At 70.0% G+C, this 54,930-nt stretch carries 53 protein-coding genes and 2 tRNA genes (2 of these 55 cut by a window edge); 25 read left to right on the plus strand and 30 right to left on the minus strand.

Annotated features, from left to right (window positions below; genetic code table 11):
- The 8 genes from proS to AC3A57_RS07450 form a co-directional block, all read right to left on the minus strand.
- On the minus strand, positions 1–783 hold the 5' portion of the coding sequence (gene proS / locus AC3A57_RS07415; protein ID WP_487578304.1) for a proline--tRNA ligase. 549 nt of this gene lie to the left of the window's left edge; the window shows 783 of its 1,332 coding nt (coding positions 1–783); the start codon lies at positions 781–783; its stop codon lies beyond the left edge, outside the window.
- Between the two features lie 190 nt (positions 784–973).
- Entirely contained in the window at positions 974–1,945 is a 972-nt protein-coding gene (gene argC / locus AC3A57_RS07420) for an N-acetyl-gamma-glutamyl-phosphate reductase (RefSeq protein WP_487578305.1), read from the minus strand.
- Entirely contained in the window at positions 1,938–2,576 is a 639-nt protein-coding gene (locus AC3A57_RS07425) for a GNAT family N-acetyltransferase (protein ID WP_487578306.1), read from the minus strand. The genes argC and AC3A57_RS07425 overlap by 8 nt, the downstream gene beginning before the upstream one ends.
- A complete protein-coding gene (locus tag AC3A57_RS07430) occupies positions 2,576–3,904 on the minus strand; it encodes an acetylglutamate kinase (RefSeq protein ID WP_487578307.1) in 1,329 nt (442 codons plus the stop codon). Before AC3A57_RS07430 ends, AC3A57_RS07425 begins: the two co-directional genes overlap by 1 nt.
- Positions 3,901–4,995, minus strand: coding sequence for an acetylornithine deacetylase (locus AC3A57_RS07435; RefSeq protein ID WP_487578308.1), 1,095 nt, complete (start codon positions 4,993–4,995; stop codon positions 3,901–3,903). The genes AC3A57_RS07430 and AC3A57_RS07435 overlap by 4 nt, the downstream gene beginning before the upstream one ends.
- A gap of 133 nt (positions 4,996–5,128) precedes the next feature.
- Complete coding sequence (locus AC3A57_RS07440; protein WP_487578309.1) at positions 5,129–6,376, minus strand: argininosuccinate synthase; 1,248 nt, start codon at positions 6,374–6,376, stop codon at positions 5,129–5,131.
- Positions 6,377–6,423: 47 nt separating this feature from the next.
- On the minus strand, positions 6,424–7,452 hold the full coding sequence (locus AC3A57_RS07445) for an N-acetylornithine carbamoyltransferase (protein ID WP_487578310.1): 1,029 nt from the start codon (positions 7,450–7,452) through the stop codon (positions 6,424–6,426).
- A gap of 394 nt (positions 7,453–7,846) precedes the next feature.
- On the minus strand, positions 7,847–8,314 hold the full coding sequence (locus tag AC3A57_RS07450; protein WP_221672117.1) for a hypothetical protein: 468 nt from the start codon (positions 8,312–8,314) through the stop codon (positions 7,847–7,849).
- A 459-nt stretch (positions 8,315–8,773) separates the two neighbouring features.
- On the opposite strand from AC3A57_RS07450, the gene cysS reads away from it, so the two are divergent.
- The 3 genes from cysS (at position 8,774) to AC3A57_RS07465 (ending at position 11,983) form a co-directional block, all read left to right on the plus strand.
- Positions 8,774–10,177 carry a cysteine--tRNA ligase gene (gene cysS / locus AC3A57_RS07455; RefSeq protein ID WP_487578311.1) on the plus strand — a complete coding sequence of 468 codons (1,404 nt, stop codon included), beginning with the start codon at positions 8,774–8,776 and terminating at the stop codon, positions 10,175–10,177.
- 22 nt (positions 10,178–10,199) lie between these two features.
- The gene (locus AC3A57_RS07460) at positions 10,200–10,652 is read left to right on the plus strand and encodes a SufE family protein (RefSeq protein WP_221672115.1); all 453 of its coding nucleotides are present in this window, start codon (positions 10,200–10,202) and stop codon (positions 10,650–10,652) included.
- Between the two features lie 101 nt (positions 10,653–10,753).
- A complete protein-coding gene (locus tag AC3A57_RS07465) occupies positions 10,754–11,983 on the plus strand; it encodes an MFS transporter (RefSeq protein ID WP_487578410.1) in 1,230 nt (409 codons plus the stop codon).
- 180 nt (positions 11,984–12,163) lie between these two features.
- On the opposite strand, the gene dksA is transcribed toward AC3A57_RS07465, so the two are convergent.
- Positions 12,164–13,261 (minus strand): RNA polymerase-binding protein DksA, encoded by a 1,098-nt coding sequence (gene dksA, locus AC3A57_RS07470; protein ID WP_487578312.1) that lies wholly within the window; start codon positions 13,259–13,261, stop codon positions 12,164–12,166.
- Positions 13,262–13,669: 408 nt separating this feature from the next.
- Between dksA and yidD the strand changes: the two genes are divergently transcribed.
- The 3 genes from yidD to AC3A57_RS07485 are packed head-to-tail and all read left to right on the plus strand — an operon-like array spanning position 13,670 to position 16,073.
- Positions 13,670–13,861, plus strand: a complete 192-nt coding sequence (gene yidD / locus AC3A57_RS07475) for a membrane protein insertion efficiency factor YidD (protein ID WP_487578411.1) — start codon at positions 13,670–13,672, stop codon at positions 13,859–13,861.
- Entirely contained in the window at positions 13,846–15,177 is a 1,332-nt protein-coding gene (locus AC3A57_RS07480; RefSeq protein WP_487578313.1) for a dihydroorotase, read from the plus strand. Before yidD ends, AC3A57_RS07480 begins: the two co-directional genes overlap by 16 nt.
- A complete protein-coding gene (locus tag AC3A57_RS07485; protein WP_487578314.1) occupies positions 15,174–16,073 on the plus strand; it encodes a M23 family metallopeptidase in 900 nt (299 codons plus the stop codon). Before AC3A57_RS07480 ends, AC3A57_RS07485 begins: the two co-directional genes overlap by 4 nt.
- Before the next feature lie 8 nt (positions 16,074–16,081).
- Here the strand turns inward: AC3A57_RS07485 and AC3A57_RS07490 are convergent, their stop codons facing one another.
- The 8 genes from AC3A57_RS07490 to efp form a co-directional block, all read right to left on the minus strand.
- Positions 16,082–16,927, minus strand: a complete 846-nt coding sequence (locus AC3A57_RS07490; protein ID WP_487578315.1) for a hypothetical protein — start codon at positions 16,925–16,927, stop codon at positions 16,082–16,084.
- Positions 16,924–18,642 carry a sensor domain-containing diguanylate cyclase gene (locus AC3A57_RS07495; protein WP_487578316.1) on the minus strand — a complete coding sequence of 573 codons (1,719 nt, stop codon included), beginning with the start codon at positions 18,640–18,642 and terminating at the stop codon, positions 16,924–16,926. The genes AC3A57_RS07490 and AC3A57_RS07495 overlap by 4 nt, the downstream gene beginning before the upstream one ends.
- Before the next feature lie 198 nt (positions 18,643–18,840).
- Positions 18,841–19,779, minus strand: coding sequence for a GTP cyclohydrolase FolE2 (folE2, locus tag AC3A57_RS07500; protein WP_487578317.1), 939 nt, complete (start codon positions 19,777–19,779; stop codon positions 18,841–18,843).
- An 89-nt stretch (positions 19,780–19,868) separates the two neighbouring features.
- Entirely contained in the window at positions 19,869–20,609 is a 741-nt protein-coding gene (locus AC3A57_RS07505) for a phytoene/squalene synthase family protein (protein ID WP_487578318.1), read from the minus strand.
- On the minus strand, positions 20,606–21,301 hold the full coding sequence (locus AC3A57_RS07510) for a phosphoglycolate phosphatase (protein WP_487578319.1): 696 nt from the start codon (positions 21,299–21,301) through the stop codon (positions 20,606–20,608). Before AC3A57_RS07510 ends, AC3A57_RS07505 begins: the two co-directional genes overlap by 4 nt.
- Complete coding sequence (gene ubiG / locus AC3A57_RS07515; RefSeq protein WP_487578320.1) at positions 21,298–22,077, minus strand: bifunctional 2-polyprenyl-6-hydroxyphenol methylase/3-demethylubiquinol 3-O-methyltransferase UbiG; 780 nt, start codon at positions 22,075–22,077, stop codon at positions 21,298–21,300. Before ubiG ends, AC3A57_RS07510 begins: the two co-directional genes overlap by 4 nt.
- A gap of 150 nt (positions 22,078–22,227) precedes the next feature.
- On the minus strand, positions 22,228–23,562 hold the full coding sequence (locus AC3A57_RS07520; RefSeq protein WP_487578321.1) for a TRZ/ATZ family hydrolase: 1,335 nt from the start codon (positions 23,560–23,562) through the stop codon (positions 22,228–22,230).
- Positions 23,563–23,871: 309 nt separating this feature from the next.
- Positions 23,872–24,438, minus strand: a complete 567-nt coding sequence (efp, locus tag AC3A57_RS07525) for an elongation factor P (protein WP_487578322.1) — start codon at positions 24,436–24,438, stop codon at positions 23,872–23,874.
- A 234-nt stretch (positions 24,439–24,672) separates the two neighbouring features.
- Between efp and epmB the strand changes: the two genes are divergently transcribed.
- Entirely contained in the window at positions 24,673–25,698 is a 1,026-nt protein-coding gene (epmB, locus tag AC3A57_RS07530; protein ID WP_487578323.1) for an EF-P beta-lysylation protein EpmB, read from the plus strand.
- Between the two features lie 177 nt (positions 25,699–25,875).
- A complete protein-coding gene (locus tag AC3A57_RS07535) occupies positions 25,876–27,969 on the plus strand; it encodes an EAL domain-containing response regulator (RefSeq protein ID WP_487578324.1) in 2,094 nt (697 codons plus the stop codon).
- A 214-nt stretch (positions 27,970–28,183) separates the two neighbouring features.
- Here the strand turns inward: AC3A57_RS07535 and htpX are convergent, their stop codons facing one another.
- Positions 28,184–29,098, minus strand: a complete 915-nt coding sequence (htpX, locus tag AC3A57_RS07540) for a protease HtpX (protein WP_221672092.1) — start codon at positions 29,096–29,098, stop codon at positions 28,184–28,186.
- A 273-nt stretch (positions 29,099–29,371) separates the two neighbouring features.
- Here htpX and gluQRS point away from each other — a divergent pair, with 273 nt between their 5' ends.
- The 4 genes from gluQRS (at position 29,372) to phbB (AC3A57_RS07560) (ending at position 32,531) form a co-directional block, all read left to right on the plus strand.
- Positions 29,372–30,241 carry a tRNA glutamyl-Q(34) synthetase GluQRS gene (gene gluQRS, locus AC3A57_RS07545; protein WP_487578412.1) on the plus strand — a complete coding sequence of 290 codons (870 nt, stop codon included), beginning with the start codon at positions 29,372–29,374 and terminating at the stop codon, positions 30,239–30,241.
- Positions 30,242–30,283: 42 nt separating this feature from the next.
- Complete coding sequence (phbB, locus tag AC3A57_RS07550; protein WP_487578325.1) at positions 30,284–31,024, plus strand: acetoacetyl-CoA reductase; 741 nt, start codon at positions 30,284–30,286, stop codon at positions 31,022–31,024.
- A 166-nt stretch (positions 31,025–31,190) separates the two neighbouring features.
- On the plus strand, positions 31,191–31,676 hold the full coding sequence (gene phaR / locus AC3A57_RS07555) for a polyhydroxyalkanoate synthesis repressor PhaR (protein WP_487578326.1): 486 nt from the start codon (positions 31,191–31,193) through the stop codon (positions 31,674–31,676).
- Positions 31,677–31,790: 114 nt separating this feature from the next.
- Positions 31,791–32,531 carry an acetoacetyl-CoA reductase gene (phbB, locus tag AC3A57_RS07560; RefSeq protein WP_487578327.1) on the plus strand — a complete coding sequence of 247 codons (741 nt, stop codon included), beginning with the start codon at positions 31,791–31,793 and terminating at the stop codon, positions 32,529–32,531.
- Between the two features lie 246 nt (positions 32,532–32,777).
- Here the strand turns inward: phbB (AC3A57_RS07560) and AC3A57_RS07565 are convergent, their stop codons facing one another.
- Positions 32,778–33,698, minus strand: a complete 921-nt coding sequence (locus tag AC3A57_RS07565; protein ID WP_487578328.1) for a M48 family metallopeptidase — start codon at positions 33,696–33,698, stop codon at positions 32,778–32,780.
- A 128-nt stretch (positions 33,699–33,826) separates the two neighbouring features.
- Complete coding sequence (locus AC3A57_RS07570) at positions 33,827–35,665, minus strand: SUMF1/EgtB/PvdO family nonheme iron enzyme (RefSeq protein ID WP_487578329.1); 1,839 nt, start codon at positions 35,663–35,665, stop codon at positions 33,827–33,829.
- A 191-nt stretch (positions 35,666–35,856) separates the two neighbouring features.
- Between AC3A57_RS07570 and rnd the strand changes: the two genes are divergently transcribed.
- The 10 genes from rnd (at position 35,857) to AC3A57_RS07620 (ending at position 41,021) form a co-directional block, all read left to right on the plus strand.
- Positions 35,857–36,960, plus strand: a complete 1,104-nt coding sequence (gene rnd / locus AC3A57_RS07575) for a ribonuclease D (RefSeq protein ID WP_487578330.1) — start codon at positions 35,857–35,859, stop codon at positions 36,958–36,960.
- Positions 36,961–37,000: 40 nt separating this feature from the next.
- Positions 37,001–37,076: transfer RNA gene (locus AC3A57_RS07580), tRNA-Ala, on the plus strand.
- Positions 37,077–37,305: 229 nt separating this feature from the next.
- A complete protein-coding gene (locus tag AC3A57_RS07585) occupies positions 37,306–37,548 on the plus strand; it encodes a hypothetical protein (RefSeq protein WP_487578331.1) in 243 nt (80 codons plus the stop codon).
- A gap of 69 nt (positions 37,549–37,617) precedes the next feature.
- Positions 37,618–37,881 (plus strand): hypothetical protein, encoded by a 264-nt coding sequence (locus AC3A57_RS07590; RefSeq protein ID WP_487578332.1) that lies wholly within the window; start codon positions 37,618–37,620, stop codon positions 37,879–37,881.
- A gap of 54 nt (positions 37,882–37,935) precedes the next feature.
- The gene (locus tag AC3A57_RS07595) at positions 37,936–38,160 is read left to right on the plus strand and encodes a hypothetical protein (protein ID WP_487578333.1); all 225 of its coding nucleotides are present in this window, start codon (positions 37,936–37,938) and stop codon (positions 38,158–38,160) included.
- Positions 38,161–38,240: 80 nt separating this feature from the next.
- Positions 38,241–38,609 (plus strand): DUF7674 family protein, encoded by a 369-nt coding sequence (locus tag AC3A57_RS07600; RefSeq protein WP_487578334.1) that lies wholly within the window; start codon positions 38,241–38,243, stop codon positions 38,607–38,609.
- Positions 38,590–39,174 carry a hypothetical protein gene (locus AC3A57_RS07605; protein WP_487578335.1) on the plus strand — a complete coding sequence of 195 codons (585 nt, stop codon included), beginning with the start codon at positions 38,590–38,592 and terminating at the stop codon, positions 39,172–39,174. Before AC3A57_RS07600 ends, AC3A57_RS07605 begins: the two co-directional genes overlap by 20 nt.
- A gap of 104 nt (positions 39,175–39,278) precedes the next feature.
- Positions 39,279–39,770 (plus strand): hypothetical protein, encoded by a 492-nt coding sequence (locus AC3A57_RS07610; RefSeq protein ID WP_487578336.1) that lies wholly within the window; start codon positions 39,279–39,281, stop codon positions 39,768–39,770.
- A 484-nt stretch (positions 39,771–40,254) separates the two neighbouring features.
- A complete protein-coding gene (locus tag AC3A57_RS07615) occupies positions 40,255–40,782 on the plus strand; it encodes a hypothetical protein (protein WP_487578337.1) in 528 nt (175 codons plus the stop codon).
- Positions 40,764–41,021, plus strand: coding sequence for a hypothetical protein (locus tag AC3A57_RS07620; RefSeq protein WP_487578338.1), 258 nt, complete (start codon positions 40,764–40,766; stop codon positions 41,019–41,021). The genes AC3A57_RS07615 and AC3A57_RS07620 overlap by 19 nt, the downstream gene beginning before the upstream one ends.
- Positions 41,022–41,050: 29 nt before the next feature.
- On the opposite strand, the gene AC3A57_RS07625 is transcribed toward AC3A57_RS07620, so the two are convergent.
- Positions 41,051–41,329 (minus strand): hypothetical protein, encoded by a 279-nt coding sequence (locus tag AC3A57_RS07625; RefSeq protein WP_487578339.1) that lies wholly within the window; start codon positions 41,327–41,329, stop codon positions 41,051–41,053.
- Between the two features lie 125 nt (positions 41,330–41,454).
- Entirely contained in the window at positions 41,455–41,850 is a 396-nt protein-coding gene (locus tag AC3A57_RS07630) for a VOC family protein (protein WP_487578340.1), read from the minus strand.
- A 214-nt stretch (positions 41,851–42,064) separates the two neighbouring features.
- Between AC3A57_RS07630 and AC3A57_RS07635 the strand changes: the two genes are divergently transcribed.
- A complete protein-coding gene (locus tag AC3A57_RS07635) occupies positions 42,065–42,532 on the plus strand; it encodes a GNAT family N-acetyltransferase (protein ID WP_487578341.1) in 468 nt (155 codons plus the stop codon).
- A 60-nt stretch (positions 42,533–42,592) separates the two neighbouring features.
- Here the strand turns inward: AC3A57_RS07635 and idi are convergent, their stop codons facing one another.
- From idi to AC3A57_RS07650, 3 genes are all read right to left on the minus strand, one after another.
- Positions 42,593–43,147: an isopentenyl-diphosphate Delta-isomerase gene (gene idi, locus AC3A57_RS07640; RefSeq protein ID WP_487578342.1), complete on the minus strand. Its 555-nt coding sequence runs from the start codon at positions 43,145–43,147 to the stop codon at positions 42,593–42,595.
- Positions 43,148–43,514: 367 nt separating this feature from the next.
- A complete protein-coding gene (locus AC3A57_RS07645; RefSeq protein ID WP_487578343.1) occupies positions 43,515–44,048 on the minus strand; it encodes a hypothetical protein in 534 nt (177 codons plus the stop codon).
- 608 nt (positions 44,049–44,656) lie between these two features.
- Positions 44,657–44,741, minus strand: a tRNA-Leu gene (locus AC3A57_RS07650).
- A 250-nt stretch (positions 44,742–44,991) separates the two neighbouring features.
- Here AC3A57_RS07650 and rnk point away from each other — a divergent pair.
- Positions 44,992–45,426, plus strand: a complete 435-nt coding sequence (rnk, locus tag AC3A57_RS07655) for a nucleoside diphosphate kinase regulator (protein ID WP_487578344.1) — start codon at positions 44,992–44,994, stop codon at positions 45,424–45,426.
- Between the two features lie 16 nt (positions 45,427–45,442).
- On the opposite strand, the gene AC3A57_RS07660 is transcribed toward rnk, so the two are convergent.
- From AC3A57_RS07660 to AC3A57_RS07680, 5 genes are all read right to left on the minus strand, one after another.
- A complete protein-coding gene (locus tag AC3A57_RS07660) occupies positions 45,443–46,837 on the minus strand; it encodes a heavy metal sensor histidine kinase (RefSeq protein WP_487578345.1) in 1,395 nt (464 codons plus the stop codon).
- Entirely contained in the window at positions 46,834–47,544 is a 711-nt protein-coding gene (locus tag AC3A57_RS07665) for a heavy metal response regulator transcription factor (RefSeq protein WP_487578346.1), read from the minus strand. Before AC3A57_RS07665 ends, AC3A57_RS07660 begins: the two co-directional genes overlap by 4 nt.
- A gap of 41 nt (positions 47,545–47,585) precedes the next feature.
- Positions 47,586–50,756 carry a multidrug efflux RND transporter permease subunit gene (locus AC3A57_RS07670; protein ID WP_487578347.1) on the minus strand — a complete coding sequence of 1,057 codons (3,171 nt, stop codon included), beginning with the start codon at positions 50,754–50,756 and terminating at the stop codon, positions 47,586–47,588.
- Positions 50,753–51,913, minus strand: a complete 1,161-nt coding sequence (locus AC3A57_RS07675) for an efflux RND transporter periplasmic adaptor subunit (RefSeq protein WP_487578348.1) — start codon at positions 51,911–51,913, stop codon at positions 50,753–50,755. Before AC3A57_RS07675 ends, AC3A57_RS07670 begins: the two co-directional genes overlap by 4 nt.
- 249 nt (positions 51,914–52,162) lie before the next feature.
- Positions 52,163–52,987 (minus strand): glutaminyl-peptide cyclotransferase, encoded by an 825-nt coding sequence (locus tag AC3A57_RS07680; RefSeq protein ID WP_487578349.1) that lies wholly within the window; start codon positions 52,985–52,987, stop codon positions 52,163–52,165.
- A 152-nt stretch (positions 52,988–53,139) separates the two neighbouring features.
- Between AC3A57_RS07680 and parC the strand changes: the two genes are divergently transcribed.
- A protein-coding gene (gene parC / locus AC3A57_RS07685; protein ID WP_487578350.1) for a DNA topoisomerase IV subunit A crosses the window boundary here: on the plus strand, positions 53,140–54,930 show its 5' portion. 453 nt of this gene lie beyond the right edge of the window; only the first 1,791 of its 2,244 coding nucleotides appear in the window; it begins with the start codon at positions 53,140–53,142; the stop codon falls past the right edge of the window.

The raw sequence follows: 54,930 nt of genomic DNA on the forward strand, positions 1-54,930 counted from the left end.
GTGCACGTCTTCGGTCGCGGCGTAGAGCGAGCTCCACTGGCGCACGATCGGCTCCAGGTCGCCGTCGTAATCGATGTCGTCGCCCGGGATCGGCAATTCGAGCATGCCGCGGTCGCAATACACCGCCGACTCGCCCGACGGCGCCAGGACCAGGAACTCGTGCGACAGGTCGCCGCCGATCGGCCCGGTCTCGGCGCGCATCGGGATCGCGCGGATGCCGAGCCTGGCGAAGATGCGCAGGTAGGCGACGAACATGCGCCGGTAGCTGCGCCGCGCCCCGGCCTCGTCGAGGTCGAAGGAGTACGCGTCCTTCATCAGGAACTCGCGCCCGCGCAGCACGCCGAAGCGCGGCCTTTGCTCGTCGCGGAACTTCCACTGCACCTGGTACAGGTTCATCGGCAGCGCGCGGTAGGACTTCACATGGGCGCGGAAGATCGCGGTGACCATGTCCTCGTTGGTCGGCCCGTACAGCAGCTCGCGCTCGTGGCGGTCGCGGATGCGCAGCATCTCCGGGCCGTAGGCCTCGTAGCGCCCGCTCTCGCGCCACAGGTCGGCCAGCTGCAGGGTCGGCATCAGCAGCTCCAGCGCGCCGGCGCGATCGAGTTCGTCGCGGACGACGGCCTCGATCTTGCGCAGCACGCGCAGGCCCGCCGGCAGCCAGGTGTAGATGCCGGCCGCTTCCTGCCGGATCAGCCCGGCGCGCAGCATCAGCCGGTGCGAGGCGATCTGCGCCTCGGCGGGGTTTTCCTTCAACGCGGGCAAGAAATAACGCGACAGACGCATGGCGGCTTCACTCCGAACGCGGCAACCAATCCAACCAACGAATCCCTCCTATCGGATTCCCCCCTTTGGAAAAGGGGGGCCAGGGGGGATTTGCTTCGGCCGTTGCTTTTGTCCTTCGCTTCGATCCAGAAGCAACAGCAACAGCAAATCCCCCCCTGCCCCCTTTTCCAAAGGGGGAACAGCATTGGGGTTACGGTTGCGGTCGCGGGTGCGCGTCGATGCCGGTCAGTTCGTCCAGGCCGAAGGCCAGGTTGAGGTTCTGCAAGGCTTGCGTCGCCGCGCCCTTGAGCAGATTGTCCAGGGTCGACACCACCACCACCCGGCGGCCGTCCTCGGACATCGAAAAACCGCCGATCTCGACATGGTGGCGGCCGGCGATGCGGCTGACCCAGGGCGCCTCGTCCAGCACCCGCACCATCGGTTCGCCGTCGTAATGGCGGTGATAGTGCTCGACCAGTTCCTCGCGCTCGAAGCGGCGCGACAGGTGCAGGTTCGAGGTCACGGTCAGGCCGCGGAAATGCGCCGCCACGTGCGGCATGAACTCGACCGGATGGCCCAGGTGCCGGGTGACCTCGCGCTCGTGCAGATGCCCGGTCAGCGCGTACGGCATCAGGTTGTCGCGCAGCTTGTCGGGGTCGTTCTTGTCCGAGGGCGTGGTGCCGGCGCCGGAGTAGCCGGACACGCCGAAGCACTGTACCGCGCCTTCCAGCACGTTCAGCAGCGGCGCGATCGCCAGTTGCATCGCGCTGGCGTAGCAGCCCGGATTGCTGATCCGGCGCTGGCCGTGGTACTGGCTGCGGGTCAGCTCGGGCAGGCCGTAGTACCAGTGATCGTCGAAGCGGTAATCGGCCGACAGGTCGACGATCACCGGCTCGGCGCCGGCGGCGTCGAACGCGGCCACGCAGGCGGCGGCCTTGCCGTTGGGCAAGGCCAGCACCACCGCGTCGGCGCCCAGCGCCGCCAGCTCGTCGTGGCTCGGCGAGCTGTAGCGCAGCTGCGGGCCCTTGGCCGCGTATTCGGGAATGTGGTCGGCCAGGCGCTGGCCGTCGAGTTCGCGCGAGGACACGAAGGCCAGCTCGAACTCGGGATGGCCGGCGATCAGCCGGATCAGGTCGGCGCCGACGTGGCCGCGCGCGCCGACGATGCCCAGGGTCTTAGTCATGGCTTGCCGCTCCGCTTGCGTGTCGGTCCAACTTGTACTGCAGATTGCGCTTCACCGCCGGCCACTCCGTGTCGATGATCGAGAAGGCGACCGTGTCGCGGGGGCTGCCGTCGGCGTGCCGGCGGTGGTTGCGCAGCACGCCGTCCTGCTTGGCGCCCAGGCGCGCGATCGCGGTGCGCGAGGCCTGATTGAACCAGCTCGTCTCGAAACCTACCGCGATGCAACCCAGGGTTTCGAAGGCATAGCCGAGCAACAGCCGCTTGGCCTGGGTGTTCAGGCCGGTGCGCTGCACCCGCGGCGCGTAGAAGGTATAGCCGATCTGCAGCCGCGGCACCGTCGCGTCCATGTCGTAATAGCGGGTGCTGCCGACCACCTCGCCGCGCGCGTCCAGCACCGCGAACGGCCAGGCCTGGCCGCGGTCGCGCATCGCCAGGGCCGCGTCGATGTAGCCGTCCACGCCTGCCGGCGCCGGCACGTTGGTGTACCAGGCCTGGGCCAGCTCGCCGCCGGCCAGGGCCGCGCGCAGGCCGTCGCCGTGCTCGCGGCGCAGCGGTTCCAGGGCGACGTGCTCGCCGCTCAGCCGCGGCTGCCGCGTCCAGGCCCCGCCCGCGGCGGTGTCCTGCGCGTCCATCAGTCCTCCAGGGTCGGCGTGCGCCGGCCGGCGTAGTCGACGCAGGCGGCGATTTCGTCGAAGCCGTCCATGCCGTACCAAAACACCTTCCACTTCTCCTGCTTCAGGCAGCCGTCGGACTCGGAGTAATAGAACGGGTTGACCGGGTTGCCGTGGCGCGAACGCCAGAACACGCTCGGGTTCTGCTCGCGCATGATCTGCCATACCGCTCGGCCGAGGCCCTCGCCTTGGGCGTCGTCGAGCACCGCGAACTTGTCCAGGTAGGTGCGGCCGTCGGCCTCGATCAGCACGATCGCGGCGCGGTAGTTCTCGCTGACGTAGGCCCGTTTGAGCTTGGTGTCGTCGAAATAGCCGTCGACCAGCTTGCGGCCGAAAGCCGAGTCGATCAGACCGCGCAGGCGGACCAGATCGAGGTCTTGCCAACGCGAGGCCTGCAGCACGCGCTCGCCGCGCCGGACCAGGGTGCCCGAGCCCTTGTGGGTGAACAGTTCCTTGGCCAGCTCGGAGGGCTTGGTGATCGACACCGACGAGGTCAGCGGCAGCTTGTCCAGCAGGTCCTTGATCTGCTCGATCTTGACCTTCATGCCGCCGTTGATCCACGGCTGCTCGATCAGGTGCTCGTACTCGGTCGACAGGTTGATCGAATCGATCACCTTGCCGTGGTCGTCGAGCAGACCGCCGGTGCCGGTCAGGAACACGATCTTGTACGGCTGCAGCACCTGCACCAGCTCGTTGGCGGCGAAGTCGGCGTTGACGTTGAGGATCTGCCCGCCGGCGGTCTCGCCGAGGCTGGCGATGACCGGGATCGAGCCGGCCTGCAGGCTGGCCTCGATCGGCGCCAGGTTGACCTTCCTGACCTCGCCGACCAGGCCGTAGGTGTCGCGGTCCAGGTACTCGGCCTCGAACACGCCGGAGATGATCGAGGTGGCGCGGCCGTCGCCGGCCTGCAGCGCCTCGACCAGCTTCAGGTTTTGCGACTGGAACACCCGGCGCACGATCGCCAGCGCCTCGGGCGAGGTCACCCGCAGGCCATTGACGGTCTGCTTGACGATGCCGGCGGCGGACAGCTCTTCGTCGAGCTGCGGGCCGGCGCCGTGGATGACGATCGGGGTCAGGCCGACGTCCTGCAGGAAGGCCAGCGACGAGGTCAGCGCGGCCAAGTCGTCGCGCAGCACCGCGCCGCCGACCTTGACCACCGCGAAGCGCTTGGAGTCGAGCTGGGAAAAGCGCTTGAGGTACTGCGAGATCTCCTTGGCGCTGGCCATGCTCGACAGCAGCCGCACGATGGTCTGGCGGGTCTGCAGGTGGTTGTCCATGGAAACGCTCATTGCGCCTTGCTCCCGATGATGCGCGCCACGCTCTGGGCGTAGCCTTGCAGTTGTTCCAGCGCGACCCATTCGTCGGCGGTGTGGGCCTGGGCGATGTGGCCCGGGCCGTAGACGATCGCGGTCAGGCCGGCGGCCGAGAACAGCGAGGCTTCGGTCCAGAAATCGACCGCGTTGCCGATCGGCAGCTCCAGCGCGTCGGCCAGGTCGCGCGCTTCCAGCCGGCGATGCTCGGCGTCGGCGACGCCGCCGGCCGGCAACGGCGGGCCGCGGAAGGTTTCCTCGTAGCGCTCGATCGCGCCGGCGTCGACCAGGGTGCCGAAGGTTTCGTGCAGGCCGTCGATCGGCTGCGAAGGCAGCGGCCGAAAACCGAACCGCAGTTCGGCGCTGGGCGCGATCATGTTGGCCTTGATCCCGCCCTCGACCCGGCCGATGTTGAAGCGCAGCCCGGTCAGGCCGCCGAAGCGCTGGTGCGCTTGCGCCTCGACGTAGTCCAGCGCCTTGCCGCCCCAGCGGATCGCCTGGTGCAGGGCGCTGGCCTGCATCGCGTTGGCGCCGGAGGCGTGCCCGGCGACGCCGCGGAACTTCAGCAGCACCGAGCTGATGCCGCGATGCGCGAGCACCGCTTCGTTCATGGTCGGCTCGGCCACCAGCACTTCGGTGAAGCCGTGCGCGGTGCCGAGGAAACCGGCGATGCAGCGCGCGTCGTTGGCTTCCTCGTCGGTCGAGAACAGGAACGCGGCGTCGCCGTCGGTCGCCGCCGCCGCGGCCAGCAGGCCGGCCGCCGCGCCCTTGATGTCGCAGGCGCCCAGGCCGATCGCGCGGTCCTCGGTCACCCGCAGCACATGCGGATCCGCGCTCCAGGCTTCCGAAGACGGCACCGTATCGAGGTGGACGTTGAACAGCCGGCGTGGATTGCCGCGCACGGCCAGCATCGACACCGCGCCGGCGCCGTGGTCGGCGACTTCGATCCGGAACCCCGGCAGCTGGCTGCGCAGGTAGTCGAAAATCCCGTCGGTGCCGATATCCCGCGGCGGATTGCGGGTGTCGTAGGAGACCAGGGCGTGTAAGTGTTTTAAGACGTCGGGGAGCATGGCGGGGTTCGGGTCTTTCGCTTGGATGGCGGAAGAAGAGTGAGCTGAGAGAAGTGAGGAGTGAGAAAAGGCAAGAGCAGGAGCGGCTTTCGCTCACTCCTCGCTCCTCTCCGCTCACTCCTAAGCAAGCGCCTTAGCCCTTGCGGTTGACCTCCGCCCACAGCGTGCTGCTCATGCCGAAGAGCTTGATGAAGCCTTCGGCCTCGGCCACGCCCCAGTCGGCGGCCTGGGCATAGGTAGCGCCCTTGGCGTTGAGGATGTGCCTGGACTCGATCGCCACCGCGTTGACGGTGCCGCCGTTGGTTTCCAGGGTCACCTCGCCGTTGACGGTGGACTGCGAGCTGGCCAGGAAGGCTTCCAGGTCGGCCTTGAGCGGGTCGTGGAAGAAGCCTTCGTAGACCAGTTCCACCCACTTGCGCGCCACGTCGGGCTTGAAGCGGTTCTGCTGCTTGCTCAGCACCGCCTCTTCCAGCGCGCGGTGCGCGGTCAGCAGGGCGATCAGGCCCGGCGCTTCGAAGATGATCCGGCCCTTGAGGCCGATGGTGGTGTCGCCGGTGTACAGGCCGCGGCCCACGCCGTACTGGGCAAAAAGCCGGTTGAGCTTAGCGAGCAAGACATGGCCTGCGCAGTCCTCTCCATCGAGCGCGACAGCCTCACCGTTCTTGAACGTCAACTTCACCCGCAGGGTTTCGCTCGGCCACTGCGCGCGCGGCTTGCACCAGCCCACCGCGCCCTCGCCCGGCGCCTGCCAACGGTCGATCTCGCCGCCGGACATGGTCAGGCCGAGCAGGTTCTCGTTGATGGTGTAGGCCTTCTGCTTGGCGCGCACGCCGAAGCCGCGCTCTTCCAGGTACTTCTGCTCGTAGGCGCGGACCTCGGTGTGCTCCTTCTGGATTTCGCGGATCGGCGCGACGATCTGGTAATCGCCCAGCGCCTTGACCGCCAGGTCGAAACGCACCTGGTCGTTGCCCATGCCGGTGCAGCCGTGGGCGATCGCCTTGGTGCCCAGCTCGGCGGCGCGCTTGAGCGCGGCTTCGACGATCAGGTAACGGTCCGACACCAGCAGCGGGTACTGGCCCTGGTAGCCCTCGCCGGCCCACACGAAGGGCTTGACGAAGCCCGACCAGATCGCCGGCCCGCCGTCGACGGTGACGTGGCTGGCCACGCCGAGCTCGGCGGCGCGCTGCTCGATGAAGGCGCGCTCCTCGTCGTCGACGCCGCCGGTGTCGGCGAACACGGTGTGCACGGCCCAGCCGCGCTCCTGCAGGTAGGGCACGCAGAAGCTGGTGTCGAGGCCGCCGGAGAAGGCGAGGACGATGTCTTTGGCAGCGGGACTCGGAACTCGGGACTCGGGACTCGGGGAAGCGGTTTGCTGCGACATGGGAAGCTCCGGAGGATAGAAATAAAAAGAGAGGAAGGTGGACGCGCTTACGGGTCCCGAGTCCCGAGTCCCGCGTCCCGCACCAAGGCGGCCATGATCGCCTTCTGCACGTGCAGGCGGTTCTCGGCTTCCTCGATCGCGATGCAGTTGGGCGAATCCATCACCGCGTCGGTGGCCTTGACGTTGCGGCGCAGCGGCAGGCAGTGGCTGAACACGCCATCGTTGGTCAGCGCCATCTTGGCTTCGTCGACGATGAAGTGCTTGTACTGCTCGCGGATGGGCTTCTCCGGGCCCCAGTTGCCGAAGTACGGCAGCGCGCCCCAGCTCTTGGCGTAGACCACGTCGGCGCCGGCGTAGGCGCTGTCGATGTCGTGGCTGACGGTCAGCGAGCCGCCGCTTTCGGCGACGTTCTGCTCGGCCCAGCCCATGTAGCGCTGGTCGAGCACGTACTCCGGGGTCGGGCACAGCAGGGTCACGTCCATCCCCAGGCGGGTGGCGATGGTCAGCGCCGAGTTGGCGACCGCGGTGTTGAGCGGCTTGGGGTGGTAGGTCCAGGTCAGCACGTACTTCTTGCCGCGCAGGTCGGTGGTGCCGAAACGCTCCTGCAGGGCCAGCGCGTGCGCCAGTTCCTGGCAGGGGTGGGTGATGGTCTCCATGTTGATGACCGGCACCGGCGAGTACTTGGCGAAGGACTTCAGCACGATGTCTTCGCGGTCGTAGGCCCAGTCGACGAACTTCGGGAACGCGCGCACGCCGATCAGGTCGACGTAGCGGCCCAGTACCCGCGCCACTTCGGCGATGTGCTCCTCGGTGTCGCCGTCCATCACCGTGCCCAGGTCGAACTCGATCGGCCACGCGTCCTTGCCCGGCTGCAGCACCACGGCATGGGCGCCGAGCTGGAACGCGCCCAGTTCGAAGCTGGTGCGGGTGCGCATCGACGGATTGAAGAACACCAGCGCGATCGACTTGCCGCGCAACTGGTCGCCGAGCTTGTTGCGCTTGAACGCCGCCGCCTGGGCCAGCAGCGCGTCGAGGTCGCTGCGCGACCAGTCCTGGGTGTTGAGGAAGTGCTTCATCGGTTGGCTTCGAGTCCGGGAATCGGGAAAGGGGAATGGGGCATCGGTTAGAGCGGTTGCGCTGTGGCCGGCAGTCGCGAGGGGAAACGGACAACGGCGTACCGCTCTGCCGATTCCCGATTCCCCATTCCCGATTCCCGACCCGAAAAGCAAAAAAGCCCAGCGCTAGGCTGGGCTTTTCGTGTGTGGTGCTTGTTACACGAACGACGGCGAGCGCCGTCACCCAGCGGATTGGCAGGGCAACGGTCGACGCGCGCGCGAGGTCATGCCCGCCGCCATGTAGGCGGAGGTCAGAACGTCGGCGTCGGCGTAGTTCGGGTTCATGAGGTCGCGAATGCTCGCACGCGCGGGGGCCGGGCGCAAGCCGTACGCTCGGGTCCGGTCGCCGCCGGGCTCAGCGCGAGGTGCTGATCGGGGTGATGACCGGGGTCACCGCGACCCGGATCCGCAGCTTGTTGCCCGGGTCCTCGGGCAGGCGCGAGCGGAACCGGGCGCCCTTGTAGACGTAGTCGACGTCGTAGGCGATCGGCCGGCGGAACTCGCGGTCGACCGGCACCGGGCGGCAGTTGTCGCCGGTGCTCGGCTTGGGATTGCGCTCCCGGCCCAAGGCCTCGCGCACCGCCCCGACCACCCGCGACAGGCGCGAGTTCTCGTCCTTGGCGGGCTCGGGGTCGCATTGCTGCTCGACCGTGGTCGCGCGCAGGGTCTGGTAGACCGGGGTCACCCGCAGCACCTGGGCATAGTCGAAACGCACGTTTTCGGCCTGGATCACGGTGTGCTGGGCTGCGGCCGGCAGCGACGACGCCGCGGCCAGGGCGCTGGCCAGCACCAGGATCGAAGCCTGCAAGGCGGTTCGGTTCATCGGGCTCGCGGAGACGGATTCGTGAATAAATTGTAAGAGCAGTGTGCCGGCACGGCCTGAATCCCACCTTTAGGCCAGTCCCGGCGGGCCGGACGCGGCCTGTCGGACTCTCTCCAGGATCGCGGTCAAGCGGCGGTCAAGCGCCGGCAACCCCGTCCACCGTCATCCCTGCCTGCCGTCATCTGCGCGAAAGCGGGGAGCCAGGGCTTCACCGCGACCAGACTCTGAAGTTCCGCAGGGCCCGCCTGCGCAGGCACGACGGCCGCGCAGCACTTGGCGCCGGCCGCCGCTCGCACCTGGACCCCGGCCGCTGCCGCGAGGCTCGGGCCGGCACCGCCCCCCGCTCCATCCCGCCGCAGCCGGCGATCGGCCGCGCGCCGCGACCGCTCCGGCGCGATCGCGTCCGGGCGCGGCGAGCGCGCCTTCGCTAGAATGAACCCGACTCCCATCCGTGCCGCCATGAGCCTGCATCTCTACAACAGCCTGTCGCGACAGGTCGAAGCCTTCGTTCCGCTGGATCAGGCCCGCCCGACCATGTATCTGTGCGGCCCCACGGTCTACAACTACGCCCACATCGGCAACGCCCGCGGCCCGGTGGTGTTCGGCGTGTTGGCCGAGCTGCTGCGCCGCCGTTACGGCGCGCTGGCCTTCGCCCGCAACATCACCGACGTCGACGACAAGATCAACGCCGCCGCGGCCGAACAGGGCGTGCCGATCTCGGCCATCACCGAGCACTACGCCGCGATCTACCGCCAGGACATGGGCGCGCTGGGCGTGCGCCTGCCCGACCTGGAACCGGCCGCGACCGCGCACATCGGCCAGATCGTGGCGATGATCGAGCGCCTGATCGAGGCCGGCCACGCCTACGAGGCCGAAGGCCACGTGCTGTTCGCGATCCAGAGCTATCCCGACTACGGCAAGCTGTCGCGCCGCGACATCGACGACATGCGCGCCGGCGCGCGCATCGAAGTCGCTCCCTATAAGCGCGATGCCGGCGATTTCGTGCTGTGGAAGCCCTCCAGCGCCGATCTGCCCGGCTGGGACTCGCCCTGGGGCCGTGGCCGTCCGGGCTGGCACATCGAATGCTCGGCGATGGCTGCCGCCCACCTGGGCGAGACCATCGACATCCATGCCGGCGGCAACGACCTGATGTTCCCGCACCACGAGAACGAGATCGCGCAGAGCGAATGCGCGCACGGCGGCAAGGTGTTCGCCCGGTTCTGGCTGCACAACGGCATGCTGAACTTCGACGGCGAGAAGATGGCCAAGTCGCGCGGCAACATCGAGACCGTGCACGAGCTATTGGAGAAACATCCGGCCGAAGCGTTGCGCTACGCCTTGCTGACCGCCCACTACCGCCAGCCGCTGGACTGGTCGAACAAGCTGATCGAGCAGTGCGCGCGCACCCTGGACCGGCTGTACGGCACCTTGCGCGACCTGGCCGCGGTCGACGCCGGCCCGGTGCGGATCCCGGACGAGATCGAGCGCATCCTCGACGACGACCTGGGCACGCCGCAGGCCCTGGCCGAGATCGCCCGCATCGCCGCCGAGGCGCGCAAGGCCGCCGATCCGGCCGAACAGGCCCGGCTCAAGCGCGAACTGCTCGGCGCCGGCCTGGCCCTGGGCCTGCTGCAGCAGGATCCGGCGGCGTGGTTCGCCGGCGCTGCCGGCGACCAGGACGACGAGCGCATCCAGGCCCTGGTCGAGGAACGCAGCGCGGCCAAGAAGGCGCGCGATTTCGCCCGTGCCGACGCGATCCGCCAGCAGTTGGCCGATGAGAACATCCTGCTCGAAGACACGCCGCAAGGCGTGCGCTGGGTGCGCAAGCGCCCGGAACTCCATACCGAGGAAACCGGGTCCTGACACGCGCAGGCCCCCAGATTCGATGAATGCCGTCGCCCTCCCCGCTTCCCCGTTTCCGCTCGAACCCAGCGCCGTCCAGGCCCAGGCCGCGATCCGCGACGAGTTCGCCTTCTTCGGCGACTGGTCCGAGCGCTACCAGTACCTGATCGATCTCGGCCGCAAGCTGCCGGACCTGCCGCAGGCCTATAAGACCGAAGAGCATCGCCTGCTCGGCTGCCAGTCGATGGTCTGGATCGCGGTCGAGGGCGATGCGCAGCGCCTGGATTTCCACGCGATCAGCGACTCGGCGATCGTGTCCGGGCTGATCTACCTGGCCCTGCGCGTGTACTCCGGCCGCAGCGCGAGCGAGATCGTCGCCACCTCGGCCGACTACATCGCCGACATCGGCCTGGCCAAGCATCTCTCGCCGACCCGCAGCAACGGCCTGGCCGCGCTGCTGGCCTTCATCCGCGAGCAGGCGCAACGGCGCCTGTGAGCGCCGGCCCGTCCAGCGCCGGCCAAACCGACACACCCGATCCGGCTTCCGAAGGCCCGGATTTCAAGGGCTCTGACTCCAAGAGCCCGGATTCCGAGGGCCTGCGCCCGCTGCTGCGCAATCCCGGTTTCGTCGGCCTGCTGGTGTACCGGCTGCTGGGCATGCTGTCCTACCAGATCGTCGCGGTCACGGTCGGCTGGCACGTCTACGAACTGACCCGCGATCCCTTCGCCCTGGGCCTGATCGGCCTGGCCGAGGTGGTGCCCTACTTCTGCTTCGCCCTGTTCGCCGGCTACGCGGTCGATCACCTGCCGCGGCGCAAACTCGGCCTGTTCGCCTGCCTGGGCCTGGTCGCGACCACCGCGCTGTTGGCCTCGGTGGCCTGGGGCACGCTGCCGGCCGGCGGGTTCGGCTTCGCCACCGCGACCATCTATGCGGCGATCGCGCTCAACGGCGTGGTCCGCGCCTTCCTCGGCCCGGTGTACATGTCGCTGTTCGCGCGCGTGCTCAAGCGCGAGCACTACGCGCGCGGCGCCGGGGTCAGCAGCGTGGTCATGCAGACCGGGCTGGTGCTGGGGCCGGCGCTGGGCGGCGCGCTGGTGGCCTGGGGCGGCAAGACCTCGGCCTACCTGGTCGCGACCGGCTTCGCCGTCGCCGCGGCGATCGCGATCAGCACCCTGCGGGTGACCGAACCGCCGGCGCCGAGCGAGCGCGCGCCGGTGTTCAAGAGCATCGGCGAAGGCCTGCGCTTCGTGTTCAACCACCAGGTCGTGCTCGGCGCGCAGGCGCTGGACATGTTCTCGGTGCTGTTCGGCGGCGCGGTCGCTTTGCTGCCGGCCTTCATCCACGACGTGCTGCATTACGGCCCGGAAGCGCTGGGCGTGTTGCGCGCCGCGCCGGCCGCGGGCGCGGTGCTGGTCGGCCTGTGGCTGGCCCGGCATCCGCCGCAGAAGCACGCCGGGCGCCTGCTGCTGTACGCGGTGGCCGGCTTCGGCCTGTGCATCATCGGCTTCGCCCTGTCGCGCGAGTTCTGGCTGTCGGCGCTGATGCTGATGCTGTCGGGCATGTGCGACGGCGTGTCGGTGGTGCTGCGCTCGACCATCCTGCAGTTGTCGACCCCGGACGAGATGCGCGGCCGGGTGTCGTCGATCAACGGCATCTTCATCGGTTCCTCGAACGAGCTCGGCGCGTTCGAGTCCGGTCTCGCCGCGCGCCTGCTCGGCCTGGTGCCGTCGGTGATCTTCGGCGGCTGCATGACCCTGGTGGTGGTCGCCGCGACCGCGCAACTGGCGCCGAAGCTGCGCCGGCTGGACCTGCGCGAGCTGCAGTAGCAGGCCGGCCAGGAGCGGGTGGAGAGGCAGGAACGAGCGCAGAGGAGTGAGGAGCGAGCGAAAGCACGGCTGCCTTTGCTCACTCCTCACTCCTCTGCGCTCACTTCTCGTTCCGGCCCGCAACGCGAAAGCCCGGCCGAAGCCGGGCTTTCTCCAGGTGCCGCTCGGCCGCGCGGCCGCTCAGTCGCCCATCTGCTTCTGCAGATGCTCCCAGCGCTCCTGGGCGTCGATGGTGCGCTCGGCGGTCAGGCGCGCCTCCAGGCGCTCCAGGCCGATTTCTTCGCCGGTATCGACGCAGAAGCCGTAGTCGCCGGAATCGACCCGCTTGAGGGTGCTGTCGATCTTGCTGATCAGCTTGCGATAGCGGTCGCGGGTACGCAGTTCGAGCGAGTTCTCGGTCTCGCGGGTGGCGCGCTCGGCTTCGTCGCCGACGTCGCGCACTTCGTCCTTGAGGTTCTCGATGGTCTGCTTGGACTCCTCGACCAGGTCGGTACGCCACTGCAGCAGGCGCTGGCGGAAATACTCCAGCTGCAGCGGGCTCATGTACTCCTCTTCGGGGCTCGGCTTGTAACCGTTCGGCACGATCGGCCGGCCGGTGGCCGGATCGTTCTGGTAAGCCACGACTTTGACCTTGGTCTTCGGAGCCGGCGCCGCCTGCTTGGCGGTCACGGCGACGGCGACCTTGCCGGCCGGACGCGGCGCCGGAGCGGCCGGAGTCGCGGGCTTGCCCGCGGATGGTTTGCTGGATGCTGTCTGGGTCACTGTGTTCTTGATTCGGTCGGAGGTGCTGTCGACCAGCGCCGCAGGGGGGGCCTTGGGGGCGGTCTGCGGCGCGGGCGGTGGGGCAGCCGGCTTGACTGCGGGCTTCACAGCTTCGGGCTTTTTCACTTCAACTTTTTTAAGCTCGGGCTTCTTCGCTGCGCTGTCCTTGCCGGGTGCGGGTTTTTTCGCCGCCGCGGGAGGCGCCTTCTTCGCCGCGGGCGCCGGCTTGGCGGCCGGCTTCTTCGCTGCGGGCGCCTTGGCGGGCGCCGCCTTCTTCACCACTGCGGCCTTCTTGGCCGCCGGCTTGCTCGCTGCGGGTTTCTGCGCCGCGGCCTTCTTGACCGGCGCCTTCTTCGCCGCCGGCTTGGCCGCCTTGGTCGCCGCTTTGGCCGCCGGCTTGGCCGGCGTTTTTTGCGGCGCCGGTTTGGACGCAGGCTTGGCCGCCTTCTTCGCAGCCGGCTTGACGGTCTTCTTGGCGGCCTGGGCGGCCTTCTTCGCAGGTTTTTTCACTGCCACGAGCGGCTTGTCCTTCTATTCCCTGAGGGCGCCCCCGGACGCGACGTCCGAAAGGGCTTCGCGGGCCAAGCATGACCCACCCGGTCATCAAATGCACATGCGTTCGCTGACCGCAAGTGAAATCCGGCGTACGGCCGGTTTTCGCCCGGCCCGGGCAGACACGGTAGCATCGCTTCCGCGCCGCGGCGGACCTTCGTCTCGCACTTGCCTTGTTTGGGGAAAGCGCGCTGTTATACCCTGCTGCGGCACCTGCGGCAACCGCGCCAAATCACCGGCCAGACGCAGTACCCGAGGGCTTTCGCGACGCGCGTTTCCTGCGCCAGTCCCTACCGTTGCCGGCATTAAGAAAACGTGATCGACCGTCTCCTCATCGCCCTGCTTCGTGGCTACAAGCGTTGGATCAGCCCGATGCTGGGCCAGCGTTGCCGTTTCTACCCCAGCTGCTCGGCCTATTCGATGGAGGCGATCGACCGCTTCGGCGCGTTCAGGGGCGGCTGGCTGACACTGCGACGCCTGGCACGCTGCCACCCCCTGCACCCCGGCGGCCACGACCCCGTACCGCCCCTGGACTCCGGAAAACACACATGTCATCGACACTGATCGTCAACGCCCGGCTGGTCAACGAAGGCCGCGAGTACGACGGCGACCTGCGCATCGAGAACGGCCGCATCGCCCAGATCGGCGCCGGCCTGGACGCGCGCGGCAACGAAACCGTGGTCGACGCGGCCGGCCGCCGGCTGCTGCCGGGGATGATCGACGACCAGGTGCATTTCCGCGAACCCGGTCTGGAATACAAGGCCGACATGGCCACCGAATCGGCGGCCGCGGTCGCCGGCGGGCTGACCACGTTCATGGACATGCCCAACACCAACCCGCCGACCCTGGATTCGGCCGCGCTGGAGGACAAGTACCGCCGCGCCGCCGGCCGCGCCTGGGGCAACTACGGCTTCTACCTCGGCGCCAGCAACGACAACCTGGCCGCGATCCAGTCGCTGGATCCGCGCACCGCGCCGGGCGTGAAAGTGTTCATGGGCGCTTCGACCGGCAACATGCTGGTCGACGATCCGGTCACCCTCGACGCGATCTTCCGCGACGTGCCGACGCCGATCATCACCCATTGCGAAGACACGCCGATGATCGATGCCGAGCTGGCGCGCTACAAGGCGCAGTACGGCGACGACATCCCGGCGCGCTTCCATCCCGACATCCGCTCGCGCGAAGCCTGCAAGAAATCGACCGAGCTGGCGATCTCGCTGGCGCGCAAGCACGGCACCCGCCTGCACGTGCTGCACATCAGCACCGCCGACGAGCTGGCCCTGTTCCAGGCCGGCCCGATCGAAGGCAAGCGCATCACCGCCGAGACCTGCATCCACTTCCTGCGCTTCGATCGCGACGACTACGAAAAGCTCGGCCACCTGATCAAGTGCAACCCGGCGATCAAGGACCCGGCCGACCGCGAAGCGCTGATCCGCGCCGTGGCCGAGGACGTGATCGACGTGCTCGCCACCGACCACGCCCCGCATACGCTGGAAGAAAAGGCGCGGCCCTACACCGGCGCGCCGAGCGGCCTGCCGCTGGTCCAGTTCGCCCTCAACGCCGCGCTGGAACTGGTCCACGAAGGCCGCCTGAGCACCGCCCAGGTGGTCGACAAGTTCGCCCACGCCCCGGCCAAGCTGTTCGACGTCGAGCATCGCGGCTTCCTGCGCGAAGGCTATTTCGCCGACCTGGTGCTGATCGACGACGCGCCGTACACGGTGCGGCGCGAGGACGTGCTGTCCAAGTGCGGCTGGTCGCCGTTCGAAGGCCGCACCTTCCACAGCTCGATCGCCTCGACCTGGGTCAACGGCGTGCTGGCCTGGGACGGCAAGGCGCTGGTCGGCGCTCCGAACGGGCAGCGCCTGGCCTTCGCCCGATGAACCGCGGCCTCGCCGCCGCGCTGGCGGCGTGCCTGGCGGCGGCAGGCCTGAGCGCCGTCCCGGCATCGGCCCAGGCGCCGGCCGCGGCCGGCGCGCCGGCGCGCGCCGATGCGCGCATCGTCTTCCCCGAAGCGGTGCAGCAGGGCGCGATGGTGATCGGCCGGGTGCCGCCCGGCAGCACGGTGCGCTATGCCGGCCGCAGCCTGCGCAGCACCGGCTACGGCTCGGTGGTGTTCGGGGTCGGCCGCGATGCGGCCGGCCCGCTCGAGGTCGAGGTCGAAACCGCGCCGGGCCGGGTCGAGCGCGCGCGCATCGCGGTGACTGCGCGCGACTTCCCTACCGAATACATCCAGGGCGTGCCGCCGAAGACGGTCAACCCGCCGCCGGACATCGCCGCGCGGATCGAGCGCGAGCAGGCCGAGGTGGTGGCCGCGCGGCTGCGCGACGACGACCGCGCCGACTTCGCCCAGGCCTTCGTCTGGCCGGTGCGCGGGCGGATCAGCGGCCGCTTCGGCAACCAGCGGGTCTACAACGGCCAGAAAGGCTCCGGCCATTCCGGCATGGACATCGCCGCGCCCACCGGCACGCCGATCCTGGCCCCGGCCGCGGGCGTGGTCAGCTTCGCCAAACCCGGCCTGTACCTGACCGGCGGCACCGTGGTGCTCGACCACGGCCACGGCATCAGTTCGAACTTCCTGCATCTGTCGCGCATCGACGTCCAGGTCGGCGACCGCATCGCCCAGGGCCAGACCGTCGGCGCGGTCGGCGCGACCGGACGCGCGACCGGCCCGCACCTGCACTGGGGCATGAACTGGTTCGACGTGCGCATCGATCCCTTGCTGGTGCTCGAACGCGGCGATGCGGTGCGCGCCAGCAAGGCGCCGGCCGCGCCCTGAGGCGCAGCTCAGTTCGCCAGCAGCGCGCCCAGCGTCGGCAGCGAGGGCGACAGCTCCAGCTCGCGCAACCGCAGCCATTTCGGATTGGCGACCCGCGGCCCGGCCGCGAGCAGGCCGGCGCCGGTCGCGATCAGGCCCAGCCGCGCGCGGGCCTGGGCCAGCGCCACCGCGAACCCGGCCTCGCCGATCGGCGCCTCCGCGCTCGCCGTCGCCCAGTCGCGGCGCCGCGACGCCGGCAGCCAGGGCTCGACCCGGGCCCACAGCGCCGCTTCGTCCAACTCCGGACACGGCAGGCTCCGCGCCGGCACCGGCGGCAGGCGCCATCCCGGCCCGCCGCGCCCGTGGACCGGATTCTCGGCCAGGCAGCGGTAGACGAATTCGCTAGCGGTCATGGCCTGCGCGTCGGCCTCGGCGACGCGGCGCAAGGCCTCGTGCAAGACCCGGCGCAGGCCGGGCCGGGCCGGCCAGTCGCGCTCGCGCAGCGCGGCCAGCACGCCGAGCGCGCGCAAAGGGTCGCCGGCATGGACCGGCTTGCGCAGCGACAGCGCATGGGCGAGCACGGCGATGCGGTCGGTGTCCTGCGCGGCTTCGCCGCCGGCCTGCGGCCGGCGCGCTTCGGCGGCGCTCAGGTCGGGATCGGCCAGGCGTTCGGCCAGCGCCGGTTCGCTCACCCCGTCCGCGCCCAGTTCGATCAGGCAACCGGCGCGCCCGACCAGGGCGATGTGGTCGTAGTCGCTGTCGCCGAGCCAGGCGTACAGCCGCGCCAGCTCGTTGCGATGGCGCAGCAGCAGCACGTCGCCGGTGCGCAGTTGCGCCGGCGCGCACGAGGCCGGCCGGCTGCGCTCGAAGTTCACGACACCGCCTCGGTTTCGGCCGGCTCGTTGGTGTGGCCGGTGACCCGGTCGCGGCCGGCCGACTTGCTCGCGTACAGCGCGGCGTCGGCGCGCTCGAGCAATTGCTCCGGGGTCTCGCCCGGCAGCAGTTCGGCCACGCCCAGGCTCAGGCTGACCGGCAACAATCGGCCGTCGATCGACAGCGGGCTGCCGCTGACCGATTCGCGCAGGTGCTCGGCCACCCGCACCGCATCGCGCAACTGGGTGTCGGCCAGCACTACCAGCACTTCGTCGCCGCCGTAACGGCCGAACAGGTCGTAGGCGCGCAGGCGGTTGCGGGTGCGCAGCGAGACGATGCGCAGGGTTTCGTCGCCGACCCGGTGGCCGTACTCGTCGTTGATGCGCTTGAAATGATCGATGTCGAAGAACACCACCGACATCGGCCGGTGCGAGCGATGCGCGCTTTCGACCGCGCCGCGCAGGCTCTGCGAAATCGCCGCCCGGGTCATCGCCCCGGTCAGGCTGTCGTAGGTGGCCAGCCGGTTGGCGGTGTCGCGGTCGCGGCGCAGCTGTTGCAGCTTCGAGGTCAGGCCGAGCAGCAGGCCGAGCCCGCCGAACGCCAGGCCGACCGGGAAGGCGTACTCGAGCCAGGCGTACTCCGGCCACCATTGGTGGATGGCGCCGACCCGCACCACCAGCACCGCCATCAGCGGGGTCCAGACCAGCAGCAGGAAGTAGGCTTCGCGCTGGCGGCGGCGGGCGGCCACCGCGGTGCAGTACAGCACCAGCGCGATCACCAGCAGCAGGTTGAGGTTGCCGTACAGCGCGCTGTGCTTCCAGGTCCGGAACACCGACACCACCAACAGCGCGCCGAGCGAAATGCTGCAGTAATCCAGGATCCGCGCGATCCGCGGCTGACTGGTGCGCAGACCGAGGAAGAAGATCAGAAAGCGGATGCTGGCCAGCACCGCGGCGGTGTTGAGCACCACGTTGGTGCGTCCGTCCGGGGCGATCTGGCTCAACCACGGCACCGCGCGCATCTCGCCGCCGTCGGCGGTCAGGGTCAGGATCTGCAGCACCAGGGTCAGGCCCAGGTAGGCGTAACCGCGCTCGCGCAATCCGGCCCAGAAACCGAACGCCAGCACCGCGGCCACCCCCAGCGCGGTCAGCACCACGCTGCGCAGGCCGACGTGCAGCATGTCCTGGCGATGCACCTGGGCCAGCGGCGCGAAAGTCACCCTGGACTTGGTCGAATCGACGGTCTGCAGGCGCAGGTACAAGACCTCGCCCCGGCGCATTTCGTGCAAGGGAAACACCACGAACCGGGTCGAATGGTCGAAGTCGGTATCGGGGCCGTAGATCGAGCGGCGCAGCGGCACCGCGTCGCCGGGGCGCCATAGCTCGATCACCCGCCGGTTCGGCTGGCCGACCACCAGTTGCGGCGCGGCCTCGGCGCTGAGCTCGCCGAGCAGGCTCAGCCGCCACCAGGTCGGCTGCCGCGGCGGCGCGGCGATCTCGTTGCCGGACACGGCTTCGAAGGCATGGTCGAATTCGCCGGCGAGCACGCGCGCCGGCACCGGGTCCTGGCCGAGCCGGGCCAGGCCGAAAGCGGGCGCGCGAAAGGCCGGAGGGTCGGACGAGGACAGCCCCGGGGATTGCGCCGACGCGATCGCCGCCACCCACATGGCCAGCAGAGCCAACAGGGTCTGCCAGCTCCGACGCCAGGGTTTCCCCATGCCCCATCCGGTCACTGATCCAATGATCCGAGCATAGCCGATGCGGTACGGCGGCCGGGGGTGGGTAGCGTCACGATTTGGCGCACCAATCTGTGCGCTGGCACACGCCTTGCGCACATTAGCGAGCGAGGAAGCGCGGCGCCCGCCGCAATTATGCAGATCGTTACCGGCGTCGCGCGCCGGCGCCGGCGCGCGGGTTCAGTCGCGCGCGCCCTGCCCGGTCACCCGCGCCACCGCATCGTGCGCGTGCAGGCTTTCGAAGTGCGCGACCTCGGCGTCGAAACGCTCGATCCGCGCGTCGCGCGACAGCGCCGCGGCGACCCGCCGCGCGGCGTCTTCGCAGAACATCAGGTTCTCGGCGTTGAGCTTGGCGAAAGCCTGCTCGTCTTCGCGCTTGACCGCGGTCTGCACCGGCGTGCCCAGCGCCTGCTCGATCGCGTCGATCAACGCCACCAGCGGCAGTTCGTCGAACGCCGGACGCAGTTCGACCCGCACGTCGGCGCGGCTGCGCTGCGCGTGCGGCGTCGCCGCCAGGCCGCGCTCGGAGGCGAGCCAGTCGCCGACCACCGCGGTCGACAGCGGATGCGCAGCGGCGAAATCGGCGGCGAAACGCGCCGCGTTGAGCTGGCGCGACAGCGCCGCCGACGCCGGACAGGTGCTGGAGTACTCGACCGCGAAGCGCAGGCCCAGGTGCAGGTGGCCGTCGATCAGGCGCGCGTCGATCTCGACCGGATAGCGCTTCCAGCCGGCGTTGTGGCTGGCCAGCGCCGGACGCAACAGCAGTTGCTCGTAGCGCAGGCTCAGGCGCGCGGCGCCGGACAGGCCGCCCTGGCCGTCGATCAGGCTCTGCAGGGCGCGGCGCAGGCCGGCCGGGGTCACCGTCTCGCTGGCGAACGCGTGCTGCAGGTGCAGGTACATGCGCGACATGTGGATGCCGCGCGCGTCGGCATCGCGCAGGTCGACCGCGACGTCGACCGAGGCCGGCACCTGGATGACGCTGCCGTCGCCGGCGGCGACGCGCAGCGGCAGGGCGATGTTGGACATGCCCACCCAGTCGAGCGGCCGCGCCGCGGCGGCGGCATCGAAGGCAACATCGGGCAGGACGGGCTTGAGCGCAGGAGCGTTGGGAGGATTCACGACGGCTGAGATGGGGGCGCGTGGGGGGAACGCAACGCCGCCATTCTAGCGGCTGGGGGGCCGCCGGCCCGGTCCCGGCCCTGCAACGCTCAGTTGCGGGCCCCGCGCCAGGCCGCCAGCAAGGCCGCCCACGGCGACAACGGCCGGGCCGCGTCGCCGCGCTGCAGGCGGGTCCGGGCCAGGGCCGTCCACAGCCGCCGCGGCACGGTCGCGCCGCCGCCGTGCGGCCATTGGGCCAGCAGTTCCCGGCCCCACTCGGCCGCCGCGCCCTCGCCCGGGCGGGCCAGGGTCCGCGCGACCAGACTCAACGGCACAGCCGCGTCGCCCTGCAACAGCAGCCGCGCTTCCAACAGCGCGGCCTGGATCGCCGGCACCGCAGCGACCGGCAACTGACCGGGCACGAGCTCGAACAGGGCCGCATCGATCGCGGCGACCGCCTCGGCGAGCGGGCGCAGGCCGTCGTAGGCCTCGTTGCGGTCGCCGGGGCGCTCGCGGCTGTCGCGCAGCCCCGGCAGGGCCGCCGCCAGCGCCGCCCAGGGCGCCGGCCGGCGTTGCAGGGCCAGGCCGAGCGGGTGGCGGCGCCGCCCCTGGGTCCAGCCCTGCAGTTCCTCCATCCACCAGCCGAGCTTGGCCTCGCCCGGCGCGGCGTCGCTGCCGCCCCAGGCGGCGTCGGTCAATTCCTGTTGCAGCGCCGCCCAGGCCAGCGCGGTGGCGCGCTCGGCGCGCGGCACGAACACTTCGGCCACCGCCCACTCCGGCCAGCGCGCGCGCCACTTGCCGGCGAATTCGTGCAGCGCCTGCTCGTCGGCCTCGCCGGCGGCGGGATTCATCGCGTCGCCGGCCATGCGCCAGGCTCGAGCAATTGCGCCGGCGTCTCGAGCATGACGTCCGCCCGCCACGACAGCGGATCGTCGTGGTCGAGGCGGTAGCCCCACAGCGCGGCCACCGAGGCCATGCCGGCGGCGCGCGCGGCGACGATGTCGCGCTCGTCGTCGCCGACGTAGACGCAGTCCGCCGCGGCCAGGCCGATGCGCTCGGCCGCCACGGTCAGCGGCAGCGGATCGGGCTTGCGCGCGGCCAGGGTGTCGCCGCCGATCAGCACCGCGCAGCGGGTTTCCCAGCCCAGCAGCGGCATCAGCTTGCGCGCCAGGTATTCGGGCTTGTTGGTGACGATGCCCCAGGCGCAGCCGGCGGCCTCGAGCCTGGCCAGCATCGTCTCGACTCCGGCGAACGGCGCGCCGTGCAGGCCGAGTTCGGCCTCGTACAGATCCAGGAATTCGCCCACCAGGCCGTCGCGCCCTGCGGCGTCCAGCTCCGGGAACGCCGCGCCGAGCATCGCCCGCGCGCCCTTGGACACGTGCGGGCGCAGCGCGTCGAGCGTCATCGGGCCGGCGCCGCGCGCCGCGCGCATGCGGTTGGCGACCGCGAGCATGTCCGGCGCGCTGTCGAGCAGGGTGCCGTCGAGATCGAACAGCGCCGCCTTCGGGAAGGCGGTCGCGACGGACTGCGCGGCCGCGCTCATGCCGCGTCCCCGGGCTTGCGCGCGCAGGCCAGGTAGTTGATGTCGGTGCGCGAGATCACCCGCGCCGCATTGCGCCAGGGCTCGTACATCAGGCCGCTGACGTCTTCCAGCTGCAACCCGGCCTCGCGCAGCCACGCCGCCAGTTCCGAGGGCTTGATGAAGTCGCGGTACTGGTGGGTGCCCTTGGGCAGCACGCGGGCGACGTACTCGGCGCCGACGATGGCCAGCGCGAACGCCGCCGGGGTGCGGTTGAGGGTGGACAGGAACAGCCGCCCGCCGGGCTTGAGCAGCCTGGCGCAGGCGCGCACGATCGCCGCCGGGTCGGGCACGTGCTCGAGCATTTCCATGCAGGTGACCGCATCGAAGCGGCCCGGCATTTCCTCGGCCAGGGTTTCCACCGACTGCAGCCGGTAATCGACCGCGACGCCGGTTTCCAGCCGGTGCAGCTTGGCGACCTTGATCAGTTCCGGCGCCAGATCGATCGCGATCACCTGCGCGCCGGAAGCGGCCAGCGCCTCGCTGAGCAGGCCGCCGCCGCAGCCGACGTCGAGCACCTGCGCCTCGCGCAATGGCACCCGCTGGGCGACATAGCCCAGCCGCGCCGGGTTCATCGCATGCAGCGGCTTCTGCGGGCCTTGCGGGTCCCACCAGCGATTGGCGAGGGCGCCGAACTTGTCCAGTTCGGCCTGGCTGAAATTGTCGCGGCCGCTCGCGGACCCGGTGTCGCCGGTGTCGTTGGTGTCGCCGGAATGGGGGGCGGTGCTGTGAGCGCTCATGTTCGTTACCGTTCGGACCGTTGCCGGTCGGTGGCGGCGCGGGCGCGCGATCGCCCCCTCGCCTGTCGGGCGCCGGACCGGGTCCGCCGCCGCCTTAGTGTGGCCAAGCGCTCGGGCCGCGGTGTTAACGCCGCGCGAGCGCCCGCCCGCTCAAATCGCGGCGATGCGTTCGCGCCACTGGCGCGCGTTGGCGAGCAGGCCGGCGACGTCGATGTCGACCAGCGCGCGCTGGCGCAGCTTGGCGCGGCCGGCGATCCAGACGTCGCTGACCTGATGCCGGCCGGTGGCGTAGATCAGCTGCGAGACCACGTGGTGCAGCGGCTGGGTCTCCAGTTGCGACAGATCGACGCAGACCAGGTCGGCCTGCTTGCCGGCCTCGATCGAACCGATCCGGGTCTCGTAGCCGAGCGCGCGCGCGCCGCCGAGGGTCGCCGCGCGCAGCGCGCGGAACGCATCCAGCGCCTTGGCGTCGTCGGCCACGGCCTTGGCCAGCAGCGCCGCGGTGCGGGTCTCGCCGAACATGTCCAGGTCGTTGTTGCTGGCGCAGCCGTCGGTGCCGATCGCCAGGTTGACCCCGGCGCGCTCGAGCTTGCAGGCCGGGCAGAAGCCCGAGGCCAGCTTGAGGTTGGATTCCGGGCAGTGCACCACGCTGACCCCGCGCTGCGCGCACAGCTCGATCTCGGCGTCGGTGAGCTGGGTCATGTGCACTGCGATCAGGCGATCGCTGACCAGGCCGAGCCGGTCCAGCCGCGCCAGCGGACGCTGGCCGTGCAGCTTGATCGAGTCGGCGACTTCCTGCGCGGTCTCGTGGGTGTGCAGGTGGACCGGCAGGTCGAGCTGGTCGGCGAGCATGCGGATGCGCTCGAAGTTCGCATCGCTGACCGTGTACGGCGCATGCGGCGCGAACGCGGTCGCGACCAGCGGATCGTCGCGCCACAGGTCGTGCACTTCGCCGGCGCGGTCGAAATACTCGTCCGAGCTCTTGGCCCAGGCGGTCGGGAAATCGATCACCGGCAGGCCGACCCGGGCGCGGAAGCCGTGGCGCTTGTACACCGCGGCCTGGACGTCGGGGAAGAAATAGTTTTCGTTGGCGCAGGTGGTGCCGCCGCGCAGCATCTCGGCGATCGCCAGGGCGATGCCGTCCTCGACGAACTGCGGCCCGATCACCGCCGCCTCGACCGGCCAGATATGGCCTTGCAGCCATTCCATCAGCGGCAGGTCGTCGGCGATGCCGCGCAAAAGCGTCATCGGGTTGTGGGTGTGGGCGTTGACCAGGCCCGGAATCAGCGCCGCGTCCGGGCGCGAAACCGTCTCGGCCGGCGCGTAGCGCGCCCGCGCCTGGGCGATCGGCAGCACGTCGAGGATCTGGCTGCCGCGCACCGCGACGGCGTGGGCTTCCAGCACCACCGCATGCGGCTCGACCGGCACCACCCAGCCCGCTTCGATCAACAGGTCGCAGGCAATGGCTTGGGGTTCGCTGGTCATCTGCGCTCGCTCGGATGGCCGGACCGCCCGAGGCCGGGTCGGCCGGGTGTTGCGAAAACGCGGCCGGGGTCGCCGTCCGCGTACGGGTCGTGCTGACTGCTGCGCGGCGCCCGCGAGCGCCGCAAAACGGCGACCAGCGCCGCAACGCATTGTGCGCCGCCCTCGCCCGCGCCGCGCGGACGTCGGCGAAAGCGGCAATGCCGGCAAACCGCGCCGCAAGCGTCCGCCGCGGCGGGAACGCGGCCGCCGGCGACCGCCGACGGCGGCCGCGGGCCGGACCGTATCACTTCACTCGATCACTTCACTCGATCACTTCACTCGGCTGACGTACTCGCCCGAGCGGGTGTCGACCTTGATCGTTTCTTCCTGGCCGACGAACAGCGGCACGCGCACCACCGCGCCGGTTTCCAGGGTCGCCGGCTTGCCGCCGCCGCCCGAGGTGTCGCCGCGCACGCCCGGATCGGTCTCGGTGATCTTCAGCTCGACGAAGTTCGGCGGCTGGACCGCGATCGGCACGCCGTTCCACAGCGTCACCACGCACTCCTCCTCGCCCTTGAGCCACTTCTCGGCGCCGCCCATGCCGGCCTTGTCGGCCTGGACCTGCTCGAAGGACTCCTGGTTCATGAAGTGCCAGTACTCGCCGTCCGAGTACAGGTACTGCATGTCGGTATCGACCACGTCCGCCTGCTCGACGCTGTCGGTGGCCTTCATGGTCATTTCGACCACCCGGCCCGACTTGATGCTGCGGTACTTGACGCGGGTGAAGGCCTGGCCCTTGCCCGGCTTGACGTACTCGGTCTCGGTGATGATGCACGGGTCGTTGTTGACCAGGATCTTCTGTCCGGTCTTGACGTCGTTCATGCCTAAGCTGGCCATGCTTGAAGCTCCTGCGAATTTGGAAAGTAATGAGGCGGCGCCCCGCGCCCGCGGCCGGCGCCCGGGCGCATCGCCCGGGTCCGCCGCTGGGCCCGCTGCCGCTTGGATCCGCCGCTGGGATCCGTCGCTAGAAACCGCGATCGGACGGGTAAGGCTAGAATGTCGGGCTGCGCGCCGCCCCGGCCTACGGCCCGGGCCGGCGCCGGCAGATCCGGCCACCCTAATCAGCCCGACATGATAACCGCAGCCCCGGCCCCGATGCAGCCGCCCGCCCCCGACCGCCCCGGCGCACGCTGGCAGGCGGCCTGGCGCGAGGCCCTGCGCGACCCGCGCGAGCTGCTGTCCCTGCTCGGCCTGGAGCAGGCCGCGCTGGGCCTGTCGGACCAGGCCGCGGCCCAGTTCCCTTTGCGGGTGCCGCGCGGCTTCGTCGCCCGCATGCGCCACGGCGATCCGGCCGACCCGCTGCTGCGCCAGGTCCTGCCGCTGGACGAGGAACTGCGGCCGATGCCCGGTTTCAGTCTGGACGCGGTCGGCGACGGCGCGGCCAAGGCCGGCCACGGGGTGATCCGCAAGTACCGCGGCCGCGCCCTGTTGATCGCCACCGGCAGCTGCGCGATCCACTGCCGCTACTGCTTCCGCCGCCACTTCCCCTATGCCGAGGAAACCGCGGCCGCGGCCGGCTGGCGCGAGGCGGTCGCGGCGATCGCCGCCGACCCCGGCATCGACGAGGTGATCCTGTCCGGCGGCGACCCCTGGTCGCTGGCCACGCCCAAGCTGGCCGAGCTGACCCAGGCCCTGGCCGCGGTGCCGCACCTGCGCCGCCTGCGCGTGCACACCCGCCTGCCGGTGGTCCTGCCCGAGCGCGTCGACGCCGAGCTGAGCGCCTGGCTGCGCGGCCTGCCCTGGCCGGTCGCGGTGGTCCTGCACGCCAACCACGCCGCCGAGTTCGACGCCGCGGTCGACGCGGCGATGGCCCGGCTGCGCGCCGCCGGCGCCACTTTGCTCAATCAGGCGGTGCTGCTGCGCGGGGTCAACGACGACGTCGACGCCCTGGCCGCGCTGAGCGAGCGCAGCTACGCCGCCGGCGTGCTGCCCTACTACCTGCACCAGCTCGACCGGGTCCAGGGATCGGCCCATTTCGAGGTCTCCGACGAGCGCGCCCTGGCCTTGCACCGCGCCCTGGCGGCGCGCATCTCCGGCTACCTGGTGCCCAAGCTGGTGCGAGAAGTGGCAGGCGATCCCGGCAAGCGACCGTTGTAAGCTTGTAATCTGATCGGGGTTTGATCGGGGAACGACGCGAAACCGCCGACCGGCGCCGCCATGCGCCGGCCGCGCGCGGCTGCGGCGGATCGAACCCAACAACGGGTCACAGATTTTCGACCTTGCATGGACGAGGCCGGCCCTTCATGTCATAAACCCGGCCCACGGAGGTGGTCAATGCAATTCGGCAAAGACATGGTATTACGCCTGTTGATCGTCGACGACAGCGTCGAGGCGGCCGAGGCCATCGTCAGCGGCCTGCGCAACAGCGGCATCGCGGTGCGGCCGACCCGGCCGGAAAACGAGCAGGAAGTGGCCGCGCTGATCCTGCAGCACCCGCCGGACCTGGTCCTGGCGGCGCGCGACTCGCGCAACGTCGCCCTGTCCAAGCTGATGCAGAGCGTCGACGCCAGCGGCAAGGACCTGCCGGTGCTGGTGCTGACCGAGACCGTCGACGATTCGATCCTGCTCGGCGCGCTGGAGATCGGCGCGCGCGGCGTGGTGCTGCGCTCCAACCTGGCCCACCTGCAGAACGCGGTGCGCGCCGAATGGGCCGATCTGGAAGCGCGCCGCTCGCTGCGCCGGCTCGAGGCCCAGGTGCGCGAGACAGAGCGCCGTTGCGATGCGCTGATCGACTCCTCGCGCGATCCGATCGCCTACATCCACGAAGGCATGCATATCCGCGCCAATGCGGCGTACCTGGACATGTTCGGCTTCGAGTCCTTCGAAGAAATCGAAGGCATGTCGCTGCTCGACATGGTCGCGCCCGGCCAGGTCGACGGCTTCAAGCAATTGCTCAAGCAGCTCAGCAAGGGCGAGCCGCCGCCGCCGAGCTACGAGACCCAGGCCCGTACCCTGGACGGCAACGCCTTCCCGGCGGTGATGGAATTCACCCCGGCCACCTACGAAGGCGAACATTGCCTGCAGGTGGTGCTGCGCCGGCAGGAAGTCGACCCGGAACTGGCGCGCGAAGTCGAAGCGCTGCGCCAGCGCGACCAGGTCACCGGCCTGTTCAACCGCGCCACCTTCCTGCGCGCGCTGGAAGACGCGGTCTCGGACGCGGCGCAGAACTCCGCCCACCACGGCCTGCTGCTGGTCGAGCCCGACCATTACAACCAGTTGCTGCAGGAAATCGGCCTGGACCAGGCCGACCAACTGATCGCCGCCTGCGGCGAGCGCCTGCGCGCCGCGGTCGGCCCCGAGGACGTGGTCGCGCGCTTCGCCGAGCACCAGTTCGCGGTACTGACCCGGCACAGCGACCACAGCCATACCGCGGCGTTGGCCGAACGCATCCGCGCCACCTTCGCCGACCAGGTGCTCGAGGCCGGCCCGCTGGCCCTGAGCGCCACCGCCAGCCTCGGCGGCGTGCAGATCGGCGAGAAGATCGCCAGCATCACCGCCGTGCTCGGCAAGGCCAGCCAGTGCCTGCAGTCGGCCAGCGACGTCGGCGGCAACCGCAGCGAGTTGTTCGATCCGGGCGCGGTCGACCGCGCCGAGGAAGAACGCATCGCGGCCTGGGTCGCGCGCATCCGCGACGCGCTCGACGCCGACCGCTTCGTGATGAACTACCAGCCGCTGATCAACCTGCACGGCGAGCCGATCGAGATGTACGAGGCCTACCTGCGCATGCAGAGCGCGGCCCCGGGCGAGGTCGGAGGCGAACTGGTGCAGCCGCTGTCGTTCCTGCAGATCGCCGAAGAGCACGGCCTGCTGTGGGAGATCGATCGCTGGGTGGTCGGCAAGGCGATCCAGATCATCGGCGAGCGCATGCGCCAGGGCCGCCGCACCACCTTGCTGGTCAAGATCACCCAGGCCTCGCTGCAGGACGAAAGCCTGCAGCAGCACATCGTCGAACAGCTGGCCAAGTACGGCGCCGACGGCAAGCTGCTGGTGCTGCAGCTGCCCGAGTCCAAGGTCTTCACCAACCTGCGCGCGGCGCAGGAGCTGCAGGCGCGCATCGCCCCCTACGGCGTGCGCATCGGCCTGGAGCAGTTCGGCGCCGGCCTCAACTCGTTCCAGCTGCTCAACCACTTCGACGCCGCATTCCTCAAGATCGACCGCGGCTACATCGAAGACCTGACCGGCAACCCCGACCACCAATCGCGCGTGCGCGAGATCGCCGACAAGGCGCGCGAGCTGGGCAAGCAGACCATCGCCGAGTTCGTCCAGGACGCTTCCAGCATGAGCCTGCTGTTCGGCGCCGGCATCGACTACGCCCAGGGCCATTTCCTAGCCGCGGCGGGGCCGGAGATGGATTACGACTTCCAGTAAGCCGGGACTCGGGACTCGGGACTCGGGACTCGGGACTCGGGACTCGGGACTCGGGACTCGGGAAAAGACTAAGACAGGGGTTTCTCCCGTCAACAAGAAACCCGCCGGATGGCGGGTTTTTTGTTGCCTCATCGCCGGCCGCACCGCCCTTGCCGCTCCCCCCTTTGAAAAAGGGGGGCCAGGGGGGATTTGCTGTTGCTGTTGCTGTTGTCGCTTACCGCACCACCGCGCGCCCGCTGGAGCGTTCCTGCGGCGCGTCGATCAGCGCCTGGATGCGCTCTTCCAGCGGCGGATGGCTGCGCAGCAGCTTGGACAGGCCGTGGCCGACCGCGCCGCTGATGCCGAAGGCCTGGACCTGGTTCGGCAGAGTGCTCTCGCCGTAGGTCAGCGACAGCCGCTTGAGCGCGGCGATCATCTTCTCGCGGCCGGCCAGGCGGGCGCCGCCGGCGTCGGCGCGGAACTCGCGGTAACGCGAGAACGCCATCGCGATCATGCTGGCCAGGATGCCGAACACCACGTCCAGCACCATCACCACGACGAAATAGAACACGCCCGGGCCGCGCGACTCGCGCTCGCCGTTGAGCATCGCGTCGATCCAGCCGCCGACGATGCGCGCGGCGAACAGCACGAAGGTGTTGAGCACGCCCTGGACCAGGGCCATGGTCACCATGTCGCCGTTGGCGACGTGGCTGACCTCGTGCGCCAGCACCGCCTCGGCCTCGTCCGGGGTCATCGCCCGCAGCAGGCCGGTGGAGACCGCGACCAGCGCGTCGTTGCGGTTGGCGCCGGTGGCGAAGGCGTTGATTTCCGGCGCCTCGTAGATCGCGACCTCGGGCATGCCGATGCCGGCCGCCTCGGCCTGGCGGCGCACGGTCTCGACCAGCCAGCGCTCGTCGGCGTTGCGCGGCTGCTCGATCACGTAGGCGCCGGTGGTCCGCTTGGCGATCCACTTCGACATCAGCAGCGAGATCAGCGAACCGCCGAAACCGAACACCGCGGCCATCACCAGGATCGCGCCCTGATTGCCCAGGCGGATGCCGAATACGTTCTGCAGCACCGACATGACGATGCCGAGCAGGACCAGCACGGCCAGGTTGGTGGCGAGGAACAGCGCTATGCGTTTGAACATGGTCGTAACTTGCTTGGGTTGCCGCGCACCATGCGCGGCTTCGTGCGACCTCCCTGTCGATGCGGCGGCGTCGCCGCTCGTCCTCAAATGTGGCGAAACCGCCGTTAATTCAACGAGAATCCGTACCGTCCCCGCCCTCGCCCGAGCGTTCGTTCATTGTCCGGACATCCTTCGTCCCCGCCCGAACACCCCGGCCTCCCGGCTGCCGCCGCGCCCGAACCGGGCCGGCCGGCGCCGTACCGCGGGCGCTTCGCGCCCTCGCCCACCGGCGAGCTGCATCCGGGCTCGCTGCTGGCGGCGTTCGGCAGCTGGCTGCTGGCGCGCCACCACCGGGGCACCTGGCTGGTACGTATCGAAGACCTCGATCCGCCGCGCGAAGTTCCCGGCGCCGCCGACTGCCAGTTGCGCACCCTGGCCGCGTTCGGCCTGGAAAGCGACGAGCCGGTGCGGCGCCAGAGCGCGCGCGGCGCGCTCTACCGCGCCGCCCTGGCCGAGCTGCTGGAGCGCGGCCTGGCCTTCGAATGCCGCTGCAGCCGCAGCGAGCTGGCCGCCGCCGGCGGCATCCACCGCCGCTGCGTCGGCGCCGCGCGCGTCGCCGAGCAGGCGGCGCCACAGCCGGCGGTGCGCCTGCGCGTGGCCGACGACGCGACGGTCGACTACGACGATGCCGTGCTCGGCCCGCAACGCCAGGACGTGGCCGCCGAGGTCGGCGACTTCGTCCTGCGCCGCGCCGACGGCTACTGGGCCTACCAACTGGCGGTGGTGGTCGACGACGCCGAACAGGGCATCACCGACGTGGTCCGCGGCGCCGACCTGCTCGACTCGACCGCGCGCCAGATCCTGCTGCAACGCGCGCTGCGCCTGCCGACCCCGACTTACGCGCACCTGCCGCTGCTGCTCGACGCGCAGGGGCGCAAGCTGTCCAAGTCCGACGCCGCGCGCCCGCTCGACCCGGCCGACCCGCTGCCGGCGCTGCGTGCCGCCTGGCTCACGCTCGGCCAGGATCCCGCGCCGCTGGCCGAGGTAGCGACTGTCACCGAATTGCTCGACCAGGCCCGGCTTTCGTTCAGTCCGGCACAGATTCCAAAATGTGCTAAGACCCTCGCTGCTGTGCACAACACGCCGGCCCCGAATGCTGTCTAGAATCGGGCCGATACCGCGCTGCGCGGTCATGGAGAGCACAGCATGCAGTCACGCGTTGCACTGGTCACCGGCGGCACCGGTGGCATCGGCACCTCGATCGTCCAACGCCTCGCCAAACTGGGGCACAAGGTCGCGACCAACTATCGAGACGAAGCCAAGGGCCGCGCCTGGCAGGCGCAGCTGAAGGAACAGGGTTTCGAGGTGGCCATCGCCCAGGGCGACGTGTCCTCGCCCGAGCAGGCCGAGGCGCTGGTGCGCGAGGTCGAGCGCCAGCTCGGCCCGGTCGACATCCTGGTCAACAACGCCGGCATCACCCGCGACGCCACCTTCCACCGCATGACGGCGCAGCAGTGGACCGACGTGATCGGCACCAACCTCAATTCCTGCTTCAACGTCACCCGCCCGGTGATCGAGGGCATGCGCGAACGCAAGTGGGGCCGGATCGTCCAGATCAGCTCGATCAACGGCCAGAAAGGCCAGTACGGCCAGGCCAACTACGCCGCGGCCAAGGCCGGCATGCACGGCTTCACCATCTCGCTGGCGCAGGAAAACGCCAAGTTCGGGATCACCGTCAACACCGTCTCGCCGGGCTACATCGGCACCGACATGGTGATGGCCGTGCCGGAGGACGTGCGCAACAAGATCATCGCCCAGATCCCGACCGGGCGCCTGGGCACGCCGGAGGAGATCGCCTACGCGGTCGGTTTCTTCATCCCCGACGAAGCCGGCTGGATCACCGGCGCCAACCTGTCCGCCAACGGCGGCCAGTACATGGGCTGGTGAACCGGTCCGACGCCGGAGACCTGTTCAGGGTCTCCGGCGCGCAGCCGGACGGCGCCGCGACGGGCGGCCGCGGCGACCTTCGGTCGCGGCCATTGTGCCGACCCTGTTGCAAGCCCTCGCGGCCTGCGCCATGCTGCAAGGCACCACGTTTTAGAGCCAAAGCTCCATGGCCTCGACTCGCGTCATCAAGAAGTACCCCAACCGTCGTCTCTACGACACCGAGATCTCCAGCTACATCACCATCGAGGACGTGCGCCAGCTCATCGTCGACGGCGAGGAGTTCGAGGTGCGCGATGCGCGTTCCGGCGAAGACCTGACCCGCCAGGTGCTGCTGCAGATCATCGCCGAGCACGAGCAGGACGGCGAACCGGTGTTGTCGACCCAGTTGCTCAGCCAGATCATCCGCTTCTACGGCGATTCGCTGCAGGGCTTCATGGGCAGCTACCTGGAACGCTCGATGCAACTGTTCCTGGACCAGCAGCAGCAGTTCCGCAACCAGATGGGCGGCATGCTCGGCCAGACCCCCTGGGCGATGATGAACCAGCTCACCGAGCGCAATCTCTCGATGTGGAAAGAGTTCCAGCAGAACCTTTCCGGCAGCGTAGGCCAACCGACCACGCCGCGGAACAAGACCGACAAGCGCGAGCGTTGAGCCGCGCTTTTTTCTTGCGCGCCACCGGCGCGCCGCGTCGTTGACCGAAGCCGTCCGCGGACGGCAGCCGGACGCGTGGGGTGGCCGCGGCCGGCGTTCCAGTTGGGGTAATCCATGCACAAGCGCATCGCCGTCGTCAGCGGCGGCATCGGCGGTCTCGGCAGCGAGATCTGCAAATCCCTGGCCCGGGCCGGCCGGCGCGTGATCGCGCTCGACCTGGGCACGCGCGAGGAGCGCATCGCCGAGTTCGGCCGCCTGACCGAGGGCCTGGACGTGCGCTTCGAGGCCGCCAACGTCGCCGACTACGACGACTGCGGCGCGGCGATCGGCCGCATCCTCGAACGCGACGGCGCGGTCGACATCCTGGTCAACGCCGCCGGCATCACCCGCGACGGCAGCCTGCGCAAGATGGACAAGCGCGCCTGGGACGAGGTCATGGACGTCAACCTCGACGGCGTGTTCAATCTGTGCCGGCACGCGGTCGACGGCATGGCCGAGCGCGGTTTCGGCCGCGTCGTCAACATCAGCTCGGTCAACGGCCAGACCGGCCAGTTCGGCCAGACCAACTACTCCGCGGCCAAGGCCGGCATGCACGGCTTCACCATGGCCCTGGCGCGCGAGGTCGCGCGCAAGGGCGTCACCGTCAACTCGGTCTCGCCGGGCTACTGCGAAACCGCGATGGTGATGGCGGTGCCCGAGGACATCCGCAGCCGGATCCTCGACAGCGTCCCGGTCGGCCGCCTCGGCCAGCCCAGCGAGATCGCCCGCACCGTCGAGTTCCTCACCGCCGACGACGCCGGCTTCATCACCGGCGCCAATATTCCGGTCAATGGCGGGTTGTTCATGAGTTTCTGAGGGACTCGGGACTCGGGACTCGGGACTCGGGACTCGGGACTCGGGACTCGGGAAAAGGCTAAAAAAGTGGGTTCCTGCAAGCAACAAAAAACCGCCGTCCGGCGGTTTTTTGCTTCGTCGCGGGCGAACCATCCCGGCCAACCGTCTGCCGGCAATCAGCCCGAACCGCCTTCGCTGTTCCCCCCTTTGAAAAAGGGGGGCCAGGGGGGATTTGCCGTTGCTGTTGCTGTTGCTGTTGCCCCGCCCTCATCGCAACGGCCGGCTGGCGCAGTTGGCCTGATAGAACTGCAGCGCGCGCGGCATCAGCGCCTGCAGGGTCTGGATCCGGTTGGCCGGGTCCGGGTGGGTCGAGGCGAACTCCGGCGGGCGCTGGCCGCCGCCGAGTTGGGACATGCGCTCCCACAACGGCACCGCCTGGCGCGGGTCGTAGCAGGCCGCCGCGGCCAGCATCAGCCCGACCTGGTCGGCCTGGGTCTCGTGGTTGCGCCCGTACGGCAGGATCAGCCCGTACTGCGCGCCGGCGCCGAGCGCGGCCATCACCATCTGCTGCTGTTGCGGGTCCATTCCGCCCACCGCCATGCCGGCGGCGACCTGGCCCATCTGCACCAGCTTCTGCTGGGCCATGCGCTGCGAACCGTGGCGCAGCAGGGCGTGGGCGATCTCGTGGCCCATCACCACCGCCAAGGCGTCGGTGTTCTGGGTGACCGGAAACAGCCCGGTGTAGACCGCCATCTTGCCGCCGGGCAGGCAGAAGGCATTGGCCTCCTGCGAATCGATCACCGCCACGTCCCACTGGAAGCTGCGGTAGTCGGTCGGCGCCTGCTGCTGGTTCGCCTTCGCCAGCGATTCGGCGACCTGCGGCACCTTGTCGATCAGGCGCTGGGCGATCTCGCGCACCGCCTGGCTCTGCTGCGCGTTGGCCGGCAACAGCGCGCGCTGCGCGTTGGCGTCGCCGAGCACCTGCTGGAACGCCTGCGCGCCGAGCTGGACTTCCTCGTCGGCGGTGGTGCCGTAATGCGCGGTCTCGCCGGTATAGGGATCGGTCTTGGCGCTGCCGAACCATTGCCAGGCCGCGTAGATCGCGAACAGGACCAGGATCCACCAGCGGAACCCGCCGAAACCGCGCCGCTGCCCGCGGCTCGCGCCGCCCATAGGATCGATCCGCATCTGCCTACTCCCAAAACTGCGCGCGGGCCCTCGCCCGCTTCGTTGCTGACCGGCCGTGCCGCGCTCGCGCGCCGCCCGCCCCCATCGCCGACGCCGGCCGCGCCATCATGCCGCGCGGCCCGCTCCGGTCAAATCTCCCGCACCACCCGGAACCCGAGGCGGCCGTTGGTGGTGTCGGCGCTGGTGCCCTGGCGCCAAGCCGCGCGCGACTGCGCCGGCGAACTCGACCACGACGGCCCGCGCAACACCCGCGTGCGGCAGCCCGGATTGAACCAGGCCGCGCCGTCGCGGGGCGCGCGCCGGTAGTTGTCGTGCCAGCAGTCGGCCACCCACTCGCTGACATTGCCGGCCATGTCGTGAAGGCCGAATGCATTCGGCGCGTAGCGGCCGACCGGGGTCGGCCCCCAGGCGCCGTCGCTGTAGCGATCGAAGGCGTTGCGCCAACGGCGGCCGCTGGGCGAGGCGTCGAGGCTGCCGGTCAGGTTGCCGGCGCGCGCCGGCGGCGGGCCGTCGCCCCAGGGAAAGCGGCCCTGGGTACCGGCGCGCAAGGCGTATTCGAACTCGGCCTCGCTCGGCAGCCGGTAACGCTGGCCGGTGATCGCCGACAGCCACTCGGTGTAGGCCACCGCGTCCTTGGCGCTGACGTGCACTACCGGCATGTTGTCGGCCGCCGGCCGGCCGGCGTAGTCCGAACGCCAGTCGACCCCGCCGCGCCGGACCAGGTTGCCGCTGCGCTCGTCGTAGGCGGTGGAATAGCCGCGGCGGGTGGCGCGGGCGCGGTGCTTGGTGGAATTCATGAAGCGGCGGAACTCGCCGACGGTGATCTCGTAGCGCGACATCGCCAGGCCGCGGTCGAAACGGATCGTGCGCAGCGGCCGCTCGGCATCGCTGGAGCCGGACTCGACCGCGTCGGCGCCCATCCGGAACGCGCCGTGCGGGATCACCACCATCGCCGGGCCGCGGCCGCCGAAGTTCATCGCATCGGTGAACACCTGGCCGGGGCGGAACAGGCCGTAATGGGTCGCCAGCTCGATCCGCTCGCGCAGCTCGATCGCCGCCGGGTCGCCGGCCGGGGCGATGCGCAACAGGGTCGCGAGCAGGCCGCGCGCCTCGTCGATGCCGCCCGGACGCGGCAGCGCGGCGATGCCGGCGTCGCGCAGGTGGCCGATGCGGGCCAGGCGCTGCGCGGCGATCCGGCCCTGGGCGTCGGCGGCGGTGTCCAGCTTCGGCCGGACCTGCGCCGCCGCGGCCAGCCAACGCTCGGCCTGCGCGTAATCGTCGCGATCGGCGGCGATCTCGGCGCGCCGGATCAGCGCGCTCTCGGCCGCGGCGATGCCCTGCGCCGCGCGCGCATCGCCGGGGCGCAGTTCCAGGGCCTTGCGGAACTGGGTCAGCGCGCCGTCCTGACCGGTCTCGCCGATGCGCCCGGCGTTGAGCGCCTCCTCGCCGAGGCGGTTGGCCTCCTGGGCCTGGTCGGCGCGGTCCAGCCGTTCCAGATAGGCCTCGACCTTGCGGTGCTCCGGCGCGACCGCGCGCGCCACCGCCGCGGCCTGGTGGGCCTCGCGCAGGGCCAACGGCTCCTCGTCGATGCGCTTGAGCGCGGCCTCGCCCTCCAGCAGCAACAGCGCCACCGCCCGGTCCAGGCCGGCGGCGACCGCGCGGTCGGTCGGCGCGAATTCGCGCAGGGCCAGATAGATCGGAATCGCCGAATCGGCGCTGGCGTACAGGTCGCGCGCGGCCAGCGCGGCGTCGGCGCGCTTGCGCAGGGCGGTCGCATTGCCCGCGTCGACCGCGACCGCCGGCGCGCGCCAGACCGGCACCGGCGAGACCGCCTGATCGGCGCTGACGGTGATGATCGGCGCGCGGGTCGCGGCCGGCGGCGCGGACGTCTTGCCGTCCCGGTCGGAGCACCCGACCAGCAGCGCCAACACCGCGATGCCCGAACCCACCAATGCGCGCAAACCCACGACCTCGCCAACCTGGGACCGCCCCAGCATAGCGCTTCGACCGCGCCGCCACGGCCGCGTTCCCGCCGCCGCTGCGCCCGCGCCGGCCCCGCCGAGCGTGCCGTCGGTCGCGCTTCGCGCCCCGACGCGGAAAGTAGGCTATTGTCGCCCGCCCCGGCACCGCTACGGCCGCCGCGCCCGAACGACGACTCATGCCTCACTGGATCACCACGCCCGACGCGCTGCTGGCGCACTTCGTCCCCAAGCCCGCCCGTATCGGGCTGGACACCGAGTTCATCCGCGAGCGCACCTATTGGCCGCAACTGGCCCTGGTGCAGATCGCGATCGAGCGCGCCGGCGAAGACGAACCGCTGATCCTGCTGGTCGACCCGCTGCGCCCCGGCATCGCCGAGGCGCTGGCGCCGATCCTGGCCGATACCGCGATCCTCAAGATCGCCCACAGCCCCAGCGAAGACCTGGTCGCGTTCAAGCGCGCCTGCGGCGTGGTGCCCAAGCCGCTGTTCGACACCCAGCAGGCCGCGGCCCTGGCCGGCATCGGCGGCGGCCTGGGTTACCAGAAGCTGGTCGAACAACTGACCGGCGTGACCCTGGCCAAGGGCGAGACCCGCTCGGACTGGCTGCGCCGCCCGCTGTCGCCCTCGCAGCTGGAGTACGCCGCCGACGACGTGCGCCACCTGTTCGCCATGCACGACGCCCTGGACGGCCTGCTCGGCCAGCTCGGCCGCCGCGAGTGGCTGGCCGAAGACGCCGCGCGCACCGTGGTCAACGCCGAGAACGACGCGCCCGAGCGCTGGCCGCACCTGTCGATGCGCAGCGCCCAGTTCTTCGACCTCGCCGCGCAGCGCCGCCTGCTGCGCCTGCTGCGCTGGCGCGACGGCTACGCCCGCGACAGCGACAAGCCGCGCAGTTGGATCCTCGACAACGAACTGGCCGCGACCCTGGCCAAACAGGCTCCGCCCGACCGCGACGCCCTGCAGCGCCTGCTCGATGCCCATCCCAAGGCGCCGCGCAAGCTCGGCGAGGCGATCTGGCACGCCTTGTCGACCCCGTTGGCCGACGAAGACCAGGCTCCCGACGCCGGCGTCGCCGAAACCCGCGACAAGCAGCGCCTGCGCCAGTTGCAGGAGGCCGTCGCCGCTTGCAGCGCCGCCCTCGGCCTGCCCGACGGCGTGCTCGCCTCGCGCCGCTGGCTCGAAGCCCTGCTCGACCACGGCGTCTGGCCGGACGCCCTGTCCGGCTGGCGCCGCGCTGCCTTGGAACCGTCCCTGACTCCCCTGCTCGGCGGCAGGGACTAGCGCGACGCGTCCGGCCCCGTTAAACTTCTCGCCCTGACTTGGGGCGGTAGCTCAGCTGGGAGAGCGTCGCGTTCGCAATGCGAAGGTCGGGAGTTCGATCCTCCTCCGCTCCACCAAGTCCTGAAAACCGACGATTCTTCGTCGGTTTTTTTTCGCCTGGACGATTCGGTCCGTTGCGCCGGATCCGGGTTTTCGCGAGCGGCGGCCGCATGCCTGCGAGGCCGCGCCGAAGATCGGCCGGCGAGATTGCGGTCGCAGCCTTCCGGGACGTGCCGCCCGATCGCCCGCCCCGATCCATGCAGTAGGCTGGCGACGACGCCTTCCGATATCGGACCGATCCTGCCCATGCCGTACGCGCTGACCGCCTTGTTGGCCGCCATGGCGGCGACGCTCTGGTTCCTGGCGGCTACCCGCGCGAACCTGACGGCGAAAGCCTTCGTGTCCGGCGTTTGCGCCGTCTCGATCGCGGTCGGATTCGTCTGGCCGCGCTGGTGGCTGGTGGGCTTGCTCATGCAAGCGTTTATCGTCATCGGCCTAAGCCTGTATGCGACGGCCACCAGGACCAGACGTCGCGACGAGACGCGCTAGTCCAGAGCCGCCAACGCATGCGCCGCCGCAGCGCTGGGCGGCATGGTTCGAATCAACTTCAGATCGCTCATGAAACGCCTCTTCTATCCCGGAACCGACACAGAAATACGCATCGGCGACCTGGTTCGCTGGTCCGGCGACGAGGAGCTGTCGACGGTCGTCTTCATCATCAGCACCGATCAGTTTCCCGAACACGAGGCGGGCAGTGCGGACTGGTTCAAGTCCGAGTTCGGCGAGGGCATCATGCTCGACACCCCGAGCGCTGGATGGGTGCTGGTGAGCGAGGACTGCGAGGACATGGCCTGGGTTCGCTCCGCCAACCAACTCGACTGAGCCCTTGGACGGGCGACTCCTCGCCCAACCGCAACGCCCCCTGGAGCCAGCAGCATGGGAATCAGCAAAGTCGTCGGCTATCTGGGTTCGTCGCTAGGAGCCGGCATCTTGGTCTTCGCATTGCTGGCGATGGCCGACCCTAGCGGCGCTCAGCTCGCCGACGACCACGATCCGTTCGGGCCGCCTCCCTCAATCGGTGAGTTGCTGTGTCAGGTGGCCATCGGCGCGGGTCTGTTGGCATCCGGCATCTGGCTCGCCGCCCGCTGGCCCAGGGCTTAGTCTAGGACTCGTCCGCAGGCCGGCCCGTCCCGTTATCGTCGGGCGGATTCGGTTCGGCTATCGGGACTACAGGAACAGACATGAAATCCGCTGTCGACAACGCCCTCATCGAGCGTTTTCTTAACGACATTTGCAAGGCCTTTCCAGAAATCCAGCCTCGCATGGAACGCCACGACAGCATCATGCTCACCGATCGGATGGAGCAGTTCGCCATCGCCACCACCGAGGCCTTCGCCCAAAACGATATCGCTGCCGGCGCCGCCTACCTGTCCTTCATGTCCAAACGTCTGCTGGACTGCTCCCCGATCGAGCACGAGTACATCGACGTCTACTACGTCGAGAACCTTTTCTGGCCCCATGGAACCGACGCGGCACGGACAGGCTGGCCGCACGTGCCGGCCAATCTCAAAACGCTGTTTGTCGGGTTCCATGGCCGAACCCCGCTTTGAACGACGACGCAAGTCGAGCTCCGGAAGCCACCCCATGTCCCGTACATTACTGCTCACGGCATTGATCGCGATCTGCGGCTGCTCCGCCGAGCAATCCGCACCCGTGCCGGAACGTCCGCATCGGGTCGTGGTCGCGGACCACACGCTCGAGGCCTTCGGCGGCCGCCTCTCGGGAACCAATGCCGGAGAATGGATCGGCAAGCTCGTATTCCAGGACGCCGACGGCGACCTGGAGACGGTGCTGAACGAGAACGTCCATGGAATCGTCGAAAACCCGGAAGGCGTGTTCGTCTTTACCGGACTGGCCCACCTGTCGAGCAACGAAGGCCACGTCTATCGCCTCACTCGCGCCGCCGACGGCCCGGTCGTGGCGACGCGCCTGGGCCGGTTGCCAGGCGCCCCGAGCCGGGTTCGCCAGGCGCATCGGGACGGCGCCACGTCCTTCCTGGTCTACTCCGGCTACCGCAACGACCGTCAGTTGTTCGAGTGCTATCAACTGGCGGGCGAAACCGTCAGCCGCGGCCAGGACTGCTTGCCGTCCAGGCGGCCGACGGCCGCCAACTGATTCGGACTCGAGCCGCTTTACGACCCAGCGCCGGCCACGCGATAGTGCGTCGTGGTGCGTTCCGCGCGTACCGTTCAGCGACTTCGTATTCGAGCCACTGGCCTATGTTCGTTCTCTCGAAACAGTTGGACACCGACGGCGATCCGAATCTGCTCTTCCGGCGATATGCCGAGTACCTGGAACGGAACCGGTCTCAATTCCCCCCGGCCGCCTACGACCTCGCCGCATCCGGCCGCTTGTTCGACGCCACCGACCCCAGTTGCCCGCACGACGGCTGGCTCGAATGGGCCAGGTTCGAGGAGCCGGCGCAGGGGGCGAGGCGCGAGAACCGGACCCTGAGCCTGCGGATTCGCTTGCTCGGCGCCTACCACGACCGGTATATCGAGTTGTTCTACCCGCAGGTGTTCTCCTACGTCATGAGCAGCCCCGATTCGGCGGCCGGCCACTTCGACTGGCGCTACAGCGAAATTCGGCTGAGCGACAAGGGCAACCTCGTCCACGAGATCGAGTGGGCCGGGGCGCCGGGCCTGGAATCGCATTGGCTGATCGAAGCGTCCGATGTACGTCTGCAGACGTTTCCGCTGGACGAACCCTAGCGGGTATTGCGGGCGGAATATTTCGCGGCGCGGCCCGGTTCGCGCGGCCATCGGGAGCGGTCCATGGCGGTCTGGAAGAAGATGCTGTTCGGCGCAGGAGTAGCCTGCCTGCTCGTCCTCGGCGCCGGCTACCTCACGGCGTGGCAAAGCCTGGAGGCCTGCGCCGACGACACGTTCCAGGACCTGCTGCGCGAAGGCATCCGCGGAAGGGACATGAGAGGCAAGCCGGTGGCGATGACGCGCGACATGGTGTCCGCAACAGTCGCGGGGCCGTTCCTGGTGGAGACTGACTACATGGTACCGCTCGGCTGCACGGGTCTTGGCATATCAAGCGCTATCTGGTCCTGCCCTGGGGGCGGTACGAACGCTCCTCGGACGTCGTTCATCTGGTCTGCGCGCCGGATCGGCCCGGGGACTCGAAAGAAAAACACCCCGCCCCGCCGATGCCGCTTCGAGGCCCGGCTTGATCCGGACATTCGGCCGTATGCCCAGACTCCTGTCGATACTGCTTCTGACCGCCCTGGCGGCGGCTTGCGCTCCGCCGCGCTGGGCCGAACCCAGTTGCTACGGACTGCCCAACACCTGGGACCTGGACGAACAGGAACTGGCCACCCGGTTGGGCGAACTGGACGATGAGGAACTGCTGGATCTGGTGGCCTGCAATATGGGCACGTCGCATCCGCCCAACATCGGATTTCCGGAACGCTATGTGACCGAGCGGCCTCCCACGATGGCTACTCGCTTGCTCGATCGTATCGAAACACGGGACGAAGGATTCGTCTCGATGAGCTACATCGGCCTGCTGGGCAGCAGGGTCGAGCAAGCGCCCGACGTATTGACCGCATCGCAACGGGAATCGGCTCTGAACAAATGCCTGGCGGTGTACCCGCCCTATACGAACAGGCACGGCGAGGTACACCATTTCTGCGCGGCGTTCGGCGGGCCTCAATCAGCGCCGTCCTCCACGCCCGCCGACGGGGCTCCAGGGAACCAATGCCGCCCAGGATCCTGAAACGCGCCCTGCTCCTGCTTCTGGCGCTGCTCGGCGCCGGCGCTGTCGCTATCTGCGCGCTCTTCCTGTACCTCGCCTACATCGTCGCGCCCTGCCCGCCCGCTGTCCGGTGCTACTACCAACTGCACCCCACAGGCGACTGGATATCGGGCTTGGTCTCATTGGCCGTGGTTTTTTCGCTCTGCCTGCTGGTGTCCTGGCTGTCTTTCAGGATCCGCAAGCCGTCCGGCCGAGCTTGAGCCCCTTCTTGCCGGATGCGGGGCGATCCTCAATCGCGGATCTTGAAGCCCGGGTTCTCGTTGAGGCTGCCGTCGGGCTCGAGCACGGCATAGCGCTTGCCGTCGCGGTTGAACACCACCGGGATCGGGTCCTGGAACAGCGGCCGGCGCACGAAGCGCAGCTCCCAGCGAAAGAATTCCAGCGTGGTCAAAGCGTCCAGTTGCGCCGGCGTCAGCCCGGCGCGCAGTTCGGCGGCGTTGAGCTTCTTGTCGCTGTTGCGGCGTTCGCGTTCGACCATGACCACCTCGGTGTCGCCCGCCTTCGCCATCGCGGACGAAACCCGGACCTGCGTTGGCTTCATCCTACCCGCGCGCCTGGCGGGCTCCAATTACGCCGCGCAAAACGTGCACAAGTCACACTATTGGCCGCATCGGGCGGCCGGGCGCGCCCGGCTCAGGGCAGATTGAGCTGCCAGGACACGCCGTAGCGATCGCAGACCCAGGCGAAGCGGCGGCTGAAACCGTAATCGTCCAGCGGCATCAGCACCGAGCCGCCCTCGCTCAGGCCGGTGGCCAGGGCGTCGAGCTGGGCTTCGCCGTCGCAATCGACGAACAGCGAGATCGACGGGGTAAAGCCGAAGGCATGCTGGACGTGGCTGTCGCTGCACATGACTTCGAGCCCGGCGACGCGGAAGCGCGCGACCAGGATGCTGCCTTCCGGCCCCGGCCCTTCGGCGCCGTAGCGGCGCACGTCGAGCACGCGGCCGTCGGCGAACAAGGCGACATAGCGGTTCATCGCCTGCTCGGCCTGGCCGGTGAACATCAGGAACGGACGGGCTTGGGTCGGCATGGGCGATCTCCGGTCCGGCATGCGCGGGAGGGCCCGACTGTAGCGGCCGGCGCGTACGGCGCATGTGAGCGAGGTGGCCCGTCATTGCGTTACCCTGCCTACGACACGCTGCTATACGGCACGCTGTTCTACGGCATGCTGCTCTACGGCATGCGGGCGCCCCGGCGCCGCCCGCGACCGCCGCTCACCCTGCCGGCCTGGCGCGAACTTGCCGATGGAGATACGACCCGACGACCTGAGCGGCCCCGAGATCCACGCCCTGTTGCGGGAACACCTGCGCAACATGGCCGAACTCTCGCCGCCGGAAAGCATCCACGCGCTCGACCTGGACGCTCTGCGCCAGCCCGGGATCAGCTTCTGGACGGTGTGGGAACAGGACCGGCTGCTCGGCTGCGGCGCGCTGCGCGAGCTGGACCGCGAGCATGGCGAAATCAAGTCGATGCGCACCGCCGACGCGCACCGGCGCAAGGGCGTGGCCGCGCACATGCTGCAGCACTTGCTCGCCGAGGCCAGCCGCCGCGGCTACCGCCGGCTGAGCCTGGAAACCGGCTCGATGGCCGGGTTCGCCCCGGCGCGGGCGCTGTATGCGCGTCACGGCTTCGTCGAGTGCGCGCCGTTCGCCGACTACGCCGAGGATCCCAACAGCGTGTTCATGACCTTGGCGCTGTCCGCGCCGCAGTGATCGCTTCAAGCCGCCGCGTTCGCCGCGCCGGTCCAGGCGGCCTTCAGGTCCTGGCGCCGCTCAGCGCGACGCCAAGCGTTCGCCGGCCGCTTCGCGCCAGCGCTCCAGTTCTTCCGGACCGCCGCGCTCGAGGATGTAGCGCAGCCAGCCGCTGAAGTCCTGCGGCCTGTCGCGCAGCGCCGCGTCCAGGTCGGCGGCGCTGCGCCAGGCCCAATCGCGCACTTCCAGCGGATTCGGCCGCGGCCGGCCGTCGTAGCGGCCGACGAAGATATGGTCGTATTCGTGTTCGATCAGGCCTTGCGAGACCTCGATCCGGTAGACGATGCGGGCGACCCCGCGCAGTTCGCAATCGAAGCCCATCTCCTCGCTCAGGCGCCGGTGCGCCGCGGCCTCGGTGGCCTCGCCTTCGCGCGGATGGCCGCAACAGGTGTTGCTCCACAGTCCGCCGGAGTGGTACTTGCCGGTGGCGCGCTGCTGCAGCATCAGCCGCCCGGCTTGGTCGAACACGAAGATCGAGAACGCGCGATGCAGCACCCCGTCGCGGTGCACGCGCATTTTCTCTCCGACGCCCACGGCGCGATCGTCGCCGTCGACCAGGATCAGACGTTCTTCCATTGCCGGCCCCTCTTTCCCCGGACAGGACTATGCCAGCGCTGCCGCGCGCATCCGTGCGAGGCGTCACGGCCGGGCAAGCCCGCGCCGCCGCGTTGCCCACGGCGCGCCGCGCGTCTCGGCGCGGGTGCGCCGGGCGTCTCGTCCGGGACGTTAGGCGAAGGTTACGCCGCGGCCGGGCGGTCGCGCCGAGGGGACGAGCAGCGAAGCGAGGAGCCGGCGAGCGGGCTTGTTGCTGCGCGCCCGCTCCTGCGCGCTCGCTGCCGAGGCTCGCAGGCCCGGCGGTTCGGTCGGGCGCAAGTGCGCAGGCGCAAACGACGACGGCCCCGATCGCTCGGGGCCGTCGCGGAAGCAACCGACTCGGCTTCGGTCAGGGATCGACGCGGGCCGGATCGCGCTGCTCGGACACGTAGGCGTTCGGGTCGAAGCCGGTGGTGCGGCTGTACTCGTCGGCGCGGGCCTTGATGTCGTTGAAGTTCTGGCCGCTCGCATTCGCCCTCTTCTCGATCTGCGAGTAGTTCATCTGCTTCTCGTAGGCGTCGGCGTAGGACGAATTGTTCTTGCTGTAAGCGTCGGCCTTGTCCTTGATGTCGTCGTAGTTGCCGGTGGTCGCCGCCTGGCCGACCGCCGCCGCGCCGAGGGCGGCGTCGCCGCCGGCCGGCATGCCGTTCGGGAAGGCCTGCTTGCACACGCGCGAGAACAGCTTGGCCGACCAGGGCTTGAAGCACTTGCGGCTGAGCACGCGGTACTCGCCGGTGGCGATGTTCTTCGGCACCCAGCAGTCCTGCGGCACGCCGACCTTGCAGAACACGAACGGGTTGTTGCCGTAGTAGGGAATGAATTCATTCGCCGCGGCGGACGTCGTCGCGAGCATCAGCACGACCGTCAGACCCAACTTCTTCATGAGACCTCTCCTTAGTGAACTGAAATTCCTAACGTGGCCCGACGGAGGCGACGGCGCGTCCCGGGTCCACCGCGCAGGCGGTCCGCCGATCCCCGGGATCGCTCCCGGCCTCCCCACGGCGGCGGCCTGTACGGCCGGTGCTGCACGGCAAAGCCTAGCCGATGGTCTATGACCAGGCAATTTCCTGAATCCGACCGTGACCGCGGTCAAGTTTATGAATCCGCTGCTGGGAGCATTCGCTCCACGAACATTTGCTGCACGACCGGGAGCGCCGGCGCTGGCCGCCCCCCCCCCCCCCGGCGAATCGGACCGACAGCTTAAGCCTCGCCCGTCGCCCTGGCTGCGACCTCGGCCAGCGTCCGGACGGGGCGGACGGTACCGCCGGCCGGGGAAGAAGAATACGTGCCGCCTTGCCGGGCGCGGCCATGCCGCCTGGACGGACGCCGGCGCCCGGAGCGCGGCTGGTGTCCGGCGGGCGTTGCGTGGATGGCCGCGACGATGCGCGGACGGCGCGAAGGAAACGAAACGGAAAAAGAGAAAGGCGAGCTTCTCAGCTCGCCTTGTCTTCGACGTCGAATTTGTTTACCAGCTTCGTCGTCGTTTATTGTTGGTGCCCAGGAGAGGACTCGAACCTCCACGGTTTTACCCGCTAGTACCTGAAACTAGTGCGTCTACCAATTCCGCCACCTGGGCCTTTCGCGTCGCCGTTCAGCGTTGCGAGGCGCGTATGTTGCTTTGCAGCGGACCGGCTGTCAACGACTTTGTCATAAATTTTTTCATCGGCCGCCTGCCGCCCGATCCGGCACAGGCGCGTGCCGCCCTGGAGCCGCTCGCGCCGGGGCCGGCTTGAAGCGCCCGCGTGCGCGGGCTAAGGTCCGCGGACATCCCTGAACCGCGGGCGGCGCACGCAGTGCGTCGCCCGTTCTCGCTTATGGAGCCCGCAATGAACGAACAACAACTGCCCCACCCCTCCGGCCTGCCGCCGCCGCTGCTGCTGTCGCGGCTGGACTGCGACCGGCTGGAGGCCCTGCTCGACCAGGCCCCGCCCGGCCTGGACCTGGGCGGCCTGCGCCGCGAGCTCGATCGCGCCGAGGTGGTCGAACCGGCCCAGGTGCCGGCCGACGTGATCACCATGAATTCGATCATCCGCTTCGTCGACGAGGCCACCGGCGAGGAACGCGAGGCCGCCCTGGTCTATCCGCGCGACGCCGACGGCCGCGCCGAGCGGATCTCGATCCTGGCCCCGGTCGGCAGCGCCCTGCTCGGCCTGCGGGTCGGCGCGCGCATCGCCTGGCCGCTGCCGGGCGGACGCAGCGCGCAGCTGCGCGTGCTCGGCCTGCGCTATCAGCCCGAGGCCGCCGGCGACCTGCACCGCTGAGCGCGGCGCCCGCGCCTCAGGCGCGCAGCGCGGCCGGCTCGGCCAGGCTGAAGCCGACCGTGGTGACGCCGTCGCCGCTGTCGGCGAACACCGCTCCGCCGTGCAACACCGCGATCGCCTTGACGATCGACAGGCCGAGCCCGTGGTGGCGCTCGCCGCGGTGCTCGCGCGCCGCGTCGGCGCGGTAGAAGCGGTCGAACATCCGCCCCAGATGCTCCGCGGCCACGGTCTGGCCGCGGTTGCGCACCGCCACCCGGGCGCCGCCGTCGACGATGCCGGGGCCGAGCTCGACCACGATCTCCGAACCCGGCGCGCCGTGCTGGACCGCGTTGTGCAGCAGATTGGTCATGGCGCGGCGGAACAGCGCCGAGTCGATCCAGGCGTCGACCGCGCCGTCGATGCGCAGGCGCATGCCGGCCTCTTCCAGCAGGTACTCGAGGAACTCGCCGGTCTTGGCCACCTCCGCGGCCAGCGGCACGCAGGCGCGGTCCAGGGCGATGTCGCCCTGGTCGGCGCGCGACAGGAACAGCATGTCGTTGACGATCCCGCGCATGCGCTCGAGTTCTTCCAGGTTCGACTGCAGCACGTCTTCCAGTTGCGCCGCCTCGCGCGGCCGCGACAGCGCGACCTGGGTCTGGCCCATCAGGTTGGCCAGCGGCGTGCGCAATTCGTGGGCGACGTCGGCGTTGAAGGCGTCGAGCCGGGTGTAGGCCGCCTCCAACCGGTCCAGAGCGCCGTTGAAGGCCCCGCTGAGGTGGCCCAGTTCGGGCGGCAACTGTTCGATGCGCAGGCGCTGCGACAGATTGCTCGGGCTCAGCGTCCGCGCCTGGCTCGACAGCCGCTGCAGCGGCCGCAGGCCGACCCGGGCGATCCAGTGGCCGAGCACGGCCACCAGGGCGGTGCCGACCAGCGCGAGGGCGACGAAGGCCAGCGCGAACGAGCGCAGCGCGGCCACGTAGGGTTGCGAATCGATGCCGATCCACAACCGCACCGCCGGCCGCTGGCCGTAGGCCGGCACGACCTGCTCCAGGGTCCGGTAGGGCGAGCTCATGCCGGGCTGTTCGAGCGTGCCCATGCCGAAATCGCGGGCCGCGGCGGCGCGCACCGGCAGGACGTGGTCGGCGCCGATGCGGAAATTCGCGCTGTCGCTCCAGGCCCAGAAGCGCGTATTGCGCTCGCTGGTGGTCAGGTTCTCGACCTTGTCCTGGACCTTGCGCCAGCGCTCCGGCGAGTCGCACAGCGCCACGCTGTGCGCGACCGAGCGCAGCTTGGTGCTGAGTTCGGCGTGCTGGTAGCGCACGATCTGGTCGCGCAGCACCTGGTGCAGCACCACCCCGACCAGGGCGAACACCAGCAAGGCGGCCAGGGCGAACATCGCCGCCAGGCGCTGGGCGATCGACAGGCGGCTCATGCCGGCACCCGCCCGGGGGCCAGGCCCTCGCGCTCGTCGTCGCGCACCTCCAGCACGTAGCCCATGCCGCGCACGGTGTGCAGCAGCTTGCTGCGGAACGGGCCATCGATCTTGGTCCGCAGGCGCTTGATCGCGACCTCGACCACGTTGGTGTTGCTGTCGAAGTTGATGTCCCAGACCTGCGCCGCGATCACCGTCTTGGACAGGATCTGGCTGCGGCGCTGGGCCAGCAGGGCCAGCAGGGCGAACTCCTTGCCGGTCAGGTCCAGGCGCACGCCGTCGCGGAACGCGCGCCGGGCGATCAGGTTGATCTGCAGGTCGCCGACGACCAGCTCGGTCGGCTCCTGCTGGCGGCCGCGCCGGACCAGCGCCTGCAGCCGCGCCAGCAGTTCGATGAAGGAAAAAGGCTTGACCAGGTAATCGTCGGCGCCGGCGCCCAGGCCGTGCACGCGGTCGTCGACGCGGTCGCGCGCGGTCAGCATGATCACCGGGGTCTGCTTGCGCGTGCGCAGTTCGCGCAGCACGGCGAAACCGTCCATGCCCGGCAGCATCACGTCGAGCACGATCACGTCGTAGTCGAGCTCGCGCGCCAGGTGCAGGCCGGACACGCCGTCGCGGGCGACGTCGACGGTCCAGCCCTGCTCGGCCAGGCCGTCGCGCAGGTAGTCGGCGGTCTTGACCTCGTCTTCGACGATCAGCAGCTTCATCGCGGCAGGCGCTTCATCGCTCGGGGCTCCGGGGGCTCATCCTACCCCTCCGCGACGGCCGCGGAAGCGTCCGCCGGCTCCTGCGTCGCCGCCGCGCGGCGACGCCGCAGCAACAGCCGGTCCAGGGCCAGGTAGATCACCGGCGTGGTGTACAGGGTCAGCAATTGGCTGACCAGCAGGCCGCCGACCACCGCCACGCCCAGCGGCTGGCGCAGCTCCGAGCCGGTGCCCAGGCCGAGCATCAGCGGCACCGCGCCGAGCAGCGCCGCCAGGGTGGTCATCATGATCGGCCGGAACCGGGTCAGGCAGGCCTCGTGGATCGCCTCCCGCGGCGACAGGCCGCGTTGGCGCTGGGCATCGAGGGCGAAGTCGACCAGCAGGATGCCGTTCTTCTTGACGATGCCGATCAGCAGCACGATGCCGATCAGGGCCATGATCGAGAAATCCAGCTTCCACAGCCACAGCATCAGCACCGCGCCGACCCCGGCCGACGGCAGGGTCGACAGGATCGTCAGCGGATGGACGAAGCTCTCGTAGAGCACGCCGAGGATGATGTAGACCGCCAGCAGCGCGGCCAGGATCAGCAGCGGCTGGGTCGCCAGCGAATCGCGGAAGGCCTGCGCGCTGCCCTGGAAATTGCCGGAGATCGACGCCGGCAGGCCGATCTCGCCGGCGGCGCCTTCGACCAGCGTCACCGCGTCGCCCAAAGCCACGCCGGGCGAGAGATTGAACGAGATGTTGACCGCCGGCAGCATGCCGTTGTGGCCGATCGACAGCGGGCCGTTCTCGGCCGGCTCGACCTTGGCCACCGCCGACAGCGGCACCATCTGCCCGCTGATCGGCGAGCGCAGGTGGAAATACGCCAGGCTGTCGACCCGGCCGCGCAGGCGCGGGTCGATTTCCAGGATCACCTTGTACTGGTTGGTCTCGGTCTGGAACTCGTTGATCTGGCGCTGGCCGAAAGCGTCGTACAGGGCCTGGTCGATGTCGGCGGCGCTGAGGCCGAAACGCGCCGCGGCGGTGCGGTCGATGCTCAGCCGGGTCACCGCGGCGCCGATCTGCTGATCGTTGGACACGTCCTGCAGTTGCGGCAGCGCGCGCAGGCGCTCGGTCAGGCGGTCGGCCCAGACCGACAGTTCGCGGCTGTCCTGGCCGCGCAGGGCGTACTGATACTGGGTGCGCGCCGGACCGACGCCGAGGTTGATGTCCTGCGCCGAACGCATGTAGACGGCGATGCCCGGCACCGCGGCGAACTTGGCCCGCATCCGGTCGATGAACTGGTCGGCGGAGACGTCGCGGTCGCCGCGGTCCTTGAGGATGAACCAGAAACGGCCGTTGGACAGGCTTTGGCTGCCGGCGGTGGCGCCGACCGAATGCATATAGGTCTGGATCGCCGGGTCGCCCTCGGCGATCTTGGCCAGTTGCAGATGCTTGGCGCGCATCTGCTCGAAGGAGATGTCCTGCGCCGCCTCGGTGGTGGCGAACACGAAGGCGGTGTCCTGCAGCGGGAAGAAGCCCTTCGGGATCAGGCTGTAGGCCAGCACCGCCACCGCCAGGGTCGCGGCGAACGCGGCCAGCACCGCGCGCTGGCGGTCCAACGCCCAACGCAGGCTGCGGTCGTAGCCGGCGATCAGGCGCTGCGGCCAGCCGGGGCGCGCCGCGTCGTGCTTCGGCGGCGCGCGCATGTAGCGCGCCGCCAGCATCGGCGCCAGAGTCAGCGAGGCGACGATCGAAATCAGGATCGCCACCGTCACCGTCATCGCGAACTCGGCGAACAAGCGCCCGACCACGCCGCCCATGAACAGCAACGGGATGAAGGCGGCGATCAGCGACAGGCTGATCGAGACCACGGTGAAGCCGATCTCGCCTGCGCCTTTCAGCGCCGCCTCCAGCGCGTCCAGCCCCGCCTCGCGGTGGCGGTGGATGTTCTCGATCACCACGATCGCGTCGTCGACGACGAAGCCGACCGCGATCACCAGCGCCACCAGGGTCAGGTTGTTGAGGCTGTAGCCCAGCGCGTACATCGCGGCGAAGGTCGCCACCAGCGCGACCAGCAGCACCGCGCCGACGATCATCGTCGCCGACAGTTGGCGCAGGAACAGGCCCATCACCAGCACCACCAGCAACACGGTCACGCCCAGGGTCAGTTCGACCTCGTGCAGCGAGGCGCGGATGGTGCGGGTGCGGTCGTTGAGCACCGCGACCTCGACGCTGGCCGGCAAGCCGGCCTGCAATCGCGGCAACGCCGCCAGCACCGCGTCGGTGGTGGCGATGATGTTGGCCTCGGGCTGGCGATTGATCACCAGGGCCAGGCCGGGCTGGCCGTTGGGCCAGGCGTAGACGTAGTCGTTCTCGGCGCCGAAACCGATCTTGGCCACTTCGCCCAGGCGCACCGGCGCGCCGTCGCGGTAGGTCACCACCAGCTTTTCGTAGTCCTCGGCGCGGAACAACTGATCGTTCGCGGCCAGGGTCGACATGCGCCGCTCGCCGACCAGCGCGCCCTTGGCCTGATTGACGCTGGCGTTGCGCGCGACCTCGCGCAGGTCGGCCAGGGTCAGGCCCAGCGCGGCCAGGCGCTCGGGCGAGGCCTGGATCCGGATCGCCGGCCGTTGCTGGCCGGCGATGAAGACTTCGGCGACGCCGTCGATCTGGGTCAGGTTGCGCGCCAACCGGGTCTCGACCAGGTCGCTGAGCTCGGTCAGCGACATCTGCGGCGCGACCACGCTCAGCACCAGGATCGGACTGTCGGCGGGATTGACCTTGCGCCAGGTCGGCAGCGAGGGCATGTCCGCGGGCAGCCGTCCGGCGGCGGCGTTGATCGCCGCCTGCACTTCCTGCGCGGCGGTGTCGATGCTCTTGCCGAGCGCGAACTGCAGGGTGATCGAGGTCGTGCCCAGCGCGCTGCTGGAGGTCATCTCGGTGATGCCCGGCACCGCGGTGAGCTGGGTCTCCAGCGGCGTGGCCACCGCCGAGGCCATGGTGTCCGGGCTGGCCCCGGGCAGGCTGGCGCCGATGCGGATGGTCGGGAATTCGGCCTGCGGCAGCGGCGCCACCGGCAGGCGCGGCTGGGCGAACACGCCGAGCAGGACCACCGCCGCGGTCAGCAGGGTGGTCGCGACCGGATGGCGCACGAACCAGGCCGAGATCGAGGCGCGCCGCACCAGCCGTTGGGTGGTCGAGCCGGCGTCGTGCCGGCCGGACGGCGCGCTCATCGCGTCACCGTCGGCGCGGGCTGGGCCGCGACCACCGCGCTGCCGGGCTTGAGCCGCGACTGGCCGTCGCGGACCACGGTGTCGCCGGGGGCGACCCCGCGCACCACCGCCAGCGCCTCGTCCTGGTAGCCGACCTGCACCGGCACCGCCGCGACCTTGCCGTCGCCGCCCAGGCGATACACGAAGCTGCCGCCGACGCCGCGCTGCACGGCGTCGCTGGCGACCACGGTCGCGCCGCGCTCTTCGCCGGTGCGCACCCGCACGCTGACCAACTGGCCCGGCCACAGGCGGTCGCCGGCGTTGCCGAACACCGCGCGCAGACGCACCGTGCCGGTGGCTTCGTCGACCTGATTGTCGATCACCCGCAATTCGCCCTCGCCCAGCACCTGGCCGGCGTCGCGGTCCAGCGCCTGCACCGCGACCGGCCCGGCGGCCTGGGCCGCGCGCAGCGCCGGCAACTGGTCCTGGGTCAGGGCGAACACCACCGAGATCGGGTCGACCTGCTGCACCGTGACCAATCCCTGTTCGTCGCCGCTGCGCACCAGGTTGCCCGGATCGACCCGGCGCAAGCCGACCCGGCCGTCGATCGGCGAGACGATGCGGGTGTAGGACAACTGCACCTGGGCGGCGTCGATCGCCGCCTGGCTGCCTTGCGCGGTGGCCTGCAACTGCTGCACCGAGGCGGCCTGCTGGTCGAGCATCTGCTTGGCGATCAGCTGCGCGCCGGACAGCTGGCGGAACCGGCCCAGGTCGGACTGGGCCGCGCGCAGTTGCGCGGCGTCGCGCTCGCGCTGCGCCCGGGCGCCGTCGAGACCGGCGCGGATCGCGCGGTCGTCGATGCGCGCCAGCAACTGGCCGCGCTTGACCGTCTGGCCTTCGCGGAACAGCACCTGGGTCAGCACGCCGTCGACCTGCGGGCGCAGCACCGCGCTTTGCAGCGAGGTCACGGTGCCGACGGTTTCCTGCCAGTGCGGTACGTCGCGGCGTTCGACGCTGGCGAAGGTCACCGGCACCGGCGGCGGCGGCTTCGGCGGGGCCGCGCCGCGGCTGCCGAAGCCGCCCCAGGCCAGCCCCGCCGCCAGCGCGGCGGCCAGGGCGGCGACGGCGTAGGCGCGCTTGCGGGCGCGGGGCGACAACGTGCGATCGGCGGTGGGCATGTGCGGCGTCCTTGGCGGCGGGGGAGAACGCGGCGCCGGGCAAGCCGCGGCGCCGCGCGGGGCCGCGCAGGGGATGCACGCGGAACCTGCGCCGACTCTAGGCCGCGTGCGCGGACGGCAGGCTGTCGCGGCGCTGACAAATTCGTCAGCTGCGGGGGACAGGCTCACCGCGGCATGCGGCCGCGCCGCCGGCGGGCGCGGCGCGAGTATCGAGACGCAGTTTTCGAGGGCGCAGTTTCGAGGGCGCGATCAGCGCTTGCCGCCGGCCGGCGCCACCGGCTTGATCTCGAACAAGTCCGGCCACCACTTGCCGGTCACGAACAGCCGGTCGCGCGCGGCGTCGTAGGCGATGCCGTTGAGCACGTCGGCGCCGCGGCCGCCGCTGCCGTGGCGCGCCAACAGGCCGCTGAGGTCGATCCAGCCGAGCACGCGCCCGCTCTTCGGGTCGATCCGGACGATCCGGTCGGTCTGCCAGACGTTGGCGTAGATCTCGCCCTTGACCCATTCCAGTTCGTTGAGCTGGTCGATCGCGCGGCCGCCGTCGCGCACCTGGATCCGGCCGCGCTCCTTCAGCGTCTTCGGATCGAGCAGGCGGATCTGGGCGCTGCCGTCGCTGAGGTAGACGGTGTCCTGCGAGCGGGTCAGGCCCCAGCCCTCGCCCGGGTAGCTGAAGGTGCCGGCGGTGGCGAAGCTGCCCATGTCGAGGATGTAGCCGGCGCGCGAGGTCCAGGTCAGCACCAGCAGCTGGCGGCCGCGCTCGGTCTGGCGGTCGGTCAGGCCCTCGCCGAACACCGAGGCCGGCAGATTGGCCCGCTGCAGGACCTCGCCGGTGTCGAGCTTGACCTTGCGCACCGTCGAACGGCCGTTGAGGCCGGTGCTTTCGTACAGGAAACCGTCGCGGAAGATCAGCCCCTGGGTGAACGCGCCCGGGTCGTGCGGGTAGCGGGCGACGACCTTGTAGGACCAGACCGGCGCGCCGCGCGGCGCCTGCGCGGCCATCGCCGCGGCGATGCCGATGCCGGCCGCGGCCAGGCACAGGATCGGCATGAGCAGGCGGCGCAGGCGACTCGGCATGGCGGTCTCAGGCTGAGCGATGGAGGGCTGGCAGGATACCGCGCCGGCCGGATCGGCCCCAGAGCGGGCGCAGCCCCCGCCGCGGCCGCGACGTCCCCGCCACCCCCTGCCCGGTTAGAATCCCCGGTCAGCCCTACCCAGCCCCAGGTTCCATGACTGATCCCGTACGTCCGGTCTTCCACGGCTTCGAACAGATCCCCCTGCGCGAGTACGCCGAGCGCGCCTACCTCGACTACTCGATGTACGTGGTCCTGGACCGCGCCCTGCCCTTCCTCGGCGACGGCCTCAAGCCGGTCCAGCGCCGCATCATCTATTCGATGAGCGAGCTCGGCCTGAACGCCGCGTCCAAGCCGAAGAAGTCCGCGCGCACCGTCGGCGACGTGATCGGCAAATACCATCCGCACGGCGACAGCGCCTGCTACGAGGCGATGGTGCTCATGGCCCAGCCGTTCTCGTACCGCTATCCGCTGATCGAGGGCCAGGGCAACTTCGGTTCCAGCGACGACCCCAAGTCGTTCGCGGCGATGCGCTACACCGAGTCCAAGCTGACCCCGATCGCCGAAGTCCTGCTCGGCGAGCTCGGCCAGGGCACGGTCGACTGGGACCCGAACTTCGACGGCACCCTGGAAGAGCCGACCTGGATGCCGGCGCGGCTGCCGCACCTGCTGCTCAACGGCACCACCGGCATCGCGGTCGGCATGGCCACCGACGTGCCGCCGCACAACCTCAACGAAGTGGTCAGCGCCTGCGTGCGCCTGCTCGACGATCCGGACGCGACCACCCGCGACCTGTGCGAGCACGTGCTCGGCCCGGACTATCCGACCACCGCCGAGATCATCACCCCGCGCGCCGACCTGATCGCGATGTACGAAAGCGGCCTGGGCAGCGTGCGCGCCCGCGCCGTGTTCGAGAAGGACGGCGGCAACATCGTCATCACCGCCCTGCCCTACCAGACCTCGCCGGGCAAGATCATCGAGCAGATCGCGGCCCAGATGCGGGCCAAGAAGCTGCCGTGGCTGGAAGACATCCGCGACGAGTCCGACCACGCCAATCCGACCCGGATCGTGCTGGTGCCGCGCTCCAACCGGGTCGACGTCGAACAGCTGATGGGCCATCTGTTCGCCACCACCGACCTGGAGCGCAGCTACCGGGTCAACTTCAACGTGATCGGCCTGGACGGCCGGCCGCAGGTCAAGGGCCTCAAGGCCTTCCTGACCGAGTGGCTGAGCTTCCGCAGCGACACCGTCACCCGCCGCCTCAATCACCGCCTGGACAAGGTCAACCGCCGCCTGCACCTGTTGCAGGGCTTGCTGGTCGCGTTCCTGAACCTGGACGAGGTGATCCGCATCATCCGCAGCGAGGACGAGCCGCGTCCGGTGCTGATGAAGCGCTTCGATCTGAGCGAAGAGCAGACCGACTACATCCTCGAGACCCGCCTGCGCCAGCTGGCGCGCCTGGAGGAAATGAAGATCCGCGGCGAACAGGCCGAACTGGAGAAGGAACGCGAGCAACTGGTCGCGACCCTGGCCAGCAAGACCAAGCTGAAGAAGCTGATCAAGGACGAACTGCTCGCCGACGCCAAGAAGTTCGGCGACCCGCGCCGCTCGCCGCTGGTCGCGCGCAACGCCGCGCAGGCGCTGTCGGAGACCGAACTGGTCGCCAGCGAGCCGATGACCGTGGTGGTCAGCGAAAAGGGCTGGGTGCGCGCGGCCAAGGGCCACGACATCGACGCGGCCACCCTCAACTACCGCGAAGGCGACGGCCTGCTGGCCGCGGCCAAGGGCCGCAGCACCCAGCAGGTCGCGTTCCTGGATTCGACCGGCCGCGCCTATTCCAGCCTGATCCACAGCCTGCCTTCGGCGCGCGGCAACGGCGAGCCGCTGACCGGGCGCTTCTCGCCGGCGGCCGGGGCCTCGTTCCAGGCGGTCGCGGCCGGCGACAAC

The organism is Lysobacter sp. Soil_C_15 (genome assembly GCF_057657315.1).

What these genes read in the sequence shown, in the direction of transcription:
- argC (WP_487578305.1), bottom strand. Translation starts at nt 1,945, where the DNA reads ATGACTAAGACCCTGGGCATCGTCGGCGCGCGCGGCCACGTCGGCGCC.
- AC3A57_RS07425 (WP_487578306.1), bottom strand. Translation starts at nt 2,576, where the DNA reads ATGGACGCGCAGGACACCGCCGCGGGCGGGGCCTGGACGCGGCAGCCG.
- AC3A57_RS07430 (WP_487578307.1), bottom strand. Translation starts at nt 3,904, where the DNA reads ATGAGCGTTTCCATGGACAACCACCTGCAGACCCGCCAGACCATCGTG.
- AC3A57_RS07435 (WP_487578308.1), bottom strand. Translation starts at nt 4,995, where the DNA reads ATGCTCCCCGACGTCTTAAAACACTTACACGCCCTGGTCTCCTACGAC.
- AC3A57_RS07440 (WP_487578309.1), bottom strand. Translation starts at nt 6,376, where the DNA reads ATGTCGCAGCAAACCGCTTCCCCGAGTCCCGAGTCCCGAGTTCCGAGT.
- AC3A57_RS07445 (WP_487578310.1), bottom strand. Translation starts at nt 7,452, where the DNA reads ATGAAGCACTTCCTCAACACCCAGGACTGGTCGCGCAGCGACCTCGAC.
- AC3A57_RS07450 (WP_221672117.1), bottom strand. Translation starts at nt 8,314, where the DNA reads ATGAACCGAACCGCCTTGCAGGCTTCGATCCTGGTGCTGGCCAGCGCC.
- cysS (WP_487578311.1), top strand. Translation starts at nt 8,774, where the DNA reads ATGAGCCTGCATCTCTACAACAGCCTGTCGCGACAGGTCGAAGCCTTC.
- AC3A57_RS07460 (WP_221672115.1), top strand. Translation starts at nt 10,200, where the DNA reads ATGAATGCCGTCGCCCTCCCCGCTTCCCCGTTTCCGCTCGAACCCAGC.
- yidD (WP_487578411.1), top strand. Translation starts at nt 13,670, where the DNA reads ATGCTGGGCCAGCGTTGCCGTTTCTACCCCAGCTGCTCGGCCTATTCG.
- AC3A57_RS07480 (WP_487578313.1), top strand. Translation starts at nt 13,846, where the DNA reads ATGTCATCGACACTGATCGTCAACGCCCGGCTGGTCAACGAAGGCCGC.
- AC3A57_RS07485 (WP_487578314.1), top strand. Translation starts at nt 15,174, where the DNA reads ATGAACCGCGGCCTCGCCGCCGCGCTGGCGGCGTGCCTGGCGGCGGCA.
- AC3A57_RS07495 (WP_487578316.1), bottom strand. Translation starts at nt 18,642, where the DNA reads ATGGGGAAACCCTGGCGTCGGAGCTGGCAGACCCTGTTGGCTCTGCTG.
- AC3A57_RS07505 (WP_487578318.1), bottom strand. Translation starts at nt 20,609, where the DNA reads ATGAATCCCGCCGCCGGCGAGGCCGACGAGCAGGCGCTGCACGAATTC.
- AC3A57_RS07510 (WP_487578319.1), bottom strand. Translation starts at nt 21,301, where the DNA reads ATGAGCGCGGCCGCGCAGTCCGTCGCGACCGCCTTCCCGAAGGCGGCG.
- ubiG (WP_487578320.1), bottom strand. Translation starts at nt 22,077, where the DNA reads ATGAGCGCTCACAGCACCGCCCCCCATTCCGGCGACACCAACGACACC.
- AC3A57_RS07520 (WP_487578321.1), bottom strand. Translation starts at nt 23,562, where the DNA reads ATGACCAGCGAACCCCAAGCCATTGCCTGCGACCTGTTGATCGAAGCG.
- efp (WP_487578322.1), bottom strand. Translation starts at nt 24,438, where the DNA reads ATGGCCAGCTTAGGCATGAACGACGTCAAGACCGGACAGAAGATCCTG.
- epmB (WP_487578323.1), top strand. Translation starts at nt 24,673, where the DNA reads ATGATAACCGCAGCCCCGGCCCCGATGCAGCCGCCCGCCCCCGACCGC.
- AC3A57_RS07535 (WP_487578324.1), top strand. Translation starts at nt 25,876, where the DNA reads ATGCAATTCGGCAAAGACATGGTATTACGCCTGTTGATCGTCGACGAC.
- htpX (WP_221672092.1), bottom strand. Translation starts at nt 29,098, where the DNA reads ATGTTCAAACGCATAGCGCTGTTCCTCGCCACCAACCTGGCCGTGCTG.
- phbB (WP_487578325.1), top strand. Translation starts at nt 30,284, where the DNA reads ATGCAGTCACGCGTTGCACTGGTCACCGGCGGCACCGGTGGCATCGGC.
- phaR (WP_487578326.1), top strand. Translation starts at nt 31,191, where the DNA reads ATGGCCTCGACTCGCGTCATCAAGAAGTACCCCAACCGTCGTCTCTAC.
- phbB (WP_487578327.1), top strand. Translation starts at nt 31,791, where the DNA reads ATGCACAAGCGCATCGCCGTCGTCAGCGGCGGCATCGGCGGTCTCGGC.
- AC3A57_RS07565 (WP_487578328.1), bottom strand. Translation starts at nt 33,698, where the DNA reads ATGCGGATCGATCCTATGGGCGGCGCGAGCCGCGGGCAGCGGCGCGGT.
- rnd (WP_487578330.1), top strand. Translation starts at nt 35,857, where the DNA reads ATGCCTCACTGGATCACCACGCCCGACGCGCTGCTGGCGCACTTCGTC.
- AC3A57_RS07585 (WP_487578331.1), top strand. Translation starts at nt 37,306, where the DNA reads ATGCCGTACGCGCTGACCGCCTTGTTGGCCGCCATGGCGGCGACGCTC.
- AC3A57_RS07590 (WP_487578332.1), top strand. Translation starts at nt 37,618, where the DNA reads ATGAAACGCCTCTTCTATCCCGGAACCGACACAGAAATACGCATCGGC.
- AC3A57_RS07595 (WP_487578333.1), top strand. Translation starts at nt 37,936, where the DNA reads ATGGGAATCAGCAAAGTCGTCGGCTATCTGGGTTCGTCGCTAGGAGCC.
- AC3A57_RS07600 (WP_487578334.1), top strand. Translation starts at nt 38,241, where the DNA reads ATGAAATCCGCTGTCGACAACGCCCTCATCGAGCGTTTTCTTAACGAC.
- AC3A57_RS07605 (WP_487578335.1), top strand. Translation starts at nt 38,590, where the DNA reads ATGGCCGAACCCCGCTTTGAACGACGACGCAAGTCGAGCTCCGGAAGC.
- AC3A57_RS07610 (WP_487578336.1), top strand. Translation starts at nt 39,279, where the DNA reads ATGTTCGTTCTCTCGAAACAGTTGGACACCGACGGCGATCCGAATCTG.
- AC3A57_RS07615 (WP_487578337.1), top strand. Translation starts at nt 40,255, where the DNA reads ATGCCCAGACTCCTGTCGATACTGCTTCTGACCGCCCTGGCGGCGGCT.
- AC3A57_RS07620 (WP_487578338.1), top strand. Translation starts at nt 40,764, where the DNA reads ATGCCGCCCAGGATCCTGAAACGCGCCCTGCTCCTGCTTCTGGCGCTG.
- AC3A57_RS07625 (WP_487578339.1), bottom strand. Translation starts at nt 41,329, where the DNA reads ATGGCGAAGGCGGGCGACACCGAGGTGGTCATGGTCGAACGCGAACGC.
- AC3A57_RS07630 (WP_487578340.1), bottom strand. Translation starts at nt 41,850, where the DNA reads ATGCCGACCCAAGCCCGTCCGTTCCTGATGTTCACCGGCCAGGCCGAG.
- AC3A57_RS07635 (WP_487578341.1), top strand. Translation starts at nt 42,065, where the DNA reads ATGGAGATACGACCCGACGACCTGAGCGGCCCCGAGATCCACGCCCTG.
- idi (WP_487578342.1), bottom strand. Translation starts at nt 43,147, where the DNA reads ATGGAAGAACGTCTGATCCTGGTCGACGGCGACGATCGCGCCGTGGGC.
- AC3A57_RS07645 (WP_487578343.1), bottom strand. Translation starts at nt 44,048, where the DNA reads ATGAAGAAGTTGGGTCTGACGGTCGTGCTGATGCTCGCGACGACGTCC.
- rnk (WP_487578344.1), top strand. Translation starts at nt 44,992, where the DNA reads ATGAACGAACAACAACTGCCCCACCCCTCCGGCCTGCCGCCGCCGCTG.
- AC3A57_RS07660 (WP_487578345.1), bottom strand. Translation starts at nt 46,837, where the DNA reads ATGAGCCGCCTGTCGATCGCCCAGCGCCTGGCGGCGATGTTCGCCCTG.
- AC3A57_RS07665 (WP_487578346.1), bottom strand. Translation starts at nt 47,544, where the DNA reads ATGAAGCTGCTGATCGTCGAAGACGAGGTCAAGACCGCCGACTACCTG.
- AC3A57_RS07670 (WP_487578347.1), bottom strand. Translation starts at nt 50,756, where the DNA reads ATGAGCGCGCCGTCCGGCCGGCACGACGCCGGCTCGACCACCCAACGG.
- AC3A57_RS07675 (WP_487578348.1), bottom strand. Translation starts at nt 51,913, where the DNA reads ATGCCCACCGCCGATCGCACGTTGTCGCCCCGCGCCCGCAAGCGCGCC.
- AC3A57_RS07680 (WP_487578349.1), bottom strand. Translation starts at nt 52,987, where the DNA reads ATGCCGAGTCGCCTGCGCCGCCTGCTCATGCCGATCCTGTGCCTGGCC.